The sequence below is a fragment of the Anabaena sp. FACHB-83 genome, from assembly GCF_014697485.1.
Taxonomy (GTDB): Bacteria; Cyanobacteriota; Cyanobacteriia; order Cyanobacteriales; family Nostocaceae; genus Nostoc_B.
In genome coordinates this window covers 1-57,671 of record NZ_JACJRY010000033.1, presented here as the reverse complement: position 1 = coordinate 57,671, position 57,671 = coordinate 1, and the positions used below count along the sequence as shown (strand labels likewise).

At 41.7% G+C, this 57,671-nt stretch carries 57 protein-coding genes and 1 tRNA gene (1 of these 58 running past the window's edge); 36 read left to right on the top strand and 22 right to left on the bottom strand.

The genetic code is table 11. The features are described from left to right. Together H6G79_RS26905 and H6G79_RS26900 are read left to right on the top strand one after the other, a co-directional pair. On the top strand, positions 1-540 hold the 3' portion of the coding sequence (locus H6G79_RS26905) for a low-complexity tail membrane protein (protein WP_190591149.1). The gene continues 90 nt to the left of window position 1, outside the view; only the last 540 of its 630 coding nucleotides appear in the window; its start codon lies beyond the left edge, outside the window; it ends in the stop codon at positions 538-540. Between the two features lie 113 nt (positions 541-653). After that, positions 654-851: a hypothetical protein gene (locus H6G79_RS26900; RefSeq protein WP_190591151.1), complete on the top strand. Its 198-nt coding sequence runs from the start codon at positions 654-656 to the stop codon at positions 849-851. 92 nt (positions 852-943) lie between these two features. On the opposite strand, the gene H6G79_RS26895 is transcribed toward H6G79_RS26900, so the two are convergent. The 3 genes from H6G79_RS26895 to H6G79_RS26885 form a co-directional block, all read right to left on the bottom strand. Beyond that, on the bottom strand, positions 944-2,686 hold the full coding sequence (locus H6G79_RS26895) for a DUF3352 domain-containing protein (RefSeq protein ID WP_190591153.1): 1,743 nt from the start codon (positions 2,684-2,686) through the stop codon (positions 944-946). 871 nt (positions 2,687-3,557) lie between these two features. Next, positions 3,558-4,187: a chorismate lyase gene (locus H6G79_RS26890; RefSeq protein ID WP_190591155.1), complete on the bottom strand. Its 630-nt coding sequence runs from the start codon at positions 4,185-4,187 to the stop codon at positions 3,558-3,560. 183 nt (positions 4,188-4,370) lie between these two features. Then, positions 4,371-4,451 (bottom strand) — tRNA-Leu (locus H6G79_RS26885). Between the two features lie 433 nt (positions 4,452-4,884). Between H6G79_RS26885 and accC the strand changes: the two genes are divergently transcribed. The 6 genes from accC to H6G79_RS26855 all read left to right on the top strand — a co-directional run bounded on the left by accC (position 4,885) and on the right by H6G79_RS26855 (position 8,030). Beyond that, positions 4,885-6,228, top strand: coding sequence for an acetyl-CoA carboxylase biotin carboxylase subunit (gene accC, locus H6G79_RS26880; protein ID WP_190591157.1), 1,344 nt, complete (start codon positions 4,885-4,887; stop codon positions 6,226-6,228). A gap of 360 nt (positions 6,229-6,588) precedes the next feature. Then, positions 6,589-6,807 carry a hypothetical protein gene (locus H6G79_RS26875; protein WP_190591159.1) on the top strand — a complete coding sequence of 73 codons (219 nt, stop codon included), beginning with the start codon at positions 6,589-6,591 and terminating at the stop codon, positions 6,805-6,807. Beyond that, complete coding sequence (locus tag H6G79_RS26870; RefSeq protein WP_190591161.1) at positions 6,800-7,216, top strand: aspartyl protease family protein; 417 nt, start codon at positions 6,800-6,802, stop codon at positions 7,214-7,216. Before H6G79_RS26875 ends, H6G79_RS26870 begins: the two co-directional genes overlap by 8 nt. A gap of 61 nt (positions 7,217-7,277) precedes the next feature. After that, positions 7,278-7,664, top strand: coding sequence for a VOC family protein (locus H6G79_RS26865; RefSeq protein ID WP_190591163.1), 387 nt, complete (start codon positions 7,278-7,280; stop codon positions 7,662-7,664). Positions 7,665-7,684: 20 nt separating this feature from the next. Further along, positions 7,685-7,792: a BrnT family toxin gene (locus tag H6G79_RS37780; RefSeq protein ID WP_199333994.1), complete on the top strand. Its 108-nt coding sequence runs from the start codon at positions 7,685-7,687 to the stop codon at positions 7,790-7,792. After that, positions 7,755-8,030, top strand: coding sequence for a BrnA antitoxin family protein (locus H6G79_RS26855; protein WP_190591165.1), 276 nt, complete (start codon positions 7,755-7,757; stop codon positions 8,028-8,030). The genes H6G79_RS37780 and H6G79_RS26855 overlap by 38 nt, the downstream gene beginning before the upstream one ends. A gap of 203 nt (positions 8,031-8,233) precedes the next feature. Here H6G79_RS26855 and H6G79_RS26845 read toward each other — a convergent pair whose 3' ends face one another. Next, on the bottom strand, positions 8,234-8,527 hold the full coding sequence (locus H6G79_RS26845; RefSeq protein ID WP_062298001.1) for a YggT family protein: 294 nt from the start codon (positions 8,525-8,527) through the stop codon (positions 8,234-8,236). Positions 8,528-9,044: 517 nt separating this feature from the next. Between H6G79_RS26845 and psbX the strand changes: the two genes are divergently transcribed. The 4 genes from psbX (at position 9,045) to H6G79_RS26825 (ending at position 11,993) form a co-directional block, all read left to right on the top strand. Continuing rightward, the gene (gene psbX, locus H6G79_RS26840; protein ID WP_015112477.1) at positions 9,045-9,164 is read left to right on the top strand and encodes a photosystem II reaction center X protein; all 120 of its coding nucleotides are present in this window, start codon (positions 9,045-9,047) and stop codon (positions 9,162-9,164) included. A gap of 409 nt (positions 9,165-9,573) precedes the next feature. Further along, positions 9,574-10,491: a Ycf66 family protein gene (locus tag H6G79_RS26835; protein WP_190591169.1), complete on the top strand. Its 918-nt coding sequence runs from the start codon at positions 9,574-9,576 to the stop codon at positions 10,489-10,491. Positions 10,492-10,542: 51 nt separating this feature from the next. Then, the gene (locus H6G79_RS26830; protein WP_190591171.1) at positions 10,543-11,106 is read left to right on the top strand and encodes a PD40 domain-containing protein; all 564 of its coding nucleotides are present in this window, start codon (positions 10,543-10,545) and stop codon (positions 11,104-11,106) included. Between the two features lie 359 nt (positions 11,107-11,465). Then, positions 11,466-11,993, top strand: coding sequence for a PD40 domain-containing protein (locus H6G79_RS26825; RefSeq protein WP_190591173.1), 528 nt, complete (start codon positions 11,466-11,468; stop codon positions 11,991-11,993). A 175-nt stretch (positions 11,994-12,168) separates the two neighbouring features. Here the strand turns inward: H6G79_RS26825 and H6G79_RS26820 are convergent, their stop codons facing one another. After that, positions 12,169-13,182, bottom strand: coding sequence for a succinate dehydrogenase/fumarate reductase iron-sulfur subunit (locus H6G79_RS26820; RefSeq protein ID WP_190591313.1), 1,014 nt, complete (start codon positions 13,180-13,182; stop codon positions 12,169-12,171). Between the two features lie 1,422 nt (positions 13,183-14,604). Between H6G79_RS26820 and H6G79_RS26815 the strand changes: the two genes are divergently transcribed. From H6G79_RS26815 to H6G79_RS26800, 4 genes are all read left to right on the top strand, one after another. Beyond that, on the top strand, positions 14,605-15,036 hold the full coding sequence (locus H6G79_RS26815; protein WP_190591175.1) for an AbrB family transcriptional regulator: 432 nt from the start codon (positions 14,605-14,607) through the stop codon (positions 15,034-15,036). A 170-nt stretch (positions 15,037-15,206) separates the two neighbouring features. Next, on the top strand, positions 15,207-16,070 hold the full coding sequence (locus H6G79_RS26810) for a CPBP family intramembrane glutamic endopeptidase (RefSeq protein ID WP_313934399.1): 864 nt from the start codon (positions 15,207-15,209) through the stop codon (positions 16,068-16,070). 80 nt (positions 16,071-16,150) lie between these two features. Further along, complete coding sequence (locus H6G79_RS26805; RefSeq protein WP_190591177.1) at positions 16,151-16,438, top strand: type II toxin-antitoxin system Phd/YefM family antitoxin; 288 nt, start codon at positions 16,151-16,153, stop codon at positions 16,436-16,438. Then, on the top strand, positions 16,422-16,748 hold the full coding sequence (locus H6G79_RS26800) for a type II toxin-antitoxin system RelE/ParE family toxin (RefSeq protein ID WP_190591179.1): 327 nt from the start codon (positions 16,422-16,424) through the stop codon (positions 16,746-16,748). Before H6G79_RS26805 ends, H6G79_RS26800 begins: the two co-directional genes overlap by 17 nt. Before the next feature lie 96 nt (positions 16,749-16,844). On the opposite strand, the gene H6G79_RS26795 is transcribed toward H6G79_RS26800, so the two are convergent. Next, complete coding sequence (locus tag H6G79_RS26795) at positions 16,845-17,798, bottom strand: heme o synthase (protein ID WP_190591181.1); 954 nt, start codon at positions 17,796-17,798, stop codon at positions 16,845-16,847. A gap of 450 nt (positions 17,799-18,248) precedes the next feature. Then, on the bottom strand, positions 18,249-19,205 hold the full coding sequence (locus H6G79_RS26790) for a heme A synthase (RefSeq protein ID WP_190591183.1): 957 nt from the start codon (positions 19,203-19,205) through the stop codon (positions 18,249-18,251). A 407-nt stretch (positions 19,206-19,612) separates the two neighbouring features. Between H6G79_RS26790 and H6G79_RS26785 the strand changes: the two genes are divergently transcribed. The 3 genes from H6G79_RS26785 to H6G79_RS26775 all read left to right on the top strand — a co-directional run bounded on the left by H6G79_RS26785 (position 19,613) and on the right by H6G79_RS26775 (position 23,239). After that, positions 19,613-20,683 carry a cytochrome c oxidase subunit II gene (locus H6G79_RS26785; protein WP_190591185.1) on the top strand — a complete coding sequence of 357 codons (1,071 nt, stop codon included), beginning with the start codon at positions 19,613-19,615 and terminating at the stop codon, positions 20,681-20,683. Positions 20,684-20,761: 78 nt separating this feature from the next. Continuing rightward, positions 20,762-22,522, top strand: coding sequence for a cytochrome c oxidase subunit I (gene ctaD, locus H6G79_RS26780; protein WP_190591187.1), 1,761 nt, complete (start codon positions 20,762-20,764; stop codon positions 22,520-22,522). Positions 22,523-22,615: 93 nt separating this feature from the next. Then, positions 22,616-23,239, top strand: a complete 624-nt coding sequence (locus tag H6G79_RS26775) for a heme-copper oxidase subunit III (protein ID WP_190591188.1) — start codon at positions 22,616-22,618, stop codon at positions 23,237-23,239. A gap of 134 nt (positions 23,240-23,373) precedes the next feature. On the opposite strand, the gene H6G79_RS26770 is transcribed toward H6G79_RS26775, so the two are convergent. Then, positions 23,374-23,799 (bottom strand): type II toxin-antitoxin system VapC family toxin, encoded by a 426-nt coding sequence (locus H6G79_RS26770; RefSeq protein ID WP_190591190.1) that lies wholly within the window; start codon positions 23,797-23,799, stop codon positions 23,374-23,376. Then, the gene (locus H6G79_RS26765) at positions 23,799-24,173 is read right to left on the bottom strand and encodes a type II toxin-antitoxin system HicB family antitoxin (protein WP_190591192.1); all 375 of its coding nucleotides are present in this window, start codon (positions 24,171-24,173) and stop codon (positions 23,799-23,801) included. Before H6G79_RS26765 ends, H6G79_RS26770 begins: the two co-directional genes overlap by 1 nt. 199 nt (positions 24,174-24,372) lie before the next feature. Here H6G79_RS26765 and H6G79_RS26760 point away from each other — a divergent pair, with 199 nt between their 5' ends. After that, entirely contained in the window at positions 24,373-28,332 is a 3,960-nt protein-coding gene (locus H6G79_RS26760) for a tetratricopeptide repeat protein (protein ID WP_190591194.1), read from the top strand. 368 nt (positions 28,333-28,700) lie between these two features. On the opposite strand, the gene H6G79_RS26755 is transcribed toward H6G79_RS26760, so the two are convergent. After that, positions 28,701-30,116: an isochorismate synthase MenF gene (locus H6G79_RS26755; RefSeq protein ID WP_190591196.1), complete on the bottom strand. Its 1,416-nt coding sequence runs from the start codon at positions 30,114-30,116 to the stop codon at positions 28,701-28,703. A gap of 646 nt (positions 30,117-30,762) precedes the next feature. Here H6G79_RS26755 and menA point away from each other — a divergent pair. Genes menA through H6G79_RS26740 form a run of 3 tightly spaced genes read left to right on the top strand, consistent with a single transcriptional unit; the run spans position 30,763 to position 34,382 of the window. Then, positions 30,763-31,662 carry a 2-carboxy-1,4-naphthoquinone phytyltransferase gene (menA, locus tag H6G79_RS26750; protein ID WP_190591198.1) on the top strand — a complete coding sequence of 300 codons (900 nt, stop codon included), beginning with the start codon at positions 30,763-30,765 and terminating at the stop codon, positions 31,660-31,662. Between the two features lie 48 nt (positions 31,663-31,710). Continuing rightward, a complete protein-coding gene (locus tag H6G79_RS26745) occupies positions 31,711-32,913 on the top strand; it encodes an o-succinylbenzoate synthase (protein ID WP_190591200.1) in 1,203 nt (400 codons plus the stop codon). Next, on the top strand, positions 32,898-34,382 hold the full coding sequence (locus H6G79_RS26740; RefSeq protein WP_190591202.1) for a 2-succinylbenzoate--CoA ligase: 1,485 nt from the start codon (positions 32,898-32,900) through the stop codon (positions 34,380-34,382). Before H6G79_RS26745 ends, H6G79_RS26740 begins: the two co-directional genes overlap by 16 nt. Before the next feature lie 117 nt (positions 34,383-34,499). On the opposite strand, the gene H6G79_RS26735 is transcribed toward H6G79_RS26740, so the two are convergent. Further along, positions 34,500-35,096 (bottom strand): metalloregulator ArsR/SmtB family transcription factor, encoded by a 597-nt coding sequence (locus H6G79_RS26735; RefSeq protein ID WP_190591204.1) that lies wholly within the window; start codon positions 35,094-35,096, stop codon positions 34,500-34,502. A gap of 174 nt (positions 35,097-35,270) precedes the next feature. Between H6G79_RS26735 and H6G79_RS26730 the strand changes: the two genes are divergently transcribed. Next, positions 35,271-35,486 carry a helix-turn-helix domain-containing protein gene (locus H6G79_RS26730; protein ID WP_190591206.1) on the top strand — a complete coding sequence of 72 codons (216 nt, stop codon included), beginning with the start codon at positions 35,271-35,273 and terminating at the stop codon, positions 35,484-35,486. Positions 35,487-35,793: 307 nt separating this feature from the next. After that, positions 35,794-36,441 (top strand): Uma2 family endonuclease, encoded by a 648-nt coding sequence (locus H6G79_RS26725; protein WP_190591208.1) that lies wholly within the window; start codon positions 35,794-35,796, stop codon positions 36,439-36,441. Between the two features lie 192 nt (positions 36,442-36,633). On the opposite strand, the gene H6G79_RS26720 is transcribed toward H6G79_RS26725, so the two are convergent. The 4 genes from H6G79_RS26720 to H6G79_RS26705 all read right to left on the bottom strand — a co-directional run bounded on the left by H6G79_RS26720 (position 36,634) and on the right by H6G79_RS26705 (position 40,969). Further along, entirely contained in the window at positions 36,634-37,920 is a 1,287-nt protein-coding gene (locus tag H6G79_RS26720; RefSeq protein ID WP_190591210.1) for a glutamyl-tRNA reductase, read from the bottom strand. Between the two features lie 109 nt (positions 37,921-38,029). After that, positions 38,030-39,067, bottom strand: a complete 1,038-nt coding sequence (gene glpX / locus H6G79_RS26715) for a class II fructose-bisphosphatase (protein WP_190591212.1) — start codon at positions 39,065-39,067, stop codon at positions 38,030-38,032. A 517-nt stretch (positions 39,068-39,584) separates the two neighbouring features. After that, complete coding sequence (locus H6G79_RS26710) at positions 39,585-40,010, bottom strand: RNA-guided endonuclease TnpB family protein (protein WP_396019818.1); 426 nt, start codon at positions 40,008-40,010, stop codon at positions 39,585-39,587. A gap of 467 nt (positions 40,011-40,477) precedes the next feature. After that, positions 40,478-40,969: a hypothetical protein gene (locus H6G79_RS26705; protein ID WP_190591214.1), complete on the bottom strand. Its 492-nt coding sequence runs from the start codon at positions 40,967-40,969 to the stop codon at positions 40,478-40,480. A 329-nt stretch (positions 40,970-41,298) separates the two neighbouring features. Here H6G79_RS26705 and H6G79_RS26700 point away from each other — a divergent pair, with 329 nt between their 5' ends. Together H6G79_RS26700 and H6G79_RS26695 are read left to right on the top strand one after the other, a co-directional pair. Next, the gene (locus H6G79_RS26700) at positions 41,299-41,592 is read left to right on the top strand and encodes a hypothetical protein (protein ID WP_190591216.1); all 294 of its coding nucleotides are present in this window, start codon (positions 41,299-41,301) and stop codon (positions 41,590-41,592) included. A gap of 4 nt (positions 41,593-41,596) precedes the next feature. Then, entirely contained in the window at positions 41,597-42,115 is a 519-nt protein-coding gene (locus H6G79_RS26695) for a PIN domain-containing protein (protein WP_190591225.1), read from the top strand. On the opposite strand, the gene H6G79_RS26690 is transcribed toward H6G79_RS26695, so the two are convergent. Together H6G79_RS26690 and H6G79_RS37775 are read right to left on the bottom strand one after the other, a co-directional pair. Continuing rightward, the gene (locus H6G79_RS26690) at positions 42,019-42,243 is read right to left on the bottom strand and encodes a type II toxin-antitoxin system MqsA family antitoxin (RefSeq protein ID WP_190591226.1); all 225 of its coding nucleotides are present in this window, start codon (positions 42,241-42,243) and stop codon (positions 42,019-42,021) included. The genes H6G79_RS26695 and H6G79_RS26690 overlap by 97 nt on opposite strands. Before the next feature lie 13 nt (positions 42,244-42,256). Continuing rightward, the gene (locus H6G79_RS37775; RefSeq protein ID WP_396019817.1) at positions 42,257-42,391 is read right to left on the bottom strand and encodes a hypothetical protein; all 135 of its coding nucleotides are present in this window, start codon (positions 42,389-42,391) and stop codon (positions 42,257-42,259) included. Positions 42,392-42,913: 522 nt separating this feature from the next. On the opposite strand from H6G79_RS37775, the gene H6G79_RS26685 reads away from it, so the two are divergent. Further along, entirely contained in the window at positions 42,914-43,198 is a 285-nt protein-coding gene (locus H6G79_RS26685; protein WP_190591227.1) for a hypothetical protein, read from the top strand. 279 nt (positions 43,199-43,477) lie between these two features. Here H6G79_RS26685 and H6G79_RS26680 read toward each other — a convergent pair whose 3' ends face one another. From H6G79_RS26680 to H6G79_RS26670, 3 genes are all read right to left on the bottom strand, one after another. Beyond that, positions 43,478-43,843, bottom strand: coding sequence for an aspartyl protease (locus H6G79_RS26680; RefSeq protein WP_190591228.1), 366 nt, complete (start codon positions 43,841-43,843; stop codon positions 43,478-43,480). Continuing rightward, positions 43,836-44,228, bottom strand: a complete 393-nt coding sequence (locus H6G79_RS26675; RefSeq protein WP_190591229.1) for a hypothetical protein — start codon at positions 44,226-44,228, stop codon at positions 43,836-43,838. The genes H6G79_RS26680 and H6G79_RS26675 overlap by 8 nt, the downstream gene beginning before the upstream one ends. A 100-nt stretch (positions 44,229-44,328) precedes the next feature. After that, positions 44,329-44,604: a hypothetical protein gene (locus tag H6G79_RS26670; RefSeq protein ID WP_190591230.1), complete on the bottom strand. Its 276-nt coding sequence runs from the start codon at positions 44,602-44,604 to the stop codon at positions 44,329-44,331. Positions 44,605-45,018: 414 nt separating this feature from the next. Here H6G79_RS26670 and H6G79_RS26665 point away from each other — a divergent pair, with 414 nt between their 5' ends. The 4 genes from H6G79_RS26665 (at position 45,019) to H6G79_RS26650 (ending at position 48,351) form a co-directional block, all read left to right on the top strand. Continuing rightward, entirely contained in the window at positions 45,019-46,005 is a 987-nt protein-coding gene (locus tag H6G79_RS26665; RefSeq protein WP_190591231.1) for a phosphate/phosphite/phosphonate ABC transporter substrate-binding protein, read from the top strand. Between the two features lie 234 nt (positions 46,006-46,239). Beyond that, a complete protein-coding gene (locus H6G79_RS26660; RefSeq protein ID WP_190591232.1) occupies positions 46,240-46,965 on the top strand; it encodes a phosphonate ABC transporter ATP-binding protein in 726 nt (241 codons plus the stop codon). Beyond that, on the top strand, positions 46,959-47,744 hold the full coding sequence (gene phnE, locus H6G79_RS26655) for a phosphonate ABC transporter, permease protein PhnE (protein ID WP_190591233.1): 786 nt from the start codon (positions 46,959-46,961) through the stop codon (positions 47,742-47,744). Before H6G79_RS26660 ends, phnE begins: the two co-directional genes overlap by 7 nt. 46 nt (positions 47,745-47,790) lie before the next feature. Further along, on the top strand, positions 47,791-48,351 hold the full coding sequence (locus H6G79_RS26650) for a YfbM family protein (RefSeq protein ID WP_190591234.1): 561 nt from the start codon (positions 47,791-47,793) through the stop codon (positions 48,349-48,351). Between the two features lie 349 nt (positions 48,352-48,700). Here H6G79_RS26650 and H6G79_RS26645 read toward each other — a convergent pair whose 3' ends face one another. Further along, positions 48,701-49,372, bottom strand: a complete 672-nt coding sequence (locus H6G79_RS26645; RefSeq protein WP_190591235.1) for a (2Fe-2S) ferredoxin domain-containing protein — start codon at positions 49,370-49,372, stop codon at positions 48,701-48,703. 81 nt (positions 49,373-49,453) lie between these two features. Next, complete coding sequence (locus H6G79_RS26640) at positions 49,454-49,708, bottom strand: Asr1405/Asl0597 family protein (protein WP_190591236.1); 255 nt, start codon at positions 49,706-49,708, stop codon at positions 49,454-49,456. Positions 49,709-50,540: 832 nt separating this feature from the next. Here H6G79_RS26640 and H6G79_RS26635 point away from each other — a divergent pair. From H6G79_RS26635 to H6G79_RS26620, 4 genes are all read left to right on the top strand, one after another. Then, entirely contained in the window at positions 50,541-51,095 is a 555-nt protein-coding gene (locus tag H6G79_RS26635) for a Dps family protein (protein ID WP_190591237.1), read from the top strand. Between the two features lie 588 nt (positions 51,096-51,683). Then, complete coding sequence (gene carB, locus H6G79_RS26630) at positions 51,684-54,971, top strand: carbamoyl-phosphate synthase large subunit (RefSeq protein ID WP_190591238.1); 3,288 nt, start codon at positions 51,684-51,686, stop codon at positions 54,969-54,971. 714 nt (positions 54,972-55,685) lie between these two features. Then, positions 55,686-56,687, top strand: coding sequence for an RNA polymerase sigma factor, RpoD/SigA family (locus H6G79_RS26625; RefSeq protein ID WP_190591239.1), 1,002 nt, complete (start codon positions 55,686-55,688; stop codon positions 56,685-56,687). A 385-nt stretch (positions 56,688-57,072) separates the two neighbouring features. Then, positions 57,073-57,417 carry a DUF760 domain-containing protein gene (locus H6G79_RS26620; RefSeq protein WP_190591240.1) on the top strand — a complete coding sequence of 115 codons (345 nt, stop codon included), beginning with the start codon at positions 57,073-57,075 and terminating at the stop codon, positions 57,415-57,417. Positions 57,418-57,671 lie beyond the last annotated feature (254 nt).

The window sequence follows — 57,671 nt, the reverse complement described above, 5'->3', positions numbered from 1 at the left end:
TTGGCGATCGGTGAACCACTCTTCCCGGTGTGGGGAGAAATATTGTTAGTCGCCACTGTTGGCGTTACTCCACTATTGTGGATGCAGCTACGCCGCCCATTTTATATATATTCTCTTTTAGGGATCGCTCTCAAACCCGAAAATTTAACAGAACAACAGCGCAAGATACTTTGTTTAATTAATACTAAATTAAACCGGGTGTTGTCTCTGGTGGCCGCCATAATATTAACGGTCATCTTGTGGCAGCTTTACAAAGTTGTACCCCAAATGCAACATTTAGTCAGCTTTTTGCCGCAATGGCATAGCTTAGGCTTACTTTTAGCTGCTGTAGCTTTTTTAGCAAGTAATTTATTTTTACAAGTTCCCGTGAGTGTGGCACGGATTTTAGTGACTAATGACACAGAATTTGCTGCCATCGAACCGTTATCTTTAGAAAATATCAAGCATGATTTCACTATTTTAGGGGTGCAAGTTAATCAAATTTTACCCAGGTTGTTTCAATCCTTCATCGGGAGCAATAGAAACTCGCAGCAGCCCTAAAAATCAGAACCTAATCAATTTCTTCGCAGAGTATACGCTGTCTCATTCAGACTGATTCGTATTTGCTCACAATAAAAACTGCCATAACTTTAAAAGTTGAGGAATCAGGGACTATGACTCCAACTTCTGCTGCTAGTAATCTCCAATATCCCGCAGATACCGAAATTTGGTATAGCCTTAAATGTGCGATCGCGGCTAGTTCCGGTTTCCAACGTTGGCAACTAGAACGTAATACCCAATTACAAGGTTTGCGCCTGGAACAACAAGTACAAAAGTATTTAAGAGAAACTTTAGAAACTTTAGCTTACTAAAATCAATTTATCCTAGCTTGTTTATTTACAAGCAATACTTTAAGGGAAGCATGATGATCATGCTTCCCTTAATCTATATATTTATGTTGAATTTAAGGTTTTGAACTACTGATGTTGGGATGATTCTCTGAATTAGGTACAGTGGCTGCATTGGTCGATTTTTTCAGAGAGAGAAAAATATCATAGCGGGTACTGCGGCTGTCACTCACTGAGGTTGTTGCCCCAATGAAACGAGTCGCTTCTAAAAAAGTTCTTTGTTTGGGAAATAGGGTATTGAGGGTAAAGTTATTTACCATGCGTTCGACATCTATAAAAAATGCACTATTTGTGGGATTCAACTCTGTCGGCACAGTTTGTTGATATGCAAGATTGCTGGCTAATGTGCTGGTGGGTTTAGGCACAATTTTATCGGTAACGGGAGCGCCTAATACCATGAACGCAGTATCTTGATCTAACCAGCCGTGGCTGGCTGTTAAAGTGCCGAAAGGCCCAATCCAGTTAACAACAGGTTGACCTGCAACTGTTCCTGGTTGAATTTGGAATTGGTATTGAGTTTTAATGATGTCATCTAGCTTTTGGAGAGATGCTTCAGCTAATTTGCGATCGCTGGCTTTGACCATGAATACCAATCCAGCCCTAAAATCTCCTGGTGCGCCATTGTTTTGAACGTTGGGAATCAGCGAGACAGCAAACTCACCTTTCATCCAACTGAGTAAATCGCGTTCTAAATCAAGACTCGTCAGCGATTTCACCCCGCTACGTAATTGTTCTGGAGATACGGGTGAAAGCGGATTTCCTTGGGATGTGAGAATATAGTCACCCCACAGCCGTTGTAAATTACTACCAGATAACATCATCAAGGTTTCTGCTGGCATTCGCTGCTGCATATTACCTGCTGAGTTATCCACCGACAGTAGACGCTGGCTTTGAGGATTCAGCCACGAAACGCCCTTTAAGCGTATGCCATCTGACTCTAAACTAATCGCCCCCGCTAAACCTTGGTTATTTTGCAGTTGTGCCAAAACTTGGGCTGGTAAACGTCGGTTTGGAGCTTTAGTGGCAATTTTGGCAGCATTTGGGACGTTGATGTAAAATTGGGCAAAAGAATTAGACTCAGAAATTTTGGGGAAATTCTCAGCGAAACTGCCAACTGTTGCCAAGGATGTTTGATGTTTGTAGGCATCAATTGCCCGTTCCGTGGCTTTCGGGTTATCGGTAATCACCAGGAAGCGTTTATCGAGTAATGTGGCGGAAAGGTTTGTCCCAAATTCCCCTTCGCTTTGTTTGATGGGGACTCCCTGATAGGTGCGGTCAATCCATTTCCCGGTTTTTAAGGCTTTGGGTTGTGCCAAAATTTTTTGCGCTAACTCGGAGTTTTTCACAGGTAAAACCATCACCATTGACTGCTGGCTGTCAGGTGTAAGGCTATCGGTAGCTACAGGCTTAGACTGATTTGTTTCGGGAGCTAAAATCGCCAAGGTAACTTCTTTGTCTACCCAAGGTTGAATATCTTGCTCAAAATTAAAACCATTATTTGTCAGAAAGCGATCGCGCAACTGCATTAAAGTTTGATTAAGTTGTGCTTGCGATTCTTTTGTGCCGAATTCTTGCAATTTCTGCCATTGTTTGGGATCTGTAGTCACAGAAGCAGCAAACAGTGCATCATTCGGGATAATATTTGCACCTACTAATAAATTTCCAGAAAAATGCCCTTGGCTGAACAATCTATAGGCTACTCCGCCACCAATAATTAATAAACCAGTAGCCGAGAGCGTCAGTGCCAAAGACGGTTTCTGTTTTTTCTTCACGGGAACAGACACAATAGGCAGCGCCATTGAAACCAATACCTCATACTTGCGAACTTTTTACTTGTTTGACCAAGTAAACTTAAGCTTTTTTCTTACTTTTGGGCTGTTTTTCAACAATTGTCTCTACCCTAAAATTTTGCTGATACTTCGGTAATCAACGTGAGCTATTTTTCCTTTAAAAGTAGTGATTTTACGCCGTGTGCGACTTTCTCTCAAACCTAACCCCCAACCCCTTCCCTACCAGGGAAGGGGAGCAAGATTCAAAGCCTCTCTCCGTTTCGGGGAGAGGTTTGGAGAGGGGTTTCAAGAATAAGTCGCACATCGCGTGATTTTGTTGTTAGTTAATCTTTTTAACATGCTTTACTCTATTTCGCAGGCAACTTTTCTCTAAAAGTTTGCTGTGTTAATCAAGCTTAATTAGAGAACTTTGTCATAATTTACGCATTCATACTACGAATCAATATAAGTTTCCAAGTTTATTCTCAGCATTATGAGGATATAACTAACTTCAAAAAGCTGCAAGTCTCCAGTAATTTGTAATTTTTACTACTGATACATCTGAGTTCTTTTATATTTAAAGCTCAAAAATATATAGCAATCCTAAATGATTCATTAACATCTGTCTCCCTTGTCTTTGTTGTTCACATATCAACTAGGACTGCTGTAGCTGTGAGGCACTAATTTTTGCAATTATAATTACTGACAACTATTTTTACCAAAATTAGCAAAACTCAAATTTCGGCGATTTAGCGATATTTTGACACTTAATATTAGCTAGAACGCGGTAAATGAATCCGCCATCTAGAGATAATTTTTAGATAAATTTAACTTTTCTTAGTTCCGGTAATTTTTTTACCGAATCAGAGTTGGATTTGAATGTAGCGATCGCCACTGCATTCTACACTTTGCCATTCGTCCCACTCAACTGCATCGGCCCCAAATACTTGGTTAAATACGGCGAAAACACCTCATAAATTAAAGTTAGCGGTTGTCCATGATGCCAAAACAAGTAGTGACGACCCCAAAACGGCCCAGGCACATCAAAACCAGACTCCAACGCTGCCGAGTTGCCATAATAAATACCGCGCACATCCCGATATAACTCTGTACGGAGACGCGCCAAACTCGCCCAAATTGGCAATGAACGATTTTGTAAATACTCATCTACATGGCTGGCTTCCCACCAAGATGTCGCATAAGCCAATCTCTGTCCTGACGCAGTACGTAACCACACCTGACGGCGCAGTCTTGGCCCTGGCACAGCTTGAATCAAATCAGGCGCATCATCTAAATCTGTACCAATCAAGGACATATCAATCACATCGACTTCTGTCGGTTCACCTGTCAGCAATTCTAAATGCCGAGTCGGAGAACCATCACCCAACAACAGCAGTTGCCAAGCAGGAGCCAACTGTGTGTGGGGTAAACTCTTTTGGATAACTTCTTCGTCCCCTTGCCAAATCGGAGTTAGACGGTGCCAAGCTGTTGGCAGCGCAGGATTGTTCGTCAGAGTAAAAATAGCAGTCAATTTTATTTACAAAAGTTCATCTATCTCTATAAAAGCACAAAAAAAGTCAATAGTTCAAAGCTGATAATCAGTAGTTAGGCATTGCTTAACTATTGACCATTCACTCATAACCATTGACCCAGCCCTTGCGGGGCAGGAACAGGAAGGTTGTCGAAGTCTTCTCTGTTCCCTTTTCATCAAAAATGCGGATGGCGAGACTCGAACTCGCAAGGCAAAGCCACACGCACCTCAAGCGTGCGCGTATACCAATTCCGCCACATCCGCGAGAGTTCACTGAAGAACTAATATAGCACAACAAAGTGATTATAGTAAGGTAATATCTAATTTTGCAAAATTTACCAAAAATTTAAGTGAACATGTTCACAACTTTCCCGAAGGTGGATATCAGACTAACAGAAATGTAATAGCGCCACAAGTGATATTAAAAGGGGTATAGCTACTTTAAGATGTTCCGCACTCACCACAGCCTCGTTCGGGAAACTGGCACAGACAAGCAGATGTGAAGCTGTTAATCTGGTTAAGACCCGTAGAGACTCCCTGGCAGTCCTGACCTTTGTGAAACTGCGAAGGGCGTATATATACTGCTCAGGATGCTGCTGAAAAAACTCTCATCGTTATTTGTAACCAAGTCAAAGCTTTGTTGCAAATCAGATAAGAGAAAATGTCAATCTACTGGTACTAATATCGAAACTCGAAAATGAAGTTTGACAAAATACTAATTGCTAATCGGGGAGAAATCGCCCTTCGTATTCTCCGCGCCTGTGAAGAAATGGGAATAGCGACTGTTGCGGTTCACTCCACTGTTGATCGGAATGCGCTCCATGTGCAGCTGGCTGATGAAGCCGTTTGTATTGGTGAGCCTGCCAGCAGTAAAAGTTATTTAAATATTCCCAACATCATTGCTGCCGCCTTGACCCGGAATGCCACTGCCATTCATCCTGGCTATGGTTTTTTGTCAGAAAATGCCAAATTTGCCGAAATTTGTGCAGATCATCACATTGCATTTATTGGCCCGACTCCAGAAGCAATTCGGTTGATGGGAGATAAATCCACAGCCAAAGAAACCATGCAAAAAGCTGGAGTGCCAACAGTACCAGGAAGTGATGGTTTAGTCGAGTCAGAACAAGAAGGATTAGCACTGGCGAAAGAAATTGGCTATCCCGTGATGATTAAAGCCACGGCTGGCGGCGGTGGACGGGGGATGCGCCTAGTCCGTTCTGAAGAAGAATTTGTCAAACTGTTTTTAGCTGCTCAAGGTGAAGCAGGCGCAGCCTTTGGTAATTCTGGCGTTTATATCGAAAAATTTATTGAACGTCCCCGCCACATTGAATTTCAAATTTTGGCAGATAACTATGGCAATGTAATTCACTTGGGTGAACGGGATTGTTCTATTCAACGCCGTAACCAAAAATTATTAGAAGAAGCCCCTAGTCCGGCTCTTGATCCAGACTTACGTGAGAAAATGGGACAAGCTGCGGTCAAAGCTGCCCAGTTTATTAACTTTACCGGGGCTGGTACGATTGAGTTTCTCTTAGATCGGTCGGGTCACTTCTACTTTATGGAAATGAACACCCGCATTCAAGTAGAACATCCTGTTACCGAGATGATTACTGGTGTGGACTTAGTAGTCGAACAAATTCGGGTGGCTCAGGGCGAAAGACTCAGGCTAACTCAAGACCAAGTGATTTTGCGTGGACACGCCATAGAATGCCGCATCAACGCCGAAGACCCAGACCACGATTTCCGTCCCGCCCCAGGTCGCATTAGCGGTTATCTTCCCCCCGGTGGCCCTGGCGTGCGAATTGATTCCCACGTTTACACCGATTATCAAATTCCCCCCTACTACGATTCTTTAATTGGTAAGCTCATTGTTTGGGGGCCAGACCGTGCAACTGCTATTACCAGGATGAAACGCGCCCTACGGGAGTGTGCCATTACCGGACTACCAACAACTATTGGTTTTCATCAAAGAATTATGGAAAACCAACAGTTTTTACAAGGCAATGTTTACACCAATTTCATTCAAGAGATGAAACTTTAGGGAATTAGGAAGTAGAAGGTAAAGGGAAAGGGTAAAAGGCGGAGAAATATCTTATTTTCAGTTGACTACCTGTCCCTTTCCTGATCCTGCTCAGGTTAAGTAGTCATGGTACGATGCAGCCAGCTATTCTAGTGACCACGAACTATGGGAATGTCGAATGAAGATTTGTCCATCAGCAAAGTCTATTGCCCTGGTTTGTTCGCCGATCTGGTTAGAAAAAAATCGCTGCCACAGGGATCAGAAGTTCCTGAACCAACCCATCAGACTAATTGATAGAATAATTGAACTCTAGCGATCGCCCATACAATAAGCCAGTATCCTCGACCTTTTCACCCAATCTTCAGAAAAGGAGATTCTCAAATGTCATTAGCTGAACTCATGTCACAAATCCAAGAACTTCCAAAAATTGACAAGCTTCGGCTGATGCAGTTTCTCGCTACAGAACTGGTCAAAGAAGAAGATGCAAACTTCTTTGTTGCGAACCAAGAGTATCCGATCTGGTCGCCTTACAATTGCTCTGAGGCTGCCAATGTTTTAATGAATCTTCTAGCGACAAAGCAACAAGAACAGAATGGTTGACGCTCAAAGATTTCCCTACAAAATCATTGACAGCAGGCTTGGTATGGTTGATCGGATGGCGTATCTGCCATTGACGCTTAGTCTTAACGGTCAGTCGTTGAACACCGAAGGTTTATTAGATACGGGCGCAAGCGTTAATGTTTTGCCATACGAGTTGGGTCTACAACTGGGCTTAATTTGGGAGAATGAAACTCTCTCAGTTGTGCTGGCAGGAAACTTGGCTCGATTTGAAGCTCACGCAGTCGTTGTTGATGCTCAAGTTAGTTCATTCCCAAGGGTTAATCTAGCATTTGCCTGGACACAAGCAACCAATGTGCCTTTGATTTTAGGACAGGCCAATTTCTTCTTCGAGTTTGATGTATGTTTCTTTCGTGCGCGATCAGAATTTGAAGTTCGTTGTAAGGTTTGAGATATAAGCATTGAGAAACGGAAAGTTTCTATATAAATAATAAATAGTTCGGTAAGCAAATATGATCGCTCACCTGGATCACTTGGTTCTGACCGTTGAAGATATTTATCGAACCGTCGATTTTTATACAACGGTTCTCGATATGCGTGAGGTTTCCTTTGGAGAAGGACGGACAGCCCTCTCCTGTGGACAACAAAAGATAAATTTACACAAGAAAGGGCAGGAATTTGAACCAAAGGCATTATTCCCGACTCCTGGCTCGGCCGATCTCTGCTTCATCGCATCAGTTTCCCTAGATGCAGTTATCGCACGACTATATGAGAGAGGTATTCCTATTCTGGAAGGCCCTGTTCGACGAACTGGTGCCAAAGGAGCTATTCTTTCGATATATTTTCGAGACCCAGATTCTAATTTAATTGAAGTATCCAACTACATAGAACGCCTATAATCGGTTTGTTGCAAGGGCGAGTGATTGCCATTGTCCATACAGAACGTGAGGATTGCACTCGTATTATTTCTGCAAGAAAAGCGACGAAATATGAACAACGAACCTACTTCGAGCAACTCTCAAACTGATTGGCAACGATTAGACGCAATGAGTGATGAGGATATTGATTTCTCAGACTGCCCAGAAATTACACCAGAAATGTTTGCTAAGGCAGTAGTGCGACGAGGTTTACCTACCACAAAAACCAAAGCTCAAGTTACACTCCGCATTGACAGCGATGTATTGGAGTGGTTTAAGTCTCAAGGGCGAGGCTATCAGACACAGATCAATCAATTGCTACGAGCGTATATGGAGGCACATCAATAACAGGCAGGTTGACATTGCATATTAGAAAGAAGATTGAAGCGGCATAATGTTAGGCAACTAACCTGCTGGTGGATAGGCAACTGTCGGCTATTTGTTAGTAACGATGCGTGCTTCCTTAACGTTTCTGATCTTCATACAGAGAGCGATCGCTCCAAACATAATAAAGTTGGTGCCGGAAATGCGATCGCATCCTGCCCTATTCCCTAGCTGACATGAGACATCATCGTGATTAATCCTTGCTGACCTAAGAGAATTTCCCGCAGCAAGCTGAAAATTCCTACCCAAATAATTGGGGTAATGTCCACCCCGCCTATTGGTGGTACTAGCTTACGTAAAGGTACTAAAAATGGCTCAGTCGGCCAAGCTATGAGATTGAAGGGCAACTTATTTAAGTCGGCTTGGGGATACCAAGTTAGAACAATGCGGAAAATAAAGAGAAATGTCATCAGTCCCAACAGGGGGCCGAGAGTCCAAACGGTCAAGTTAACACCAGTCATCTGTTTGCACTACTATTTTTGAACGAAGAAAATTTCGAGAAGTAAATCAGAAAGTTTGAAGGTTTGTAAAGCTTATAGATATATTTTATGGCAAATGCCAGTTAAGGAATTTGGGATTAATACCATTTAACTTGAAAAATAATACAGATATACAAGCTACAAGAAGCAACGCCTCGACTGCGCTCGGCAACCGGGAGCAGAGGCATAGAGGAAGTGGTGATTTGTATCAGTACTTGAGTGAATTGGTAAGACTCCACAGATAAATCTGGTAACTTTGACCATTCCGCTAACATTGGTCACAATCAATACAAAAGCACCACTTTGGCTAAATATTAAGATTTCTAGAGATTTTTGTGAACAAAATTTGTGTCTAGTTACAGGAAATACTGAGCGATAAATATTCATCCCTAGCCCCTAGCCTGAATTTTCTGGTTTTAAAGCTTATACCCAAAGGCTTCTCAAGGAAGTACTACACTATTAGAATTATGATGAAGTGTGTAAAAAAAGGTTGAGAACAATGACACCATCTTTAGCAAATTTTCTTTGGAGTCTGGCTTGGGGTACTGCGATCGTTGTTATCCCTGCTACTGTTGGGCTAATTTTCATTAGCCAAAAAGATAAAATCCAACGTTCTTAATCTTTTGTCGAGTCAATTAGACTCTAATAGGACTTACGCATAAAAACGAAAAATCAAGGGTTTTGGAGAGGGTGCAAGGGTACAGGGTATAGGGGTGTATATATCTAAAACCCTTACGCCACACCCTTACACCCTTACACCCAATCTTCATAGACAATCTTTGTGCGTAAGTCCTGTCTAAGACCAGTATTCTGTCAGCTAATTACCTAATTGCATTCACATTAGCAATCTTCCTTGTGAGGACAGGGTATACTTAGCTGACAGATATCAATTTTTTGGCTGGCAATGATTAAAAAGCTTCAGACCTTCTGAGCCAAAAGCCGTGAAGCTCAATTATATTGTGATTAATTAAAGTAGTGATTTTAATTTTGACTCGCTAACATAGATTGTGATATTGGGATAAAGAACAATGCTAAATTTTGGGCTGAACTCAGCCAGTGTTCTGGCTCAGGTCAATGTAGGAACGAACTCAGCCAGTATTCTAGGAATTTTCCTGGCTGTGGCTGGGGCAGCACTGTATTTTATGCGGACTGTACGCCCAGAACTTTCACGAGATCAAGATATCTTTTTTGCGGCTGTAGGTTTACTCTGCGGCTTTATTTTGATTTTCCAAGGATGGCGGTTAGACCCGATTTTACAATTCGGTCAATTGCTGTTGGTGGGAACAACGGTGTTTTTTGCGGTGGAAAGTATTCGCCTACGTAGCATCGCTACCCAGCAAGCCAAGCGCAACACTCCGATTGTGGATAAAGAACGGGAAGTCAGCGATAACTATTCATATAATAGGAGGTCGCGCAAAGACTATGAAGCTGAGGTAGAAGACGATTACGAACCACTACCTTATGAGGAAGAAGAACCTCCAGTACGTCCTAGAATTCGACCCAGCAGAGATACTCGTTCATCCCGTGATGACTACAATGAGGAGCAACCACCCCGTCGCTCAAATCGTCGCCCCAGCAATGAACGGACAGACACGACTGATAAAAATCGTCGCCGGACTTCTACTCGTTCCAATAGCCGTTCGACTGAGAGATATGACGATGAAGAAAGTTGGGGTTCTGCTTCCGCAAAACAGGTAGATGATTGGGAAAGTCCCAGTGATGAAGGAAGAAAACCTGCGCGTCGTGGAAGTAACGGTAATCAGCGTCCTGAAAGCCGGGAAGATAATGTTCCGACTAGACCCAGAAAACGTCGTCCGCCTGCTGAGACAACTTCGCGCCGCGAAAGTGCAGATGATGATGTTATTCCAGCAGATTACGTTCCATACAAGCCAATAGACCAGTCTGATGATGAATCAGATAATTCAACTAATTTTGATGATGTCTAAAACTGGTGGGATGGATGTAAGCTAGAGGCGATGTAAAAAATAACAGTAGAGGTGAAAAAATTTACGCCTATTGTGTGGCTCCAAAGACCGATTCATTGGAGCCTGATTTTTGGCTTAAGCAGCTTACTTGTATCTTGTGGTGCCAGTGAGATTCCCCTGGGGCCGACTTCGTTAAACAGCCGTTATACAGAAGAACAACCGACGTTAAGTGGTAACGGTCGGTTCTTGGCGTTTGTTTCAAATCGTAATGGTAGTCACCAATTACTCATATATGATTTGCAACAGCAAACATTTGTGAGAACTCCGGGTTTAAATCGACCAGAAACAATTAGTGAAAGCCCTAGCTTGAGCTATACAGGGCGTTATATTGTTTATTTAACGAGCGACCAAGGTAGACCAGTGGTAGCCCTTTACGATCGCGCCATACAACAGTCACAAGTTCTCACACCTGTTTATCGTGGCTGGGTGCGAAATCCTGGGATTAGTCCTGATGGACGTTATGTTGTGTTTGAAACAGCCAGCCGTGGTCAATGGGATATTGAAGTGTTAGACCGTGGCCCGAATATTGAATTAGATATTCCTAATGGGGCGACGGTGGATGGGCCGACGAATTGAGGAGAGAAGGGGACAAGGGGGACAAGGGAGACAAGGGAGACAGGGAAGACAGGGAAGACAGGGGAAAGAGTCACGATGAAACTTATTTCCCAAGCCAAGCATGAAATAGCGACTATTGTGTTTACTCAGCACTTTCAACTCAGCACTCAGCGAGAAGTTGCGTGCGGGGGTTCCCCCCGTTGAGCAAACTTCGGTGACTTTCAAGCTAGTACAACAAGGCAAAAGGAAAAAAGCAAAAGGAAAAAGAAAGAATAACGATACCACAAGCCTTTTAGCAATTCTAGATAGTCTGTTTATTTACGCCGACCTGTACTAGGGAGATGAGGGAAAATGAACAAAGGACAAATGACTATTGACTAATGACAAAAAGTAGTATTTTTATCCCTATATTTGCTTGTTGTAGTTTACTAACTGGTTGTTTTGGCTATCCCCGGTTGGTGAGTTATCCTTTTGATCCGGGGGGGCAGAGTATGAATAGTTTGGCTTCGGAGTTAAGTCCGCAAACTTCTGGGAGATATATTGTTTTTATTAGCGATCGCCGGGGTAGTCAAGATGTTTATATGTTTGATACCCTGACGCGCAATTTAATTGATTTACCAGGTTTAAATGCTTTAGATACGATCGCCTCTCACCCCAGCGTTTCCCAAGATGGTCGTTATGTTGTATTTGCGGCTAGTCGTCAGGGGCGGTCGGCGATTTTTTTATATGACCGCGAAACCCGTCAATCTCGCAATTTGACTAATAATTTGCAAGCGGAAGTTCGTCACCCAACTATTAGTGCGGATGGTAGTCGCATTGCCTTTGAGTCGAGTAATAACGGGCAGTGGGATATTTTAGTTTATGACCGTTTTGGGCGACCATTGGATATACCCCAAGATCCTCGATAGAAATAGGGAGTTGGGAGTTGGGAGTGGGGAATAAGGTTTTAGATATAGGGTTTAGGGGTATGAGGGGTGGGAAGTGTGGGAGGGGTGGGAGGATGGTGAAGAAATGTTTCCCCCCACACTCCCCACACTCCCCTCTTCTCCCCACACTCCCCACACTCCCCACACTCCCCATTCCCTACTCCCCATTCCCTACTCCCTTAATTTTCTGTACTGATTCAATGAGCGATCGCACTTGTTTTGTCCCGGCAGATGGTTCAAAAGACAAGGGGAATTTACCTTTGGCAATCATTCTTAATCCCAGGGGTGCGAGACTTAATAATCCTCTCAAGTCCCGAAAATAATTACCCACAACTTGCAAACCAAATTGGCGTTCATCAATCCAGCCGCCTTCTTTGACTAATTCCACTAAAACTTTGCGGTGACGTAGGGAACGGGTATCAGATGTTTGTTTGTGAGAGAGAATTTCTTGTTTAATTTTGGTAATTTGTTCGAGGGGGGCAACTTCCATTGGACAAACGGAATCGCAATATAAACAACGAGTGCAACCCCACACTCCTTTAGTACCTTCGTTGTAATTTTCTAAGCGATTTTCTGTATTACTATCACGAGAATCTGCAACCATTCGATAGGCTTTAGCTAAAGCATGGGGGCCGACAAAATCGGGATTTACTTCGCGGGCGTTGCATTCAGAATAACAAGCACCACACATAATACAGTTACCAGTTTGATCTAAAAGCGATCGCTCTTGGGGTGTTTGTAAAAATTCCCGTTCTGGAATTTGTCTGGCTGCTGTACTAACATAAGGAGCGACAGCTTCCAAATTATCCCAAAAACTGCTCATATCTACCACTAAATCTTTAATCACAGGCATATTACCCAGGGGTGCAACTGTGATTTCTAAATTGGGATTTTCTGTATTGGTCAAAGATTGTATTTGCTGTAATCTAGCTATTTCACTCCCGACATTTTCTTTACAAGCTAAAGCCGAACGCCCATTAATTCGCATTGCACAACTACCACATATAGTATTGCGGCAATTTTTGCGAAATGCTAATGTACCGTCTTGCTCCCATTTAATGCGATTTAGACAGTCAAGGATTGTATTACCAGGGTCTACCTCTAGTGGGTAAGTTTGCACCACAGGTAGAGAATTTTGTTGCTGTCGAATAACCTTAAAAATAACTTCCATTGCCACCAACCAAAGTCTTAAAATTGCTTTACCAGCTTGAAAAATCATAACTCAAGGCTAGTAGGTGCGAAAATTGAGTTATACTCTTGTTGCTCTTAATTCAAAACCGAGTGTTAAAAGGCTGATGAGCCAAGAGCTACTGATTATAGTTCCAGGATAACCATTAAAATTTTAGTTGTATTAGCACCATGTCCGAGATTTATGTTAAGCTCTGAGCTTTAGTAGCAAACAGGCGATCGCAGCTGATTGTTCACCTTCCCTGTTTCGGAGTTATAAATAAAAGAGTTTTTCGGGAGACCAACTCAAGTTAATTATCTACATAACGATAATATTCCCATTTCCTACACTTCATCTGCTTAATACATCTTTATATCCATCAGGCTTCTAGCTAAAATCTACTGATTGGAGAAATTAGGAAACTAATTCCCAAAGGTGAATTTTGGCTGATATGGAAGTGTGAAAGCTGATAATAAACATCTGATGGCGGTCATTAAGCACTTGACAGATGTGCAGAATATTTATTCTTCCCATAGACAGACACTCAAAATGCTTGAGAGGTGGTTTGTCTTGTGAGGATAAACCCGCAGATTAAACCGCTTTGTATTTTTGTCTCTTCTCTATCTCGAATATCAAAGAATGGCACTTGCTCAAAACTACCGATCTAAATTTAGATGAATTTTTATAAAAGTGCTGCTGCAATACGCATGGTAGCTAATAAACCCGGATGAAAATCCTGACTGCTTGTTACCTCGTTAAGTTAAATGATTGAAATAAAAGTTCGTCTGTAAATTAAATTCAAACATAAACAATTATTTTGCTATTATTAGTCCATGCTAGTATTTAATATAAAATTACGAAGTAACAAAACTAGTCTCAATCGTCGTATAAGCGCGATGATCACTACTTTGTTTTTTCGTAACCTAGAGACAGAAAATTTTGTGTCTCTACATCTGAGGCAAAAGTTGTATGTCTAGGAGAGCATATTCAAATACTATGCTGTCTTAAGCTTAAGAGGAAGAACGGTTAAAACCTACAACTCAAGGGCAATAAAGGCAAGTACTGAAAGTGGAAAACCTGCAATTTCTTGGGTCTACTACTTATTTGGAGTAGAAACAACCTTATTTGTAAAGGTGGCTTAAAGTTACACCGCTACAGTAGCGCCAAAAGAGAAAATTATTGCGTTTTCAATGGCGAATCATGGTTAACAGTGTCCTAAAATCACCAAAATAAATGTCTGTGACAAAGCTAACTTAAATCTGTTGCAGGCAAACATAATATAGGCGCTTGTTGCTCCTCTATCAGTAGCAATTTAACCCTTCCCTTAAAATTTTGAGCATCTTTTGACGGAGGCTCAAGAGTTAAATACTGCCGTCAGACTACATAGTTTATCAGTTTGGAGAGAGTAAGGATAATTTGAGCGTAATGACAGAAACTGCAACTGCACCATTAACTGGAAAAGCACTGCTTGCTAAAGTAAAAGAACTTTCTAATTTACCTAGAAGAGAAAGAGCAAAGCAGTGTGGCTATTACACTGTTACTAAGAATAACCAGGTGCGCGTCAATCTCACTGATTTTTATGACGCTTTACTATCGGCTAGAGGAATTCCCCTAAGTCCAGAAGCACCTAAAGATGGCCGTGGCCGCGAACCGACATATCGGGTTAGCGTTCATCAAAATGGTCAAATTGTCATTGGTGCAACATACACCAAGGCAATGGGTTTAAAACCAGGAGATGAATTTGAAATTAGACTGGGTTACAAACATATTCACCTGATTCAACTGGGTGAAAGTGATAAAAAAATCTCCCCAGAGGATATAGATGAGGTAGATGAAGACTTAGACGAAGAAGAGTAAATTCTTGGGTTGTAGGGAGAAGTTTTCGAGAAATCTTGAGAAAATATATCCCTACTACGAGAGCAAATAACTCTGTTTAAGAATTCTGTACTAATAAAACGATACGATGAGACATATTGCTCAAGCCACAAATTTTACTAGAGTCTTGACCACAACCTAAGAAGTCTATCGTGTTTTGTTTATTTGTTTTAGCAAATTTTTTTCAGCCATCAGGCAACACCTTACTGTCATTGAGAGAAAATGCACCAGTAGCCGTTGTCTTGATGGCATTTTTTATAAGTTGGGTAGTATGTTGGCTGCCATTGGCAGTAATATCTGCTATTGTTATGGGTTGGCAACCAACAAAGCCTTTACAATCAGAGCAGAAGTTACCATTAATTGTGACACTTTACTTATTAGCTCCCCTGGTACTTTGGGGAGTAATTTGGTTGTTTGGTAGGTCTTTTGCTGAGTATGGCTTAGGAGTAAATCTTTCCCTGGTGGGTGGTATTGGGATAGGTTTTGGCTTGGGATTATTCAGCCTCGCTATGATGTTTGCTGTAGAATTGGGGCTTGGTTGGTGTGAATTTGCCCAGGCGAATATTAAGTTATTACCATCTATCTTGCTACCAATTTTATTAGTCGCGTTATTGGTAGGTGGGGTAGAAGAATTAGTTTTTCGTGGGTTTTTGTTCACGGAATTAGAAAGAAATTATCCAATATGGATAGCAGCAACAATTTCTAGCTGCATATTTGCTATCTTGCACTTAGTTTGGGAACAGCAAGAAACGCTACCACAAGTACCGGGACTGTGGCTGATGGGAATGATGTTAGTGATGGCGAGAATAGCAGATAAAGGCAGTTTGGGTATAGCTTGGGGATTACATACAGCTTTGGTGTTGGCGATCGCTACTATAGATACAGCCCAACTCATCACTTACACAGGTAAAGTACCCGAATGGTGGACTGGCAAATATAAAAAACCCCTGGCTGGGTTAGCAGGGGTTTTGTGCGTTCTGGGAACTAGCCTAATACTCTATTTAGGTAGTCTGTAGATTTGGCAAACGCGATCGCTCAACTATTTATGTTAGTCTGATTTTTATATCAAATTAACTGTTAATTTCATGCTGAGTCTATGATTGACCTCAATAACATTCACTCGCTCTCAGAATTTCAGCGAAACACCAAACAGTACATCCAACAAATGGAAGAAAGCGAAAAGCCGCTTGTGCTGACTGTTAATGGTGCTGCTCAACTTGTTGTCCAGGATGCTAAAGCCTATCAAAAGCTCTTGGAACGTTTAGAATATGCTGAAACTGTAGCTGCACTCAGACAAGGAATTCAGGAAATCGAGCAAGGAAAAGGAGTTCCAGCTAAAGAAGCACTAGAAGGTTTAAGAAGAAAGCATGGAATTTCGCGTTGACATCTCTCCATTGGCATTAGCTGATGCGGAAAATGCCTATCTTTGGATTCGAGAACAAGATTCAGATTTGGCTGACAAGTGGTTTGACGGACTGCTTGATGCAATTGATTCGCTTGAACGCTTTCCGGCTCGTTGTCCTGTCACTCCTGAAAGTGAGGAGTTAGGAATGGAGATTCGCCAATTGCTCTACGGAAAATCGAAAAGATTCCGCTACCGAATTCTTTTTGGAATCTCTGAAACTGAAGTGAACATTTATCGAATTAGACATACTGCACAACAATACTTGACAAAAGATGATGTGGAGTTATAGAAATAATCAAAATTATTGTTTAGTAGTATTTTAATGTTGAGAAATACGATCGCACCTTTCATTCTCCTAGTGCGATCGCATTTATTTTGGTCTACCTTAATTAAACAAGTGCAACTGAGCAATAACAGTACTCACCAAATGATGAGTAATGGGTAGACTATCAATCACCATTGCTAAACATAACAGCATCATGTAGGAGATGGAGTAGAGAAATAGTTCTCTGGCTACAGTGCGGTCTTCTGGTTGTTGCAATAAACACCAAGATTTACGGATAAATAATCCACCTAAACCAGCTGCGATCGCTGCATAAATAACCCCACTGGCGTGCAGGGGATAAAACAATAACAACGTAGCAATGACTGTAGTTAGGGTATAATACCAAATTTGTTTGACTGTGGCTGTTGCACCAGCAATCACCGGGAGCATGGGGATGCCTACCTTGGCGTAGTCATCCCGAATCATCAACGCCAGCGCCCAGAAATGGGGGGGTGTCCACAAAAAGACAATGGCAAAAATCAACCATGCTGCCCAGCTTAAAGTATCTGTCACAGCTGCCCAACCAACCAAAGCCGGAATTGCACCAGCCGCCCCACCAATCACAATATTTTGAGTGCTGTGACGCTTGAGCCAATGGGTATAAATCAGTACATAAAAAACAATGCCAGAGAATGCCAGACAAGCTGCCAATAAATTAGCAAACACAGCCAGTAGGGTAAACGAAAGTACAGCCAAAACGGCTGCAAAAATCAGTGCATCTCTTGGCTGGACTCTCCCAGAAGGCATGGGACGATGGCGCGTCCGTTCCATTTCATAATCAATATCTCTGTCGTAGATACAGTTAATTGTCTGGGCGCTGGCCGCTGCCAGAGTACCACCAGTCAGAGTGACTAACAACAGTAACGGGTCTACTTGTCCCTTGGCTGCAACCCACATACTCCCAGCCGTGGTAATCAACAGCAAGGGAATAATGCGAGGTTTTGTTAGTTGGTAATAGCTTTGAATTACCTGGAGGAATGTTTCGTGGTGGCGAGAGACATTAGTCTCAATCATCTTGGTTCTATTTCCTTAATTGTCAACAATGTGTGTCTAGTCTTGGCTTGGTTGGGTGAGAATCTTTAACCTTGCCGTTTCTCTGTTTGAAGCGCCAAAAGTTGCTAGTGGTTGAGAAACTTCAGCACAGCCAAGTATCTGTAGACTTTCACCAGTGCTAGTTAGGACTTAGGCATCAAAACGAAAAATCAAGGGTTTTGGCGAGGGTGTAGGGGTTCACGGGTATGGGGGTGTACTTATTCAAAATCCTTACACCGTTCGGCTGACGCTCACGGCGAAGCCCCAAACCCTTTCACCCTTATACCCAATCTCCACGAATAATCTTTGTGCGTAAGTCCTACTAGTTACTGGAGATGCAGTGAATTGGTAAATGACTCATGGCTAATGTCCTATCACCATTAGTCAAGAGTCATCGTAGCGATCGCATCAGTTTATCCCCAAAAGGGTAATTTAGGGATTTGAGCTGATAGCTGGGTTAGACAAACTGCTGATTTCACGATTAGCAGCCCAGTCACGCAATGCTAGAACCGTAAAACCCACCAAAGTACCCAACAAAGCCGCACCTACAGCTTGATGAGAGACAGTTAACGGCTCGACTTGCAAATGCAAGCGAAAAGTAGCAACTCCCAACAAAATTTGTAAAACTAACAAACCACCAGCCATGTTTGCCAGTCGCCGCAAAGCGGGATGGAGGGCTGGTGTGCGCCAGGAAATTAACACTACGGCTAAGGTGGCGACGGTTGGCGGGACTAAACCAAAAATATGGCTGTACATCACAGAGCAGAGTTCAGCCGTACCAAAGCATTGATGTAGCGCCCAGCGAGAACCCACAACCGCACCCAGTAAACTCTGCACGTACACCAAAATAGCCGCCGCTAAACCAATCCAGGGCAACTTACCGACATTGCCAGTTCCCTGATATGGAGCTATAGCCGTACCGACGACTAGTAGGGTGGTGAAAAATAACAGTGCTGTTCCCAAGTGGGCGGTAACGATATCAAACCGCAGCAATTCGGTGACTGTGAGTCCGCCTAAGATGCCTTGAAACACGATTAAAAACAGGGCGAAGCTTGCAGCCCAAGGCAACCAGACAGGCAAAGAACGACGGTGCCACCAAGATAAACCAGCAAGTGCGATCGCGCTTACACCAATCAAGCTTGCATCCAATCGGTGAAACCACTCCAAAAACACTTGGAGATTCATTTGTTTGGCTGGTACTAGTTCCCCGTAGCATAGGGGCCAGTCTGGGCAAGCAAGTCCGGCATTCATTACACGGGTGGCAGAGCCAATAGCCATTAAAATCAACGTGGCTATAGCCATACGCCACACCAAGCGACGAATCATTTCTTTTGGCTTTTGCTGCTCAATTGCCGCATCATTTTGTTGTTTTAGGACAAATTCGTTCATGAACGATTCCTTCTGCCGATCTTGGTAGTAGCTCTCTTAAAATTTTTAATTTTTCCGTACCAACCCATCTCCACCCTAGCGTATACAACTTGGTTTCGAGATGGAGTTTCACCTATTACTTTGAATCACTTCAGATGGTTTTAGTCTGAAGCTTTAGGTATTTTTTAAGATGTGTGTAATAGACAGTTGACAAACAATTTTACTAACCTAAAGTTTTTCTTAAATTTTTCCAGTAATTACTATTTATCCTTGTCAGTATCTAATAAATCTCTTTTACTCAGAAATAGGAAAGTGGCTGAAAAAATTAATAAAAATTTCAGACCATTTGGCTTTTTGTTTAATAGCCTAGACTACCTTAGTAAGTGGGCAGCTTTAAAAAAACGTAGTCAATTAATTCTAGGTAAGCCGTGAAAATTCCAAGTTCCATCTGGACATTACTGATTGGCATCGGGTTGACGTTAGCCAGTCTTTGGTACGGTCAGAATCACGGTCTGTTGCCAACAGCAGCCTCAGATGAAGCCGTCTTAATTGATGGTTTATTTAACTCGATGATGACCGTTTCCGTCGGTATATTTTTGCTTGTTGAAGGTGCTTTAATCTACTCTGTAATTAAATATCGTCGCCGTCCTGGTGATCAAGGAGACGGGCCACCAGTGGAAGGTAACGTCCCGCTAGAAATCCTCTGGACGGCGATCCCCGCCATTATCGTCATCGGTATTTCTGTTTATAGCTTTGAAGTTTATAACGACATCGGTGGCTTCGATCCCCACGCTGTTCACGAAGCGCCGATGAATCAAAGTTCGATGAATATGCCAGGAGCCGCTCTCGCTGCTACTTTAACAGAAGCTCCTGCCAACCTCAATCAAGCAAAATCTGATGAGGCGATGCAAGACCCAGCCACCGCCGCCGTCCGCAATGCTGATCAAATTCCCCAAAAGGTTGATGCTCCTGGTGTTGGTAGTGTGGCTCCAACTTTGGGGGCTAGTCCTGACAAAGCAGGTCAGCCAGCGAGTTTAATTGTCAATGTCACAGGTCTGCAATATGCCTGGATTTTTACCTATCCAGACACCGGAGTGACCACAGGGGAGTTACACGTTCCCATTGGGCGGGAAGTGCAGGTCAATATGACCGCTAACGATGTGATTCATGCCTTTTGGGTGCCAGAGTTCCGCGTGAAACAAGATGCGATCCCTGGTAGACAAAGCGAAATTCGCTTTACACCCAAAACAGTCGGCGATTATGCCCTGATTTGTGCAGAACTTTGCGGCCCCTACCACGGCGCGATGCGAACCCAAGTGGTTGTAGAAAGTCAAGAGAATTTTGACAAATGGATGCAAGAGCAGTTGGTGGCAAGTCATGAAACCATGAATCAAGCCATTGCTGTTAATCCGGCAAATCTGACTCCCGACGAATTTCTCGCCCCATACATCAAAGAAATGGGAATTAAGCCAGAAACTTTACATCAAATTCACCATTAGTCAGTCAACAGTCAACAGTGATCAGTAAACAGGCTGATAACTGACAACTGATAACTGATAACTGAACAACTAACTCCTATGACACAAGCCCAAATACAAGAAACTGCCAATAGCCCGGTGCTGATTGATGAGCCAGGGAAGCGAAAATGGCGAGACTACTTTAGTTTCAGCACAGATCATAAGGTGATTGGGATTCAATACCTAGTCACTTCCTTCATTTTTTACTGCATTGGCGGTGTTTTAGCTGACTTGGTACGGACAGAACTACGTACGCCAGAAGTCGATTTTGTCACCCCAGAAGTATATAACAGCTTATTTACACTGCACGCCACAATCATGATTTTCTTGTGGATTGTGCCGGCGGGTGCGGGGTTTGCCAATTATTTGATTCCCCTGATGATTGGGGCTAAGGATATGGCATTCCCCAGATTGAATGCTGTGGCTTTTTGGATGATCCCTGTTGGGGGTTTAATGCTGGTGGCGAGTTTAGCTGTAGGCGATGCGCCGGATGCTGGTTGGACTTCCTACCCGCCTCTGAGCTTGGTGACAGGCCAGGTGGGTGAAGGGATTTGGATTATGAGTGTGCTGTTGCTGGGTACATCATCGATTTTGGGGGCGATTAATTTTCTCGTCACCCTAATCAAGATGCGGACTCCAGGGATGGGAGTACATCAAATGCCATTGTTTTGTTGGGCGATGTTTGCGACTTCAGCACTGGTGTTGATGTCAACTCCTGTTTTAGCAGCCGGTTTGATTTTGCTGGCCTTTGACTTATTAGCAGGGACAACATTTTTTAACCCGACTGGTGGCGGTGATCCCGTAGTGTACCAGCACATGTTCTGGTTTTACTCCCATCCGGCGGTGTACATCATGATTTTGCCTTTCTTTGGGGCAATTTCTGAGATTATCCCCGTACATTCTCGTAAACCAATTTTCGGTTATAAAGCGATCGCCTATTCATCCCTAGCAATTAGCTTTTTGGGACTGATAGTTTGGGCGCACCACATGTTTACCAGTGGTATTCCCGGTTGGTTGCGGATGTTCTTTATGATCACAACGATGATCATTGCTGTACCCACGGGGATCAAAATTTTCAGTTGGTTAGCAACGATGTGGGGCGGCAAAATTCAACTCAACTCCGCCATGTTATTTGCCATTGGTTTTGTTGGTACCTTTGTCATTGGTGGTATCAGTGGTGTCATGTTGGCGGCTGTACCCTTTGATATCCATGTTCACGATACTTATTTTGTCGTGGCGCACCTCCACTATGTCTTGTTTGGTGGTAGCGTGTTGGGGATTTTTGCCGCTATATATCATTGGTTCCCGAAGATGACGGGACGAATGGTCAACGAATTTTGGGGTAAGGTGCATTTTGCGCTGACCATTGTGGGTCTGAATATGACCTTCTTACCGATGCACAAGCTAGGGATGATGGGGATGAACCGCCGCGTCGCTCAGTATGACCCCAAATTCACGCTGCTGAATGAAATTTGTACTTATGGCGCTTACATACTTGCTGTTTCCACCTTTCCATTCATTATTAATGTGATTTGGAGTTGGTTGTATGGCGAGAAGGCTGGTAATAATCCTTGGCGGGCGCTTACCCTAGAGTGGATGACAACTTCCCCACCAGCAATTGAAAATTTTGAGGGATACCCCGTATTGGCTACAGGGCCTTACGACTACGGCTTAGAAAGAGCGGCCGAAGGTGTGCCATTATCCGATCCCAATCCTTTATTATCGGCTGGCCCCAACTCAGTACTCCGTGCTGATCCTGATGAGCCATATCCCACCATTGAGTCTGACTTGGAACAGCGTGTTTCTGGGACTAGGGATTAGTGGTGGTCAGATCCCCGACTTCTTAGAGAAGTCGGGGATCTAGCAGCCATACTGCATTTTTCATACTTCATACTTCACACTTTATAAAAATTCATGCAAAGTCAAACCATTGACCCAGCTAAAACCGAACTTAATCATCATCACAGTGCAGCCACAGTTGATCATCACGAAGCGCATCCAGATCATCGCTTGTTTGGTTTGTTTGTCTTCTTGGTGGCTGAAGGGATGATTTTTATGGGCTTGTTCGGAGCCTATTTAGCTTTTCGTTCCACCTTACCTGTGTGGCCGCCGGCGGGTACTCCAGAGTTAGAATTATTGCTGCCTGGAGTCAACACCGTTAATCTAATTGCCAGCAGTTTTGTGATGCACAATGCTGATACGGCGATTAAAAAGAATGATGCCAAAGGTGCGCGAATTTGGTTAGCTATCACCGCCGCAATGGGGGCGATTTTCTTAGCGGGGCAGGTATATGAATATATGCACCTAGAATTTGGTTTAACCACCAATTTATTCGCCAGTTCTTTTTATGTGTTGACTGGTTTCCACGGACTGCACGTTACTATCGGTGTTTTAGCAATTTTGGCAGTGTTGTGGCGATCGCGCGTTCCCGGCCATTATAGTAATGAAAAACACTTCGGTATTGAAGCCGCAGAAATCTACTGGCACTTTGTAGACGTAATCTGGATTATTTTATTCGGATTACTGTATCTTCTGTAGGTATTAATTAGCAAGTTGTTCACTCCACGCGAATAACTTAAAAATCAACCCCCATTGGGGGTTTTTTTAATGACTGAGGAGATGTAGACGAAGTGATCGCATTCGGTGTAACTTGATGAATTAGTGCGATCGCTCTAATTTCCCAATGTCCAATCTTCAAATCGTAACCCAGGGACACGGCAAAAATCACGCTGATTTCGCGTTACTAAAATCGCATCATTCGCAATTACAATTGCGGCGATTCTTAAATCTTGTGTACCAATCCGAATTTTCTGCTGCAAAAATCGCGCGTAACAATTAGCAGCTTCTTGGGTAAAGGTAAGTAAGTTAATACTATTAAAATAATTGTATGTTGCTTGTAGCTTGGAGTATGCAATTACTAATTTATCTAAAGAATTAGTTTGCCTAATGACATTAAATCTACCGCGAATTTGTTCTTCAAAAGTAATAATTGTCACGGCTATATTGTCAGGAGCAATTTGACTCACACGCTGGCTAACAAGAGGATGTCCATTTTGGAAAAGCGAAACAGAATCAGTATCTAATATCCACAAACTCATTATTCTTTGCCTTGTTCTGCATCCAATTGGCGGTAATATTCTGCCATTTCTGCATCTAATTCGCGTCGATATGCTTCGATATTTGCCAGCATATCATCAAATTGTGGGTCATCTTTAAACATTCCTGCAAATTTCATCCAAGGATGTTCTGAAGGTGTTTCTATTTCTTGAGTAACTATTTCGACATTTTTTAAGCGACTATTCACCAGTGTATGTAAATTATTTAGTGCATCTTCCCGCGTGGCTGCAAATACCTGACAGTCTGGTAAACCCCAAACTGTTGCTTGATATCCATTGTTTTTTGCTTCTATTAATACAGAATAATTGAGTTTGGATAAGTTATTTACTTCATTGTTGTTTAAATTAGTAGTCATAAAGTTTTTCCGAATTATGTAGAGTGAGGAAATTTTTATTGTAATTTGTCTTATTTTCATATTTTGACATAAATTCAGATTGAGATCCCCGACTTCTTAAAGAAGTCGGGGATCTTATCTTGCGCCATAATTCTGCTGCAACTTTCCAAAATCGCGCGATATCATAGCAACAGTAACTATAGTCACTACTTAAGTAACCGTGGCTTTCACCTTCACCTTTGCTCTTAGCCAAAATCAAACTTTTGAATTGCGCTGCAATTATGGTACACGCCGTCTAGATGCTGATAAGTTAGCCAGTTTAATTAATCTGTGTGAAGAAAAATATTATGCTCAAAGGCTGGATGACACCGCACAATTGCGGAATATTGGGCGTGAACTGTATTCTTGGCTGGATGGTAAGGAAGGATGGCTAAGGAGGGCGTTAGATGAGACAGATGAAGGGCGCATATATTTAGATTTAATTCAAACCAGTGAAGCACAAAGTTTAAACCCCCAAACGCAGAAAGTAGCGTTAGGCTTGGCACATTTGCCTTGGGAATTGTTACATGATGGCACAGTGTTTTTACTGCAAAGACATAATGCACCTGTACCTGTGCGGACTGTACAGCAAAGAAATACTAGTGTTTTGGATGTCCAAAATCGGCCGTTGCGGCTGTTGTTTATGGCGACATCACCAGAACACCCAGGCATTGCGCCGCTACAATTTGAGGAAGAAGAAAAAAATATCCTCACAGCCACAAAAGAGCAGCCTTTGGCTTTGATTGTCGAGGAAAGTGGCTCCGTTATTGAATTGGGGAATTTAGTTCAGTCGGAAGCAAAAGATTATTTTGATGTGTTCCATTTGACGGGACATGGTGTAATTTATACAGAGGCAGAGTTAGGGCGATATTTGCCTAAAGGTCGCAAAATTAAGGACTATACACCATGCTTCATTACAGAAGATGATGAGGGAAAAGTAGAATTTACTACCGTTGATGATTTAGCAAAAGCTTTTCAAAATCGCTTTCCGCGTGTGGTGTTTCTCTCTGGCTGTCATACTGGGCAAATTGCCAACCAAGGAACAGTCCCTTCAATGGCGCAGGCTTTAGTGAAAGCGGGTGCGGGTGTAGTTTTGGGTTGGGCGCGTCCAGTTTTTGATAGAACTGGTATTATTGCGGCTCAGGCACTTTATCACGCTTTGGCGACTGGGGCGACGGTGGAAGATGCTGTCAAAGCTGCACAGCAAGAAATGATTGCTCAAGAATGCAGCGATTGGCATTTGTTGAGGATTTATCGGGATAGTCGCGCTATTGGGGAATTAGTCACACCGTTAAATACTAAAAAGCGAGAAAAGCTGAAGTTTACACCGCCTGAAAGTGAATTTCTGGATGAAAATAACATCGTTAAAGTTGCTAGTCATGGGGAGTTTGTCGGGCGACGAAAAGCATTACAACGAGGAATGCGGGCGTTAAAACAAACTAGCGATGATATTGGCGTATTTATTGCGGGGATGGGAGGCTTGGGTAAGAGTTCCCTGGCGGCGCGGTTGTGTACGCGGGTGCAAGCGCAACGCCCGAAATTTGAACGGGTGGTGTTGATTGGGGTGGTGGATGAGGTAGGGTTAATTAACAAGCTGGCGAGTAAGTATGAACGGTTTGCAGGTGTTCCAGCTTTGTTAAATCAACCGGGAATTTCGTTTAAAGGGCGGTTGCAGAACTTTTTTGCAGCGATAGAAGACGAACACGATAAGCCTGTGTTGTTGGTTTTAGATGATTTTGAGCAGAATATCCCCCAAGAGAATGTGGCTGATGGTAGTTTGCGAATGACGACGGCTGCTTATGATGTGTTAGCGGCGTTGTGTGCAGCGTTGGCTGAAAATCAAGCAGAAAGTCGGTTGATTGTCACCTGTCGTTATTTGGAAGAAAATACTTTACCTCCCCATCGTCTGCATTTGGAAAGTTTAGCGGCGATGGGTGAGGCGGATATTAATAAAATTTACTGGCAATTGGATGGAGATGTGCAGTTGCAATTGAAAAAGCAGCGCCTTCTCAAAATTGCTGATGGAAATCCGCGCTTGTTGAAGTGGTTGGTGGAAGTGGTGCAGTTACCAGACGTAGCAGAAGAAGAATTGTTGACAAAGTTGGAGGGTGTACAGCTTAAGTTTCGAGAGAATATTTTGGCAGAAACGCTGTTAAATGCTTTGGAGGATGAGGAGAAACAGTTTCTCGCTCAGTTGAGTGTGTTTCGTTTGCCGGTGACTATTGAAATTATTAACTCTGTTTCTTCTTGCTCACTTCGACTTCGCTCAGTGAGCGAAAGCCAAGTCGAAGTGAGCCAAAGCCAAGTCGAATTAAACTCGCCATTCCCTACTCCCCGTTTACTGAGCGAAGTCGAAGTAAACTCCCTGGTTACTGAGCGCAGCGCCGCCCTGAGCCTGTCGAAGGGTCGAAGTATACTCCCCAAGTTAATCAGCCTCAGCCTGGTGGAATCAGCGACGACTTACGCCAAGCAAACGCCAGAATATCGAGTGACGACGATTTTAGCACCATTGCTGCAACCACTATTAACTGAAGAAGAATGGCAAACCACGCAAAAAGCAGCAACACAGATTATTTACCGCAGTTGGTGGGAAGAAGTGGATAACAAGAATGAAGAACAAGCACGAGAAATCGTGAGATTAGCTGTGTTGGCGCAGGAAAAAGAAATTGCTGTGAGTGTGGGAGACGACATTGCTAATAGTTGGGTGAATAGTAGTCGATATGTGGAAACATGGGAACTTTGTCAAGCAATTCTGCAATTGGGTGATGATTACCGGATTTTAGGAACTATTGCTAGAGCAGAAGAAACTTTAGGTTTTGTCAAGGAAGCACTGACGCATTATGAACAAGCTTTAGAACTGTGTCCAGAAGATGATTTAACCAGAAAAGCCGCGACGCTGCACAATATGGCAGGATTAAAAGCGCAACAGGGAGATGTCACAGGCGCACTCGCTCTTGTCCAGCAATCTTTGAATATCACAGACAGCATCAACGATGTGCAAGGGAAAGCGGCGACGCTCCACGAAATGGCAGGATTAAAAGCGCAACAGGGAGATGTCACAGGCGCACTCGCTCTTTACCAGCAATCTTTGGATATCACAGACAGCATCAACGATGTGAAAAGGAAAGCGGCGACGCTCCACGAAATGGCAGGATTAAAAGCGCAACAGGGAGATGTCACAGGCGCACTCGCTCTTTACCAGCAATCTTTGGATATCAAAGAAAGCATTAACGATGTGCGAGGCAAAGCGGCGACGCTACACCAAATGGCGGGATTAAAAGCCCAACAGGGAGATGTTGCAGGCGCACTGGCTCTTTACCAGCAATCTTTGGATATCTCAGATAGCATTAACGATGTCAAAACTAAAGGTGCGATACTACACGCAATGGCAGGATTAAAAGCTCAACAGGGAGATGTGACAGGGGCGATCGCTCTTTACCAGCAATCTTTGGATATCTCAGATAGCATTAACGATGTCCGAGGGAAAGCGGCGACGCTACACCAAATGGCAGGATTAAAAGCCCAACAGGGAGATGTGACAGGGGCGATCGCTCTTTATCAGCAATCTTTGGATATCAAGGAAAGCATTAACGATGTCCGAGGGAAAGCGACGACGCTGGCAAATATGGCTTATTGGGAAGGTAAAAGAGGAAATAAAGCAAAGCAGTTAGAACTAAACTTGCAAGCAGCGCAATTACTCGGACAAGTCAATGCTTACTTAGATTTATGTACGATTTTAAATAACTTAGGCGTTGCTGATGAAACGAAGGGAATTATCTATCTTGCTCAAGGGGTGTGGCTGTGTCTGCGAGTTCAAGTACCTTTGCATAATACTATAGATACACTCTGGTCTATGTACAATCTAGTTTCCCAAGGCGATGATATTAAAGCTTTGCTAGGTGCAACTGCAATGTATTTATGTCAACTTCGCGGTGATCAGCATCCGCAGTTAGAAGAGTTGCGAGATGACAGTTTCAAGATTTTAGTAAGTGCGGCTGCTGCTCAAGGTATTGAAACACGAGAAGCTTTTGATGCTTGGATTGAGCAGCAACAGTTAAATAATCCTGATTATTTTATCCCGCGTTTGGTGCAACTGCTAGAGGCGATTGTTGGCGATGAGTGGTTATTTGAGCGATTTTGAGTTTTTCCAGATCCCCGACTTCTTCAAGAAGTCGGGGATCTAATCGTCGAGTCAATACTTTTCGGATAAAGCTTTACTCATCCTAGATTTAGATCCCCTCGCCTACGGCGACCCCCTTTTTAAGGGGGTAAAAGATAATTTTCAGCCCCCTTTTTTAAGGGCTACCGTGTACATACAAGTCGAATTACCCCCCTTAGTCCCCCCTTGGAAAGGGGGGAGAAAGAGAAATCTAGTTCCCTCGCCTTTCCAAGGGGAGGGTTAGGGTGGGGTAATTCAAGAACTGGTAGTAACTCCATAACTTGTGTGTACAGGTTAGGGAGGGGTAAAATACTGTGCAGCTTCACATTAAATTGGTATAAGAACTTTTACTAAACTAAAGCTTTCAATAACGCCTGGAGTTTGAGTTGGACTTCAGCAAATTCTTTATCGGGGTCAGAACCGGCAACAATACCTGCACCTGCGTAAAGTCTAGCGCGATCGCCATCAATTAATGCCGAACGAATACCTACAATGAACTCACAGTTACCTTGCGAGTCTATCCAACCTAGTGGCGCAGCATATAAACCCCTTTCAAAGCTTTCGTAACGCCGAATTTCTGCACAAGCCACGTCTCGCGCTGCGCCAGCAACGGCTGGTGTGGGATGCAGTTGCGCCACAATTTTTAAGGGGTGGACGTGAGGGGGAACGGTGGCGCTAATGGGTGTCCATAAATGTTGGATGTTAGATAGCTGTCGCAGACGTGGCGGTAATGTTTGGGGGGATAATCCTAGTTGTGATAAGCGTTGAGTTATAAAATCAATGACTAATGAGTGTTCGTGTCTTTCTTTTTCGCTGTTGAGTAAGCGATTTGCATTCGCCGCGTCTTCGGCTGGTGTTTTACCCCGTGGCGCAGAACCCGCTAAAGCATCGGTGATTAATTGTTGATTTTGAATACAAATTAATCTTTCTGGACTTGCACCGATAAAGTTTTGTCCTTTACCATTACTGGTGGAAAAAACATAACAATTAGGATGAATTTGTCGGAGATTATCTAATGATTTATATAAATTAAACTGATGATTTGCCCGGACATCTAAAGCATCTGCTAAAACAATTTTGCTGAGATGACTAGCTTGGATTTTTTCTAAAGCCGAAACAACAGAACGCTTAAATGCTGTACCTTGCGTTACAGGTTGTTTACTCAAGTGGGTTGAGAAAAAGTCAAGTTTAGGTGAGAAATATTCTAAAGAATTAATTAGTTCGACTTTACTCCATAAATCATGCCAAATTTTATCTAAATTGGTGTTGGCTGTGATTAAGAGGTTAGCGACTAAGATACAGTCCTGATTTTTTACAGCTATTTGCCAGCGCGGTAAAAATATCGTCGCGGAAGGAAAAGGATAATCTGTTTGAATATTTTGGTTAAAAAAACTAAAGTAACAAAAAAAACGGGGGACGGCTAAAGGTTTGTGAATATCTCCAAAAGGAATTATATTTTTTAGACAACTTTTGATAAAATATTCTGCTTGATTAAATCGGTCTTGCCCATTAATTTGTAATTTTGTGACAGCATCAATCGCGGCGATCGCTTCGCCTTTACCTCTATTCTCAAAGTAAAAATTTATTTCATTTGCTTGCGCTAGTTTATCTAATACAACTAAAGGATCAACCCAGTCGAGTTCTAGGGAAATACTCACAATTTGCCGACAATTATTGGTGAGGCAATTTTCTTGAACCGCTAACAGAAATTGGTATATGTCTTTGTGCGTTACAAAGAAGTTGTTACGACATGGTGAAACTGTCATGGATCTAGGAATAGTAAATTTTTTTTAAGTAATCTTCCTAAAGTGTAATTAATCATGGTCTATTTCTACAGGTAACATATTCAGACGACATTTCACCAGAGTATAGTTTGCTTTGTTTTAGGTATTACCAAACGCTGACAATCTATGCTCAGTTTCAGCCTGCAACTAAAGAATAAGTTTTACTAAGGATATGGTTAATCAGTTCAAAAAAGTGCTGACTATTCAGGGCTAATTACTGGGTAAAATAATTAAATAAGAATTCAGAAGTCAGGATTCAGGAGGCAGAATTAATTGGTGGGGATGTAAGCCAGTTATTAATTCTAGACAACTAGTTTTGAGATTTCTTGAGGGTTGAAATTATTGATTCATACCCCAAGATATAGCAGTCATATTTGATGTGTGAATAACCGAGACAAGGGAGACAAGGAGGAGGGGGTAGACAAGGTAGAGAGATGTTTGTAAATCATTTAATATGGCTATATAGGACTCATATTTGATTTCTGAAAAAAATCAGTACATTCAGATCAGGCTTCTTTCCTACTCCCGACTCTCCATTCCCTATTCCCTACCTACACAAATAAATTCAGAAATCAAACCGGATTCCTATAGGCTGGATTCTATTTTGATAAGCAATCAATATTAACTAATGACTACCAAGCAGATTTCACATTCCAAAAATAAGCTGTGGATGGCGGCAATTAAACCACCAATGTACAGTGTGGCGATTATGCCTATCTGGATAGGAACAGCAATTGCTTTTGCCGAAACCAAGAATTTAAATACAACAGTATTTTTAACTTTTTTAGGAGCAGCAATATTAATTCTGGTATGGGAAAATTTGAGTAATGATGTGTTTGATTCTGAAACAGGAATCGATAAAAATAAACATCATTCTCTAGTGAATTTAACGGGGAAGAAGTCACTAATATTTTGGTTAGCAAATCTGTGTTTGGTAATTGGGTTGTTAGGAATACTCGCGATCGCTACTTGGCAACAAGACCCAACTGTGATCATCATGATGTTAGTGGCTTGTGCTTTGGGTTATATGTACCAAGGGCCACCCTTTCGGCTAGGATACCAAGGATTAGGCGAAATTCTCTGCTTTTTTGCCTTTGGGCCTTTGTTAGTGCCAACGGTATATTACAGCCAAACTCAAACTTGGTCAGTGGCTAGTTTTACAGCTTCGGTGATTGTTGGGATTGTAACTAGCTTAATTTTGTTTTGTTCACACTTTCACCAAGTTAAGGATGACATAGCCGCAGGAAAGCGATCGCCAATTGTGCGTTTAGGTACAGCCAACGGTGCAAAAGTTTTAGTTTGGTTTACCGCCAGTATCTATCCTTTATCTTTATTGTTGGTGATTTTGGGAATCTTCCCAGTCTGGACATTATTGAGTTGGTTGAGTTTACCATCCGCTTTCAAATTATGTCGCCACGTCCAAGAAAATCACAACTATCCAGACAAAGTTAGCAATTGTAAATTTATCGCGGTGGCTGTGCATTTCTGGAGTTGTTTGTTTTTAGGTGTAGGGTTTTTTATTGGGTGATGAGTCGTCAGAGGTACGAAAAGAATAATTAACCGCAGATGAACGCAGATGAACGCAGATAAATTTGTACCTCAACATTCACACTTCGACTTCGCTCAGTGTAAATCACTCAGCACTCAGCACTCAGCACTCAGTACTCAGCACTCCCAACTCAGCACTCCCAACTCAGCACTCAGCACTCAGCACTCCCAACTCAGCACTCCCAACTCAGCACTCAGCACTCAGCACTCAGCACTTTTCACATTTCGTCCTTACCAGCGAAAATTTGCGCGTCCGCTTACTACTCATCATGGTGTTTGGGATATGCGCGAGGGAATTATTCTGCGTCTGGTTGATGAAGTGGGGAATGTTGGCTGGGGAGAAATTGCGCCTATTAGTTGGTTTGCTTCGGAAACTTTAGAACAAGCTTTAGATTTTTGTCGCCAACTACCTAAAGAAATTACATCTGAAACTATTTTTGCAATTCCTGATGATTTACCCGCTTGTCAATTTGGGTTTGAGTCAGCTTTTGAGGGAGTAGGGAGTGGGAAGGGTGGGAGGATGGTGAAGAAATCTTTCCCCCCACACTCCCCACACTCCCCACACCCGCTACCCATACGTGAGAAATTCGGGTGTAGTGGGTTACTTGCTGCGGGTGAGGTGGCTTTACAACAATGGCAAAAGCTGTGGGAAGAAGGATATCGTACATTTAAATGGAAAATTGGTGTTGATGCGATCGCCACAGAACTCGCAATTTTTGATAACCTATGTCGTAGCTTACCCGCCTCAGCTAAACTGCGCCTCGATGCTAACGGTGGACTCAGCTATGAAGAAGCCGAGTTATGGCTAGAGACTTGTGACAAAATTCAGGGTGAAGTTACCGCAGAAATTGAATTTTTAGAACAACCCCTACCTGTGAAAGACTTAGCGGGGATGTTGGAGTTAAGTAAATTTTACCGAACTGCGATCGCATTAGATGAATCTGTCGCCACACTCCAACAACTCCTCAGTTGTTATCAACAAGGTTGGCGAGGAATTTTTGTCCTCAAACCCGGAATTATCGGTTCACCATCAAAGCTGCGTCAGTTTTGCCAACAACATGAAATTGATGCTGTATTTTCCTCTGTATTTGAGACTGTTATTGGTAGACAAGCTGCACTTAACCTTGCAGCCGAATTATCTCGCAAAAACAGAGCCGTTGGTTTTGGTGTTGATCATTTTTTTGCCCAAGCAGCAGCAACAAATCCTGAAAATTTATGGAACAACCTTTAACTTATCTGCAAAATTTACCTCCATCTGATTGGTTAATTACTGACAACAGCCATCAATTTTCAGCAATAGCTAAACAACTATATTTAGAACTCACAGAAATATTAAAACAACGCCACACGCCACCAAAAATTATCTTAGCTGAACGCGAACCAGTCAAATTTCTAGCCAGCTTTCTCGCCGCTTGTGCAGCCAATTGTCCTGTATTTCTCTGTAACCCCGACTGGGGAACCCAAGAATGGCAAAAAGTATTTGAATTAGTCCAACCAGATATTATCTTAGGAATCAATTTTAATTCCCCTTCCCGGTTACTGAGCGAACTTGTACTGAGCGTAGCCGAAGTAGCCGAAGTAAACTCCCCACTCCCGGTTGGTGAGCGAACTTGTACTGAGCGCAACCGAAGTAGCCGAACCACCACTCCTCACTCCCAACTCCCCACTCCCAACTCCCCCCAAATCATGATTCCCACAGGCGGTTCATCAGGTAACATCAAATTCGCCATCCACACTTGGCAAACCCTCACCGCATCTGTGCAAGGATTTACAGAATATTTTCAGTTAACACAAGTAAATTCTGTTTGTGTATTACCCCTTTATCATGTCAGTGGGTTAATGCAATTCATCCGTTCTTTTACAACTGGCGGTAAACTCACTATTCTGCCATTCAAAAATTTAGAAACTGGACAAATACCTACAATTCAACCAGCAGATTTTTTCCTTTCCTTAGTACCAACTCAACTACAACGCCTTTTACAAAATCCAGAATTAACCCAATGGTTAGCCCAATTCCAAACTATTATGTTAGGCGGCGCACCAGCTTGGCAAGAATTATTCGATAAAGCCCGATTTCATAATATTAGATTAGCACCAACCTATGGCATGACAGAAACCGCTTCGCAAATTGCCACCCTCAAACCTGATGATTTTCTTCAGGGTAAAATTAACAGTGGACAAATTTTACCTCATGCCCAGGTAACAATTCACAATTCCCAAGGCGAAGTTTTACCACCTAATCAAATTGGGAATATTACCATTCAAGCAAAATCTTTAGCCCTTGGTTATTATCCTCATCATTGGGAAAATCAAGATTATTTACAAGTAGATGATTTAGGTTTTTTAGATAATCAAGGTTATCTGAATATAATCGGACGCAACAGCGATAAAATCATTACAGGCGGCGAAAACGTTTACCCGTCCGAAATTGAAGCAGCTATCCGCGCAACTCAATTAGTTGTTGATGTTTGCGTAATTGGTGTACCTGATAAACATTGGGGACAAGCTTTAACAGCTATATATATTCCTCAAAATGCTCATATTTCTCATTTAGAAATCACAACTTTACTAAAAAATCAACTCAGTAAATTCAAAATTCCTAAACATTGGATTTGTCTGGACGATTTACCCCGTAACGCCCAAGGTAAAGTTAACCGTCAAGCACTACAACAAATAGCCGCAGAATTTCTGCACAATTAACCCATATCTTGCACCATTCTCAAGACTTTGTTGGGTTTCGCTATTGCTCCACCCAACCTACTGTTCTTGAGTAGCAGAGAAATGAGAGTTTGACAGGTATTTTGCGTCAGCCTTGTATTATTTTCCATCTTGGAGATTACGTGAATAAATCTCGTCTTCTCGTTGAATTAATTTGTGGCTAATTAAATCACGTCGCAATGTCATGTAATCAGGATGATAACGACTGAGAATTTCGTTCACCATCGGTTCAGTATATTCAACTCCTGGCTCAAACTTCTGAGAAAGCCATTTAAGAATGACTAAACGTTTTTTACGACTTACAGGAATTTCCTTAAGGCGCTGAAATCCATCTGAACTGTTGGAATTACTGTCTAAATAACTGTGTAGAACTTTGTTTTCCCAAGCTTCAGTATCTATATTTTCAATTAAAGATGCTATCCTTCCTGGCGTAAAAATTTCCTTACTGATATTTTCTAAGGCTTCACTATCTAGCTGATACAAACGGCTGTTACCATCAGGGCGCATAGTCACTAAATTTACTTCTTTAAGTTTCGCTAAATGGTGAGATACGGTTGGTTCTTTGAGTTGCATGAGTACAGCCAATTCTTCCACACTACACTCTTGATTTGCCAAAATACCTACTATCTTCAATCGACTTTCGTCAGCCAATACTTTAAAAAACTGTAGCAGGGTCTGAAACTGTTCTTTTCCCATAATTTTGTTAGAATCAATTCGACCCCGATCTAATTAGAAAGAAATCGAATTAGTTATACTGCCCTCCTAAGATGCAGTAAGAATCTCCTATTGGTTAATTTTTTTATTAATGTCAATTTTGCGATTTGTTTAGAGAAAAAATGAATTTTCTTAAGTTGTTCTTCACATTTCGCTATGCTGAAACATTCGTTAGTTAGAAAAATCAGAAACCGGACAATTAAACAAGGTACATCTCTTGTACAAGCGGCTAGATTTTTAGGCGTAGACCAGAGTACTTTGTATGTAGCTCTGCAAAAAGGGCAAATTCCCTCAACCACCAGAAATGGCAGGACTGTGATTAGTCAAGGAGCCTTAATGGATTATCAAGCGAGGAGCAGACCTCTCTTATAAGTAATTGAAATAGCAATGATTAGAAATTAAAATTTAACCGAGATTGAGTAGCGATCGCCTAAACAATGTCAATGATTAATTGACATAGAGTTCTAGTCTAGCGTAATAAAAACCAATTCAAGATAGCAAATACAAATTTGGGTAGATACACAATGTTTTTTTAGGAAACTGTATTTTAATCAAACACAGATATTTTTCTGGGTAAATTTTTAGTTGATGTTTTGTCAGCCAGACTTGGCGATCGCTTCACCAAAACCATCACCCAAGTTTATTGATAAAGTAATATAATATTTCCCTTGTTGAAATTATGACTACTGTTATTCGCGTTGCAAAACCTGTTAGTCAATTGCAATTGGCTCCTGGTAGTACAGTGACGATACCTGATGTCAGTTGGTCAGAGTTTGAAGCGATTTTGGCGGAATTGGGACACAAGCGGCGTTCCAGAGTAGCTTACAGCCAGGGTACTTTAGAAATTATGGTTCCTTTACCTGAACATGAAATACCCAGAGACCTGCTTTCAGATATTGTCAAAATATTGCTAAAGGTAAAAGGTCTGAGATATCAACCTTTTGGTTCGACTACTTTTAAAAGGGAAGGTGTCGCCGGCGTTGAACCCGACGCTTGCTTTTACATCCAAAATTATCAGCGCATGATTGGTCGTCGTCGCTTGGAACCAGACGACCCACCACCGGATTTAGCAATTCAATCGGATGTTACTTCTAAAACTAAACTTGATGCTTATGCAGCCGTTGGCGTGCCGGAACTTTGGGTTTATGATAACGGCACACTAAAAATTTATCTATTGCGTGATGGAATTTATTTAGTTTCTGATTACAGTCCTCTGTTTGAAGATATCCCAATCAAGCAAGTCATTCCTACTTTTGTAGAACGTGCTTGGCAAGTTGGGAATCTGCAAGCATTAGAAGAGTTTGAAGTGGCGATCGCAAATGGATGACACTTCGGTATAAATATTACACAAGTCGAATTACCCCCCTTAATCCCCCCTTGGAAAGGGGGGAAACAGTAAAATCTAGTAGTTCCCTCCCCTTTCCAAGGGGAGGGTTAGGGTGGGGTAATTCAAAGGTTGGTAGTAATTTAATGACTTGTGTGTACACGGTAGCCCCTAAACCCCTACACCCTCAATTTATTAACCAAACTGCTGTTCAACATCCAAGTTAAACAACATTTGTAAGGTTTGCATACAGCGCCTTCTGGCCTCTACATCCTGCTGCGCTCGTAATTGCACCATTGGATCATGTAAAATTTTGTTAACGATGCCTCGTGTTAAAGCCTCAATGACTTCTTGATGTTTGTCACCAAATTCCGAACCTAACCGCGATAAAGCTTTTTCCAATTCTTGCTCACGGATGGTTTCGATTTTATTTCGCAGACAGCTAATAGTAGTTACAGTTTCTAAACTGCGCCACCACACATCAAAAGCTTCGACTTCTTCATCTAAAAGTTTTTCGGCTTCTTGAGCCATTTTGCGGCGGCTTTCGTAGTTCTGTGCAACGACGGCTTTTAAATCATCGACGTTAAACGCTTGGACATGCGCCAATTCATTTACATCTGAGTGAACGTTACGCGGCACAGAAATATCAAATAACATTAAAGGACGGCCAGGTTCTAAGACTACTTCTAACTTGGCACGGTCAAGTATTGGCTCGGTTGCCGATGTACTTGTAAATACTAAATCACTTTCGGCAATTACAGTCATCATTTCCCCAAGTAGGTGGGTGCGGATGGGGTGTTCTGAGAATTGCTGTGCTAATTCTGCGGCGCGATCGCGGGAACGATTCACAATACTAATTTGTGTCGCACCTTTAGAAACTAAATGCTGTACCAACAACCGCGACATTTTGCCAGCACCGAGAATTGCCACGCGACAAGCTGCCAAATTATCTACTTTGATTTGTGCCAATTCCACAGCCGCCGAACTAATAGAGACTGCACCAGTACCAATACTGGTTTCGGTGCGGACTCGCTTACCAGCTGTAATTGCTTGTTTAAATAACCGATTCAAAATTGTTTTTATACCGTTGTATTGCTGCCCCAGTTTATGAGTATTCTTCACCTGAGCCAGAATTTGACCTTCGCCGAGGACTAAACTATCTAAACCTGCGGCGACGCGCATAATGTGCATCACAGCATCTTCGTGCAGCAATACAAACAAGTGTTGTCTTAAAGAAGTTACAGGTAATTTGCTGTGTTCTGAAAGAAATTGAGTAACTTCGCGCACACCTTGGTCAGTTTCGCTGGCGACAATGTAAATTTCCAGACGGTTGCAAGTGCTGAGTATGGCTACTTCGTCAATGTGGGGATAACTAGTTAAATTAGCGATCGCACTTTCAGTTTGTGGTTCTGGAATACTCAGCTTTTCTCTAACTTCGACTGGGGCTGTTTTATGGCTTAACCCCACCACTGCAATATTCATTTCTTATCAACAATTAATAATGGGTTATTAACAATTGGGGAGTTGTGAGTGGTGAGTGGGGAGTAGGTTTTTTCTACTTCCTACTCCCTACTCCCTACTCCCTGAGTCTTTAGTGCAATTGCAGAGTCTTAGGCTGGTCGAACATGTGGATTGTATCGACGAATCTAGCTGTCTTAGACTGGCTAGAAATGACCAAGCTTTGAGTTCTTGCACCACCGTGGAAGAACCGAACACCGTTCATCAAGTTACCAGAGGTAATACCGCAAGCAGCAAATAGAACATTTTCACCAGATGCAAGCTCATGAGCATCGTAGACCTTATCGGGGTCAGTGATGTTCATAGACTTCAAACGCTCAATGTTAGCTTCTTTGCTTTCTCCAATTAGACCTGTTTTGACTACTGCTGGATCGTAGATCAATTGGCCTTGGAAATGTCCACCCATAGCTCGCATAGCCGCCGCAGAAATCACACCTTCAGGTGCAGCACCAATACCCATGAGTGCATGAATATTAGTTCCCGCAAAACCACAAGATATTGCAGCGCCTACGTCACCATCAGAAATGAGTTGGACTCTAGCGCCAGCATCGCGGATTTCTTTAATCAAGTCGTTGTGGCGTTCGCGCTTCATGACGACTACTACGAGTTCATCAATTGAGCGATCTAGACACTCGGAGAGAATTTTGAGGTTTTCGGTGGCTGACTTGTTGATGTCTACCTTACCTTTAGCGGCTGGAGGTGCTGCGAGTTTCTTCATGTAGAAGTCAGGTGCAGCAAACAAGCCACCTTTTTCCGAAATTGCCAACACAGCCATTGAACCAGGCTGTCCGTAGGCTACCAAGTTTGTACCTTCGCAGGGGTCTACGGCGATGTCAATTTCGACTAACTCATCTGGATTACACAATTCTTTGGCATCTTCACGGGTACAGATACCAACTTCTTCACCGATATACAGCATAGGAGCGTCATCACGTTCCCCTTCTCCAATCACGATGCGACCGCGCATATAGATTTTGTTCATGCGCTCCCGCATAGCTTCTACTGCTACTTGGTCAGCTGTATTCTTTTCGCCCTTACCCATCCACTTTGCAGATGCGATCGCGGCTTGTTCTACTACCTCAATAATTTCTAACCCAAGCGTATTTTCCACAGAGTCCCCCTCTCAACTGCTCTCTATTGCGTTATTTCATCTAGCCATTTCAGTTTTCAAGTCTACCAAAGTGCCGATACCTATGGAAAATAGTATTGACTCACACAATTGTTAATTTTTGCTGCTAATTGATATCAATCTATACCAGTAAAGCAAAAATACAGTTCTTTTGTACTGATAGTATAGAAAGATTAACTGAACTTATGAAATCTCTCAATAGATTACTGCACAAGACCTTAAGACAAACTGATCAATTTTAATATGATTTTTCAATCATTCAGTCGGTATAATAAATATCCTTTTGTGGTGTGTGCATATAACTAGAGCAAGTCACAAAAACTGCGTATAAGTTGACGAAAAAAATTAGCTACAACAGCAATTCATCTCATCACCTACTCCCGACAAATAAAATTGAACCCGCACGGCCGGTCACTGAGCGCAGTCGAAGTGCAGCAACTTCAACCCCCCGTTGTAAGATTTGACATCCTCCTCAGCCTGAAGGCGTGAGGATTCCAATCTAATCAAACAGACTTAACTTTATGAATTCTTGGCGGGTTGACGCTTCAGAGGATGCTGCTACCTTTGTGGCAGTCTGATGCTTTCCTCCACGACCGTTTTGAGTTTCCGAATGTCCTCCGGCAACTTTAATATTAACTGCGGCGTTCACATCCCTATCGTGTGTAGATTTGCAATTGAAGCAAATCCATTCACGGATAGAAAGGTCGAGTTTACCGCCTCTAAATCCACAACATGAGCAGGTTTGGCTTGTTGGTTCCCACCTGCTAATGACAGTGAAGGTACGCCCGTATTTTTCGGCTTTACCCTCCAAGAATGTTCTCAACTGTCTCCATCCTAAATCGCTAATAGCTCTGGATAGTTTACGGTTTTTGAGCATTCCTGAGACGTTCAACTCTTCCAAGATAATCGTTTGGTTTTCACGGATTAGCTTAGTTGATAGCTTGTGTAGGAAGTCTGTTCTAGTGTCCTTAAAAATGAAGAATGTGATTCTGAATTATTTAATCACGATAACCGCTACATAGATAACGTCAATTTTAGCTATGAAGAATTTAAATTAATAAAAGAGTATTTAGAAAAGATTGAGCAAGCAGATTGGCAGTCTAACACGTTTCTTGATGAAGATGCACTTTATTCTGTACTGTAGAGACGTTGCATACAACGTCTCTACTATTTGGTGCAACTTTATAGAGAATTGGTATAAGTTCTCTGATTTAGACGCTTTACCTGAATGAAATATTGAAATATTGAAATATTGTAAATAGCTATTGCCTCAATTGCATCCAACAGGCAATCAATAAAATAAGTCTCATTCTGATTAATCTTGATTTAAAGTCATAAAAAGCATCTTCTGAAAAAAGATGCTTTTTTTATTTTATGAGAAGCCGTAGTTGATTAAATACCGCGTGTCTTAAAGAAATCTTCCCATTTTGATGCGACCTGATCCGCCCAGTCTAGAATGTTATATTCATTTCCTCCTGCTGTAGCAATTACAGGTGTAAACCCTGTCACAGGAATACTACTAGAAGCAGTAATGCTTGCCATACTCACCTTTAGTGGGGAATTTCCAGTACCTGTTGCCGTTGATCTTGGAGGTTTGTTTAAAACTCGATGTTTACTACCATTACATAGATCACGACAGATATTTAGAACCTCACAACTACTAACATAGTCTTCAACATCTTCATCAGTAAAAGTTTTTGCCGCTTCCTGCTTTAACCAATCTTTTACATGATAAGCGGTTACTGCAAAATTGAACACGGCATCAGCTATTCTATCCTGATCTTGGCTGCTAACCGATTCATGCAATTTATCTTTGTCTCGGTATACTTTACCAAATAATTCTCGTGCTGATTTATACCAATAATTTAGACCAGGGGTAGGCATAATTATTTTAATAAAGTTACATAAACTATTATAAGCAGTACAATCACCTAATCTTGTAGCGACTGTCTTAAAAGTCAAGCGATCGCTTGTATATTGAAGGAGTGCATGAGATTGCTACCCTTTGGAAAGTCACTTCTTGTCTACGTCGTTCCTATGGAGCCAGACGCTAAGTGAACGCAATGAAAATTATACTCTATGTGAAAAATCAAAACTGGGATACACCCGTCATAATCTGATTTATGCAAGAGGTCTAATAGTTAATCTGCTTGAATCCCAGAGTGAGATGTTTATAATTAAATAATTGCTTGAACAAATAAAGGTAAATTATTATGCCAGAAGTTGCTAACTATCATCAAAAATTAACTGACAGAATAGCACCAATTGTAAAAAACTTATTTAAAAATAATAGTTTATATTTGGTAAGATTAAACAAAAAAGAAATGATAGGAACTTTGGTGGAAACTTTTGCCAAGTTTACTCCTGAAGAAATGCGGATAATTAAAGATGATGATTTAACAGAAAGAATTAATAGTATTCTTGTTTTAGAAGCCGTCTCAGGAACACTAAATGAATTGACTCCTGAGCAAATAGCAATTTTTGATGCAGTTGTAGAAGGTAAATAATAAGGTGGCTTATTTACTTGATACAAATATAGTTACCTATATTCTTAAGAGAAATCAAATTATAGATAGTAAAATTCGGGAATTAAGGCGACTCAAACAAGATATTTTTATTAGTTGTATAACTTACTATGAGATAAAAAGAGGTCTTTTGGCTATTAATGCTACAAGACAGTTAGTCGATTTCAAGCAATTTTGTGAATTTTATCCAGTTTTATTAATAGATGATCTAGAAATTATTGAAACTGCCTGTAAAATTCAAGTTGATTTAAAGAGCAGAGGTCATCGTTTAGAAGATGCAGATATTTTAATTGCTGCTACTGCGATCGCACGAGGTTTAATTCTAGTTTCTCACGATTCTGATTTGCAGCGAATACAAGAATTAACTATAAAATTGGCTATCATAGCAGTAGTCAATATACTGAATGCTCACGCCACATATCGTAAAATTTCCACCTCCGCACCTTTATTAACAGCTTCCTCTGCACGTTGTAAAACTTCTTCGCTGACAACAGCACTTAAATAATATTCACCACAATTATTACAAACTTGTGCTGGTACACCTTTGAGAATAACAATGGTATTATCTCGCTCTAAAGTCACTGTCACTAGTCCAGGCTGAGTATTGCCGTGTTTACATATAACGCATTGCATAGATTCAATACCTTTATTTTCGTTTTCTAAAGTTATCTGCCCATAAATTTGAGTCAGGGATATAAGCTGTAACTACATAGCCAGTATCACTAACTTCATCATAAGAAAAAACAACATGAATCGGCTTATTGTCAAAAAAATCAACGATGAGATAGCTAGGGAAAGGAGTATCAGTGGGGTTTTCTTCTATTATTTCTCCAGAAGTAAAGTAATAACCTGCTGTACTTCTTGCTGGCTAATACGGCGAAAAAACATCTGTTGAATTGCATGACGCGAAAAAACTAAATTTTGGCAATACACAAGTGAAATTTGATCATATATTTACTGTTTTGACGCTGTTATTATACGACTAGCTACGTCGCTAAACTTTGATATTGCCACTATAGTAGTGGCGTGGCAAGCCTTAAATGTTGCATGATAAATTTCTTGTGGGATGGGCTTCTAGCCCGTCCGGTGCGGGCAGGATACCCACACCACAAGAGTTATTTTTATGCCCTATTGTAGCCTTGCCACGCCAGTAGGGTGTGTTCCGGCTATGCAAGGATTTCGGAACTGAAAAGAGTGAGAATCAGCCTTAATGCACCATCTTTCTAGGCTAGTTAAGTTAAATTACAGAGTAAGTTTTACTATTTAAGTATAAAATAGTGATGTATTCCATTGCCATAAACCCATGATACCAGCATCAGTTAAACCATCATCTTGGCTAGAAAAAGGGATTCAAATTGAAAAAGTCAATAGTGTGAATCTGTTTAAATTGACAGATGAATTGCAAGACCGAATGCAAGAACTTGTCGATAAAAAATTAGCTGATTCTTTGACACCAAAGGAAGCCTCTGAACTAGAAGCAATTGGCGACTTAATTTTTATTGTTACTTATATTAACGGGCAGATTGTTTCTGCTGTACAAGAATCTCAAGATACGGAAACTTGGGAACAAAAACTAGACAAAAACTAGGCATTTTCAAAGTATTTTGTTTATATAAAAAGACAAGCAATATACTTTTTTGTGAGGGCGAGTAGCTATTCGCCCGTATTTGCATGAATGTGTGTTATTGCAATACTGAACGCACAGATATATGTGGTAATTTACAGCTAATTATAATCATTGCAAAATCTCAAATACTTTTATAGTTTTAACAGATCCTATTACGTTTTTCATTCCAATGAGATAAATCAATCTAGCCTCTATCACCTATCAACTTGTACTGCACTAAACTGACAAATGCTATATTACTTATCCTAAAGTTAGAAGATGTTCAGGAAAATCAACGACTAATTTTCTGGTAAAAAGCCAAGGTAAACCAATCAGAACTTCTGTTATTTCTCCTCCAGCAATTGCAGAAATGTTGAATTCTTGATTATCTAAACTAACAAGACCAGCGTAAATATTAAATTTAGCTTCACCTTGTGCTGTTAATCTTGTTTCTTCACTCTCTACAAGCTCCCATCCCAGAGATATAGCGTCTTGAGTATTTATTGCTAACCAATCAGTAAAACCAGTATCTAGTAGTGCATCAACTGTGATAACTAAACCATCAGATGCTACTAAATCAATTTCAAAAATTAACTCACCTTGGCTACTAAATTTACCTTCAATCAATTTTTTTACGATGCTCCTTTAAAATTACTTGAAAAGTACAAATTAGCCGAGCAGGATATTTTTCTTTTGCTTCCTTTTGGGCTAAAACTTTATTAGCGTTGAGAAAATAATCCCCACTATCAGGTTCAATAGCAACATAAGATCCAGGATAATGCTTGACTAGCTCAGAGTACAGGCGCTCATATATTTGACGCGATCTTTTGATATATCCAGTGGTTGCTAATTTGGGTGATAATTGATTTGTATACTTTCTAATTCCCACAAAAGGACTAACTATTGGGGTATGTGATGTGGAGTTGTGTAGATTTCCAACATCAGAAAGCTCTTTTTGTACTGATGACTTTTTATCCTCGGCTGGTAAACCTTCACTGGCAAGGTTACTCATAATTTTTGCTAATAGAAGAATGATGATTGTTGATATTTTATCGTTTAAATTCTACTGATTCAAATACCCGACTTTGCAAAAAAAGTCGGGTATTTAACTATTACGTTAAAATTTGCCGGATTAAAATACTCATGACTTCATCGGCGTTTCCGGTTGGTAATAGTGGACTCCAGTCGCCAACGCTGGCGTAGCCAATTACCTGTAAGCGGTGAATGGTGTTGGTGACGGCTTTGGGAGAACCCATTAACAAATGCTTGATTGGTTCTCGATGGGAAACTGGTGGTTGGGTTGGTTGGCTGCGGATGGTTTGATTTAAGTCTTCTTCACGCAGATATTGTTCTAGTTTTGACTGGGCAGGCTGTTGTAATTGTGTCATGATGAATTTGTAATCGTAGTAGGGTTACATAAAGGCGATCGCAAACTCTGGCCGGAGAACGATCGCCTTTATTCTGTAGTAGGGTTTAGATAAGAGCGATCGCAAACTCTGTTTGGAGGGCGATCGCTTTTATCATGATTTTATTTTAAAGTATAATTTTATACTTGTCAACTATAAGTGAAAAAATCTTTAGCTAATCAAACGCCCCTAGAAAACCCTGTTTTTCTGACTGCTGAATTTTTGTTGAAAAGTGGATTAAAAACCTGCTGGTTGCTATATCGATGATTCATTTTTATGTGTAGTCACAAACAGTTCATATTGACTTTTATTCCTAAAAGTTTTAGATTCATTTGTTGAAGTATTTGAAACTTTTTATCAAAAATACTGCTAATAGTTCCTAACGGGGAGTGAAAAATGAGTGTGAGTAAAAAGGGTGTGTTGAGTGCTGGTGTTGCCTTTGCGGCGCTGACAGGTTTGGTGGCTGGCAGTTTTGGGGCGATGCGGACGATTGATGCTAATACTAATGTTATGCCTCATCAACAAGCGCCTAACTTACTTGCCCAAGCTAGAAGATTAAACAATTTAACGATAATTTTTCCCAGTCGTTCTGACTCCACAGATTTGCAAAATAAAGCCAATGCTGTAGCCAGATTTCTCTCGAACGAGTTAAAAATTCCCGTGAAAGCCCAAATTGGTGATGATACGGCGGCGGTGGAAGCTTTGAGAGCAAATCGCGCTGATGTAGCATTTCTGAGCAGTCGTCCGGCGTTGAAAGCGGAACAGTTAGCAAATGCAAAGTTGTACCTCGCAGAAGTCCGCGACAATTACTCTGGAAGATACACCTATAATTCAATATTTGTTGTTCCCAACAATAGCTCTTTAAAAACTAGAAATACGGCTCAAGCAACTCTGGGACAATTGCGGGGTAAGCGCATCGCCTTTACTTCCCCAACTTCTGGTTCAGGGTTTGTTTTCCCGGTGAGTGAATTGGTGAAACAGGGATTTGTCCCCAACCGCGATCGCCTCGATGGTTTCTTCGGTCAAGTTGCTTACGGTGGTAATTACAGCAAAGCCTTACAAGCTGTGGTGCGTGGTCAAGCTGATGTAGCGGTTGTGTCTGAGTATGCACTGTTCCCTCCGTACATCACCGCCCAAGAAAGAAGTCAGTTGCGCGTACTGTATAAAATCTCCGGTGTTCCCGCCCACGGTATCGCCATTGATGATGATGTCCCAGTCCAAGACAGAGAAAGATTAATTAACGCTTTACTCAAGTTAAATCAATCACAAAATAACCAACTCCTACGTAACTTATACAATTCCACCGAATTGGTGAGAGTTGATCATAACCGTCACTTGTCCCCAGTTCGCACCGCCTTGTCTCGCATTGGAATTGCACCTTAAGAGTGCTGGGTGCTGAGTGCTGAGTGCTGAGTTAAGGACAATTGTAGGTTGGGTGAAGCGATAGCGAAACCCAACATTCTCGCTTTTGAAAAATACGTCCAGAAGGAGGACAAGGAAGACAAGGAAGACAAGGGAGATAGACATATATTTTTTTGCATATAGCCCCAAAGAATAAAACTTCGTTGGGGCTAGACGAGAACATCCCCTGACATCCTTACACCCCTTAAAAAATCGATGAATGATTTTGTAATTGAATGTCATAACTTAGAAACAGCCTACACCGCATCTTTGAATCGTCCTATTTTGAATGGCATTAATTGTCAGATAAAACAGGGCGAGTTTGTGGTTTTACTCGGACTGAATGGTGCAGGTAAATCAACATTATTGCGATCGCTGATTGGGTTAGTTCCTTACACCAAGGGAGAAATTAAAATCAATGGTGTAACTATGACACCCCGCACACTGGTGCAGATTCGCCGTCATGTGGGAATGATATTTCAGGGCGGTGGGTTAATTCGGCAGTTATCCGCCATTGATAATGTATTGTGTGGCAGACTGGGCGTGAGGACAACTTGGCAGACATTGTTTGGTTTTCCAGGACGCGATCGCAACTTAGCAATGGATTTACTTGCACAGTTGGGTTTAAAAGAACAAGCCTATCAAAAAACCAGTCAACTCAGTGGGGGACAACAACAACGAGTTGCGATCGCCCGTGCATTAATTCAATCACCGCAGATACTCTTAGCTGATGAACCAATTACAGGTTTAGATGTTGTTGCCTGTCAACAGGTGATGGAAACTTTATCAGAATTGCACCAGCAAGGAATGACGATTGTCACAGTTTTGCATGATTTAGGTATAGCTGCAAAATACGGACAACGTGCGATCGTCTTAGATGCTGGACGCATTGTTTACGACGGAATTTGTGAAAACCTGCAAGCCCAATTTGTCCAATGTTAAATCTCAAGACTCTTCGCCGTTATCCTTGGATCAGTCCCTTACTCATCCTATTAATTACAGTTGTAGTTTATACATGGGCTTTGCAAGGCATCAAAGTCGATTTTGAATTGCTAACCTCTAGCTGGCCTTACATCACAGACTTTGTATCTCGCCTATTCCCCCCAGATACCACGGTTATAGATATAGCAATTAAAGCACTCATAGAAACAGTGCAGATGTCTTTGTGGGGAACTACCGTTGGTGCAATTTTATCTTTACCTATTGCGGTAGCGAGTGCTAGTAACGTTGCGCCTCGTTGGTTGCAATGGTTAGCCAACTTACTCCAAAATGCAGTCCGTTCCGTTCCTTCCATCATTTTAGGTTTGATTTTCGTCGCCGCCACTGGCTTAGGCGCACCAGCCGGAACTTTAGCCTTAGCTATATACACCATTGGCTATTTAGCAAAGTTTTATCAACAAGCCATTGAAGCCGTCAACGCCAAATCTTTAGAATCTTTAGAAGTCATGGGTGCATCAAGATTTCAGATTGTGCAGTATGGCATTTTACCCCAAGTGTTACCCTTGGGTTTAGGCTACACCTTATGGATGTTTGAATATAATATCCGCGCCGCTTCAGTATTAGGTGTAGTTGGTGCTGGCGGAATTGGCTTTCAATTAAAGAGTTATATTGATGGTTTTGAATACAACAAAGCCACAACTATGATGTTAGTGCTGTTGGTCGTTGTAACTGTAATTGATACTTTCAGTAGTAAATTACGTCAGCGTCTAGATTCGATGTAGTTGTCAATGGGAATACTATAAATAACGTTTAGTTTTTGAGAACGTTATGGGCATTATTGCTAACTATTGGCGTGTGACACCAGAACAGTTTGCCGAACTTCAAAATGATCCTCAAGCAGGTAAAGCTTTTTTTGGGTTTGACTTAGATAGTTTCGACTTCAGTCATCCAGAATCAATGTTAGCGAAACTACAAGAGAAACGATCAAGTGAAAATTTCTTCAGTCTAGACAAAGAATGGCATACACTACATTTCTTACTAACTGGAGACTTAAGTTTAGAAGAAGATACTCAAGTAGCATCACCATATTGGAATGTAGTGATGGGAGGTACACCAACACAGTTTGAAGCTACCTATGGATTTGTCCGCTATTTAAACCCTGAAGAAGTTAGGGAAGTTGCCGAACTGTTGAGTGCAATTTCTGTGGAAGAATTACGCCAAAGATTTGATGTTGATGCGTTTAATGCTGCACAAATTTATCCTAATCCTAACCCAGATGGATGGGATGAGGAAGAAATAGAGTTCTTGTTAGAGATATATCCAGAGTTTGTCCAATTCTTTCAGAATGCTGCTAGACAAGGAGACATAGTTTTACTGTCATCTGATTGAGTTGATTTTGGTGAAACAGTTCTTCTACAAATTCTCTGAGAAACTGAGACGTTGTATACAACGTCTCTACTTTGAGCGATCGCACTAACTGTTGATTTATGATCAAGATTAAAACAGAGGACTTGAGTGAATACAAACCTTTACAGACAGGAAAAAATAATTAACCGCAGATGAAAGCAGAGCAACGCGGATGAATTTGTATTCTACCCAAGTAAAAATCGCTATAAATAACTACCCACTAACATATTAAAAATTAAATAACCCAGCTATAACTCTTGCATCTTTTTTGTCAAAGTTATAGCCAAGTTTAAAGGAAACACACTAATCTACCGACTTCATGATTTTCTCATTAAATTGCAGAAATTTTTGCAGAAACTTTATTGAAATTAGAGATATTTATTGGTAATAGTTCTGAACTTTCAGTTTGCTTATCTTCTGGCTGTGGTGCAAAGTGCTTATCCATCACGGAAGCAACTTCATAAGGTTGAATCCGGTTATAGCGCGTTTTATCAGGCATCACTACATTGGGGCCTGCTTTGCAGTTTTTCATACAGCCTGTACCTTTGATGGTAACTTGGTCTTCTAGGCCGCGATCGCTCAATGCAGCCTCAAATGCTTGACAAACTGCTTTACCGCCACGTTTCCAACAGTCTGATTTTTGACACATTAAAATTGTCTGCTTCGTCTTTGCAGATTTAACCTTAGCAGCAGTATCCGCAGGCGGTTCCTGTAATGCAACTCTACCTAAATCAGCACTCGCAGCCATTACCCGTTCAGCTTTGAGTGTAAACTCTCTTTTTTTCTCATCATATTTTTTAGTACCAACCACTTGCAGCCAAGTACCTTTAGGTAAGCGCCAATCAAAAGCAGCCCTCAAGGGTTTCGCCAGCTTGACATAGCATTCACCCTCAGAAGTCTCTAAATTTAAACCTTTGAGCTTATAACCATCTTTAATAACAAAATCTATAAATCTGCCTTCTAAGCAAAATTCCGTAATTGATTGACTGTAGATTATACCCATATTTTTTACCCTAATTTCTTACCGACTAAGTTTGTTCTAACCACGTAATAGCTGTCAGACATCTGTCTTTGGCTATGAATTTCAATAGTGACTTTGCCAGCTATTCTCAAGAATCTGAATTAGTTCTGGGCGACAAGCGAAAAACCGTTGCATCACACACCAAAACTGCACCATTGCTAAAGGATGAGCAATTTCCACTTGCAATGGTTGGTTAGCCTCACAAAAACAGGGAATATCTAGCTCATTTAGACGTTGATAGACTTGCCAACGGTCTGCCCAATTAATTTCTACTACGTACTTTTGGTCTATTTCTGAACCGGAACTAAACGATTTCAAGAGACGAACCCTCAAAGCGCGACGAATTTGCAGTAACTAGCCTGCCTTGGCTCCCCGATTTTGCCAATCTGGGGATCACAGCTTCTTTAAATAAGAATAACCTAAGTGCGAACAATTCTCAGTTATTTTTAGGTAAAAATATGAAAGTTTCTCATTAACTGGAGGTTAAAAATTAGCTCAAACCCTTATGTCATCAAGCTTTGACGTGATGGAAAATTTGTAAAAATTTAATAATCTTTTAGGAATTACGTAGTGGGGAGGGTGGGAGGTGTGGGAAGTGTGGGGAGGGTGGGGGGAAAGATTTCTTTAGCATCCTTACACCGTTCGGCTGACGCTCACGGCGAAGCCCTAAACCCTTTCACCCTTACACCCAATCTCTACAGATAATCTTTGTGCGTAAAGCTTATTTATTGATACCCAGTCATAATCAACTGGGTATTAAGTAAGAGCAATAGTAAATAGTCTGCTTTAACTCAGTGTTGCTACTGGGAAAGACTGAACAATGTGCAGGGAAATTAGGCTCAAACCCTCTTCAGTTCTGCTTCTGGGCTTTTGAGTTCTACCTTTTATTGAATGTCTTTCTTGTTTCCTTTACTGCATGAATTTCTTAATTAGTAATTTCTCCTATTAGTAAATATTTCTACAATCTCTCGATATAAGCCTTAAGAAATAGTTCAAGATTGATATGCTAAAAAGCAAAAATTTGCAATTATCGCCACAAAAAATTTTAGAAATTTATGATATTCTTTGGACTTGCTTTTATTTTCTGAATGTTAATATGTAAAAACTAAGCGGTTAAAAACTATAAACTGCAAAAATAGCGAGGAGAACCATGTCTGATACACAAACTTTGGTACAAAATTTCGGTCAAGTTTATGACAACCCTGTATTGTTAGACCGCAGTGTTACGGCTCCAGTTACAGAAGGACTAAACGTTGTCTTAGCTAGTTTTCAGGCACTTTACTTGCAGTATCAAAAACATCATTTTGTTGTAGAGGGTGCAGAGTTTTACTCTTTGCATGAGTTTTTTAACGATAGTTACAACGAAGTCCAAGACCATGTTCATGAAATTGGCGAAAGACTTAACGGTTTAGGTGGTGTACCGGCTGCGTCTTTCAGCAAATTAGCAGAATTAACTTGTTTTGAGCAAGAATCTGATGGTGTATATTCTTCCCGCAAAATGGTAGAAAATGACCTAGCTGCCGAACAAGCTATTATTAATGTGATTCGCCGCCAAGCCGCACAGGCAGAGAGTTTGGGCGACCGTGGTACACGCTATCTATACGAAAAAATTCTGTTGAAGACTGAAGAAAGAGCTTATCATTTAGCTCATTTCTTGGCAAAAGACAGCTTAACTTTGGGTTTTGTTCAACCTGCTCAAAACTAGAAATCTCATTATCTAGTTCAGTCTTTATATGGTTGCAGCAAAATCTCATAGTACAGAATATTAAGAGAAGGTAAAAAATGACAGAGAGGCAATCAGTATCTCTGTCATTTTTTATTCAGATACACAAAAAATCACAAGAAAAAATAATTCTTTGGTTAGATATTAAAAATTATTGGCAATTAAGTAAATGATAAATACTTTTATTTAAGAAATATTGTGTGTCTTGTTAAATATTTATATCAGCCGGAAAATTATACTTAAATAATTAGAGTATGTAGCAGTTTAGATAAAAATTATTTGCGGGTAATTGCGAATTTACTTTTTGAGAATTAGTTAAAACTGTCAACACAGAAAAACGGGATACCGCGTTAGTCAAGACAAGTAAGATACATAAGATAGTAAAAGAGATATATTCATCAATAGTCATTCGTCGATACTCATTTGTTCTCTGTATATCCTGGTTTTCTTACTTTCTTTTCTCTAGCGGCGAAGATTTAACCCGGAAAACTTGATAATAAACAAGATGACTGAGGGCAAAGACCCTTAAAATAATCAGGATTTGTATTTTCTTACTCCAACCCCAAGACTATGCCCCGCCGTCAAGACCTGAAAAAAATACTACTGTTAGGATCTGGCCCAATTGTGATTGGGCAAGCCTGTGAATTTGACTACTCTGGAACCCAAGCCTGTAAAGCATTACGAGAAGAAGGCTATGAGGTGGTGTTGGTCAATTCCAATCCTGCCACAATTATGACTGACCCGGAAACTGCCGATCGCACTTATATTGAGCCGTTAACACCAGAATTAGTCGCTAAAGTCATCGCTAAAGAACGTCCAGATGCTTTACTCCCAACAATGGGGGGACAAACTGCCCTCAACCTCGCCGTTGCCTTAGCTAAAAACGGTGTCTTAGATCAATATAATGTGGAATTAATTGGGGCAAAGTTAGACGCGATCGAAAAAGCGGAAGACCGGAAGCTATTTAATGAGGCGATGGCGAAAATCGGTGTGAAAGTATGCCCCAGTGGTACAGCCTCATCTTTAGAAGAATCCAAAGCGATCGCTCGTAAAATTGGCAGTTACCCCCTAATTATCCGTCCTGCCTTTACAATGGGGGGGACTGGTGGTGGTATTGCCTACAACCAAGAAGAATTTGAAGAAATGGCACAGGTGGGGATTGATGCGAGTCCGGTATCGCAAATTCTCATTGACCAATCCCTCCTCGGCTGGAAAGAATATGAATTAGAAGTAATGCGCGATTTGGCAGATAACGTGGTGATTATCTGTTCTATCGAAAACCTCGACCCGATGGGGATTCATACAGGTGACTCCATCACCGTTGCACCCGCCCAAACCCTCACCGACAAGGAATATCAACGGTTGCGGGATATGTCGATTAAAATCATCCGCGAGATTGGGGTAGAAACTGGCGGTTCTAATATTCAGTTCGCTGTTAACCCAGTGACTGGGGATGTGGTGGTAATTGAAATGAACCCCCGTGTATCTCGCAGTTCGGCGTTGGCTTCTAAAGCTACAGGTTTCCCGATAGCCAAAATGGCGGCGAAGTTAGCCGTTGGTTACACCTTAGACGAAATTAAAAACGACATCACCAAAAAAACCCCCGCCTCCTTTGAACCGACAATAGATTATGTAGTTACCAAAATTCCCCGCTTCGCCTTTGAAAAATTCCCCGGTTCGGAACCAGTGCTAACCACACAGATGAAATCAGTCGGGGAAGCGATGGCGATAGGGCGCACCTTTAACGAATCTTTCCAAAAGGCGCTGCGTTCTTTAGAAACCGGACGCGCGGGATGGGGTTGTGACAAAGCCGAAAAATTACCCAGTGGCGAACAAATCCGCGCTTTGTTGCGGACACCGAATCCCGATCGCATTTTTGCTGTGCGTCACGCTATGCAAGTAGGGCTAACTATTGAGGAAATCTATGAACTTACAGGGATTGACCCTTGGTTTTTAGATAAAATGCAGCAGTTGTTGGAAACTGAAAAATTTATCAAGCGCACCCCGTTAAAGCAATTGACAAAAGAACAAATGTATGCTGTCAAGCGGGAAGGTTATAGCGATCGCCAAATTGCTTTCGCCACCAAAACCACAGAAGATGAAGTTAGGGCATACCGTCAAGAGTTGGGAGTCATACCAGTTTATAAAACTGTTGATACTTGCGCGGCTGAGTTTGAAGCGTTTACCCCTTACTATTATTCCACCTACGAAGAAGAAACCGAAGTTTTACCTTCCGAGAAACCCAAGGTGATGATTTTGGGTGGCGGCCCGAACCGTATCGGTCAAGGAATTGAGTTTGACTATTGTTGCTGTCACGCTGCTTATGCTTTAAAAGGTGCAGGCTATGAAACCATCATGGTCAACTCTAACCCAGAGACAGTTTCTACTGATTACGATACTAGCGATCGCCTTTACTTTGAGCCATTAACCAAAGAAGATGTCCTCAACATCATCGAAGCCGAAAACCCTGTGGGAATCATCGTCCAATTCGGCGGACAAACCCCATTAAAGTTAGCCTTACCTCTGCAAAAGTATTTGCAGGGAGTAGATGCTTCCCAACTCCCCACTCCCCACTCCCCAATCCCCAAAATTTGGGGTACATCCCCCGATTCTATCGACACAGCCGAAGATAGAGAACGGTTTGAGAAGATTCTCCAGCAATTAAATATCGCTCAACCACCAAATGGAATTGCGCGGAGTTATGAAGATGCGTTGATTGTGGCTAGACGCATTGGTTATCCGGTGGTGGTGCGTCCTAGCTATGTGTTGGGTGGACGAGCAATGGAAATTGTCTACTCTGATACAGAACTGGAACGCTACATGACCTTTGCGGTACAAGTAGAACCAGAACATCCCATCTTAATTGATAAGTTCTTAGAAAATGCCATCGAAGTCGATGTAGATGCGATCGCTGATCATACCGGACGGGTGGTGATTGGTGGCATCATGGAACACATCGAACAAGCCGGAATCCACTCTGGCGACTCTGCTTGTTCTTTACCTTCAATTTCTCTCCCCCCCGCCGTTCTCAATCAAATTCGTTCTTGGACTGTGCAACTAGCGCAAGCACTTTCGGTGGTGGGGTTGATGAATATTCAGTTTGCGGTGGTGGGTGCTGGTTCCTACTCTCCCCAAATCTACATTCTCGAAGCTAACCCCCGCGCTTCCCGGACTGTACCTTTTGTTTCTAAAGCTACAGGTGTGCAGTTGGCAAAACTGGCATCATTAATTATGTCGGGTAAAACTCTGGAGGAGTTAAACTTTACAGAAGAAGTCATACCTTCACATATTGCCGTCAAAGAAGCAGTTTTACCCTTTAATAAATTTCCTGGTACAGATACAATATTAGGCCCGGAGATGCGCTCGACTGGTGAGGTGATGGGCATCGACAGCGACTTTGGCCGCGCCTTTGCCAAGGCAGAATTAGCTGCTGGTGAGCGTTTACCCCTAACTGGTACTGTATTTGTGTCCATGAGCGATCGCGACAAAGCCTTAGCCGTTCCCGTAGTCAAGGAGTTTATTGACCTAGGCTTTACTGTGATGGCGACTTTCGGCACACGCCAAGTACTTCAAGAAAATAACTTAAAGGTTGAATTGGTGCTGAAACTCCACGAAGGCCGTCCCCACGTCCTGGATGCAATTAAAAACCAGAGAATACAACTCATCATCAACACACCTTCTGGTGAAGAAGCGCAAACCGATGCTAAACTCATCCGCCGCACAGCCTTAGCTTACAAAATCCCGATTATTACTACCATTGCTGGTGCCAAAGCCACCGTCGCCGCTATCCGTTCTCTGCAAAATACGACTTTAGACGTAAAAGGCATCCAAGAATATTGTATGAAGCGAGAGCCGTAATTCTGCCCGGCGTGGCACTTAATTTAACTGGAGTATGAGGGGTTTGGAGGCAGTGTAAAGATTTCACTTGTCTCCTACCCTTTTTTCATGAATCTGCTTTAAGCAGTATTTACAAGGAAAATTAAGTAATTATTATAGAAGAAACCTTATGGTTCATATTGAGATATTTTAACAAATATGAGTAAACTAATTTTTCTCTCTGCGAATTTTTATTAACTGGCAAGTGCGATCGCCCTCATCCCATCTCAAGCAATTATACTCATTCCAAATACTTGCCAAACAATTGATTGATAGGAGTCTCAGCCCAAAACCACAAATTCATAATTTTTGCCTACCTATTGACCACAGTCTATGGTTCTCATTGTTGCTGTACGAGGGATAAAGCTCGATCAACCACTGTGTTGAGGCTATTACAATCATTCTCAAATTCAATCGTTTTCAGCCTGTGGGGCTTTGCAATCTTTTTAATAAATGTTACAATTATTAACAAAGTTTAAAGATGTAAGGTGTTGTTCTAGCTACTCTTATCTATCCGTAGATACTTGTACAATCTCAGAAAAAACTGTAACGTCTAGCAGTTAATAGCCTAATTTGATTAATAAAATCTGCCGCCCGTAACGGAAGCGTAAATCGTAAACCATATCATGTGTTCCCAAGTCAATTGGGCAGCACCTCAACAAACATCTATTTATCAGTTATCTACTAGTTAGTTGAATGACTACAGCAATCAACCCCCCAACATCACCAATCAGTAGCGCCGTCAAGACGGCCCCGACAGCTACAGACCTCGTGCGGACTTATCTGCGTGAGATTGGCCGTGTACCCCTGTTAACCCATGAAGAAGAAATTCGCTACGGTAAACAGGTGCAGCGTTCAACTGCTTTACAAGAACTTCGAGAATCTTTAGCTGGCAAGTTAGGTCATGAACCCACATTAGAAGAATGGGCGAAGGAAGCCAAGCTAGATACAACCGAATTGAACAAAGCGATCGCCGAGGGTGAAATTGCGAAACGTAAAATGGTCGAAGCCAATTTGCGCTTAGTCGTATCTGTCGCTAAGAAATACATCAAGCGCAATGTAGACCTACTTGACCTGATCCAAGAAGGTAGCATTGGAATGCAACGGGGTGTAGAAAAATTTGACCCCACCAAAGGTTATCGGTTTTCTACCTATGCTTATTGGTGGATTCGCCAAGCAATTACGCGGGCGATCGCCGAAAAAGCCCGTACCATTCGCCTACCCATTCACATCACCGAAAAACTCAATAAAATCAAAAAAGCCCAGCGTCAGTTATCGCAAAAACTCGGACGCGCCCCTTCAGTCGGCGAATTAGCCCAAGAACTAGACCTAACTCCCAAACAAGTCAGAGAATACCTCGAAAAAGCCCGTTTACCCCTTTCCTTAGATTTGCGCTTGGGAGACAACTACGACACTGAACTTGGAGAAATGCTAGAAGATCCTGGTGCTTCTCCCGAAGAGTTTGTTATGCAAACCTCCCTCTCATCGGATTTAGAACGAGTCATGGCGGAACTCACCCCCCAACAGCGAGAAGTCATCACCTTGCGCTTTGGGTTGATTGACGGTCAAGCCTTAACCTTGGCCAGAATCGGTGAAATCTTAAACATCAGCCGTGAACGAGTCCGCCAAATTGAACGGGAAGCCTTAAACAAACTCCGCAAATCCAAAGCCACCATGAATGAGTATTTGGCGAGTTAGTTCTTTGTCATTTGTCCTTGGTTATTAGTAGCAGGACTTACGCATCAAAATTTTCTGTGGGGATTGGGTGTGAGGGTGAAAGGGTTTTGAATACTTACACCCTTATACCCTCATACCCCTGCACCCTGTTCTAAAACCTTATTTTCTCGTTTTTTTGCGTAAGTCCTAAGTAGTTCACAAATGACCAATAACCAATGACTAAATAACTATTAGGCGAGAAAATACTCCGGTTTTGGTACGGTTACACCGACTTCTATATGAGAATGTGCCTGTTAAATTATTTAACAGGAACAACAAAAGGGCAGCGATCGTTAAATATAAGACAGGCACATCTTATCTCAGTTGCAAACATAGCCACCAGCAACAGTAGTACAGGAGGTTAAACGTGAGTAACCAATCTAATCGAGTCTCAGAAGAATTTTTCCCCAGCGACGCATCAGAAACCAGTAACTTACTGTGGCAATATGTTAAATCTTTAAGTCCCGAAACAGTAAGCCATTTATCTAAACCAACATCTCCCGAAGTCTTCCAAGTCATGGAACGCAACATTGTGGGGTTGTTAGGTAACTTACCACCAGAACACTTTAATATGACCATTACAACCAGCCGGGAAAGTCTTGGTCGTCTATTGGCCTCCGCAATGATTAGCGGTTATTTCCTGCGTAACGCTGAACAACGTATGGACTTTGAAATGGCGCTACAAGGTACAGAAACCGATAATCAAGAATAGGAAGAGAGACAAGGGAAGAAGATGTTTAGACATTAGATTTCTCAGAATAGATTAATCAATAGGTCTGAAATCAAAACTTGTAGCTTTGGGCGACTTCTGCGACAATATTTAAGCAATTACAAGAAATTTGACTATCAATCATATAGAACCCATTTGGGATCTATGAAGTAGCTAACCGTTTGAGCATAAGTCTGACAAAACAGAGATGAATTTTAGTCGTCGCATTCTCCAAAGTTCTTTCAAAATTTTTGACC

Excerpts from the sequence above, each read along its gene's own strand:
- H6G79_RS26730 (WP_190591206.1), top strand. The coding sequence starts at position 35,271 with ATGCTGAAACATTCGTTAGTTAGAAAAATCAGAAACCGGACAATTAAA.
- H6G79_RS26735 (WP_190591204.1), bottom strand. The coding sequence starts at position 35,096 with ATGGGAAAAGAACAGTTTCAGACCCTGCTACAGTTTTTTAAAGTATTG.
- H6G79_RS26650 (WP_190591234.1), top strand. The coding sequence starts at position 47,791 with ATGGGCATTATTGCTAACTATTGGCGTGTGACACCAGAACAGTTTGCC.
- accC (WP_190591157.1), top strand. The coding sequence starts at position 4,885 with ATGAAGTTTGACAAAATACTAATTGCTAATCGGGGAGAAATCGCCCTT.
- H6G79_RS26705 (WP_190591214.1), bottom strand. The coding sequence starts at position 40,969 with ATGCCTACCCCTGGTCTAAATTATTGGTATAAATCAGCACGAGAATTA.
- H6G79_RS26875 (WP_190591159.1), top strand. The coding sequence starts at position 6,589 with ATGTCATTAGCTGAACTCATGTCACAAATCCAAGAACTTCCAAAAATT.
- H6G79_RS26665 (WP_190591231.1), top strand. The coding sequence starts at position 45,019 with ATGAGTGTGAGTAAAAAGGGTGTGTTGAGTGCTGGTGTTGCCTTTGCG.
- H6G79_RS26765 (WP_190591192.1), bottom strand. The coding sequence starts at position 24,173 with ATGACTACTAATTTAAACAACAATGAAGTAAATAACTTATCCAAACTC.
- H6G79_RS26790 (WP_190591183.1), bottom strand. The coding sequence starts at position 19,205 with ATGAACGAATTTGTCCTAAAACAACAAAATGATGCGGCAATTGAGCAG.
- H6G79_RS26845 (WP_062298001.1), bottom strand. The coding sequence starts at position 8,527 with ATGACTGGTGTTAACTTGACCGTTTGGACTCTCGGCCCCCTGTTGGGA.
- H6G79_RS26805 (WP_190591177.1), top strand. The coding sequence starts at position 16,151 with ATGATTGACCTCAATAACATTCACTCGCTCTCAGAATTTCAGCGAAAC.
- H6G79_RS26775 (WP_190591188.1), top strand. The coding sequence starts at position 22,616 with ATGCAAAGTCAAACCATTGACCCAGCTAAAACCGAACTTAATCATCAT.
- H6G79_RS26625 (WP_190591239.1), top strand. The coding sequence starts at position 55,686 with ATGACTACAGCAATCAACCCCCCAACATCACCAATCAGTAGCGCCGTC.
- carB (WP_190591238.1), top strand. The coding sequence starts at position 51,684 with ATGCCCCGCCGTCAAGACCTGAAAAAAATACTACTGTTAGGATCTGGC.
- H6G79_RS26800 (WP_190591179.1), top strand. The coding sequence starts at position 16,422 with ATGGAATTTCGCGTTGACATCTCTCCATTGGCATTAGCTGATGCGGAA.
- H6G79_RS26635 (WP_190591237.1), top strand. The coding sequence starts at position 50,541 with ATGTCTGATACACAAACTTTGGTACAAAATTTCGGTCAAGTTTATGAC.
- H6G79_RS26825 (WP_190591173.1), top strand. The coding sequence starts at position 11,466 with ATGACAAAAAGTAGTATTTTTATCCCTATATTTGCTTGTTGTAGTTTA.
- H6G79_RS26820 (WP_190591313.1), bottom strand. The coding sequence starts at position 13,182 with ATGGAAGTTATTTTTAAGGTTATTCGACAGCAACAAAATTCTCTACCT.
- H6G79_RS26865 (WP_190591163.1), top strand. The coding sequence starts at position 7,278 with ATGATCGCTCACCTGGATCACTTGGTTCTGACCGTTGAAGATATTTAT.
- H6G79_RS26895 (WP_190591153.1), bottom strand. The coding sequence starts at position 2,686 with ATGGCGCTGCCTATTGTGTCTGTTCCCGTGAAGAAAAAACAGAAACCG.
- H6G79_RS26700 (WP_190591216.1), top strand. The coding sequence starts at position 41,299 with ATGCCAGAAGTTGCTAACTATCATCAAAAATTAACTGACAGAATAGCA.
- H6G79_RS26660 (WP_190591232.1), top strand. The coding sequence starts at position 46,240 with ATGAATGATTTTGTAATTGAATGTCATAACTTAGAAACAGCCTACACC.
- H6G79_RS26835 (WP_190591169.1), top strand. The coding sequence starts at position 9,574 with ATGCTAAATTTTGGGCTGAACTCAGCCAGTGTTCTGGCTCAGGTCAAT.
- H6G79_RS26740 (WP_190591202.1), top strand. The coding sequence starts at position 32,898 with ATGGAACAACCTTTAACTTATCTGCAAAATTTACCTCCATCTGATTGG.
- H6G79_RS26745 (WP_190591200.1), top strand. The coding sequence starts at position 31,711 with ATGAACGCAGATAAATTTGTACCTCAACATTCACACTTCGACTTCGCT.
- H6G79_RS26755 (WP_190591196.1), bottom strand. The coding sequence starts at position 30,116 with ATGACAGTTTCACCATGTCGTAACAACTTCTTTGTAACGCACAAAGAC.
- ctaD (WP_190591187.1), top strand. The coding sequence starts at position 20,762 with ATGACACAAGCCCAAATACAAGAAACTGCCAATAGCCCGGTGCTGATT.
- H6G79_RS26795 (WP_190591181.1), bottom strand. The coding sequence starts at position 17,798 with ATGATTGAGACTAATGTCTCTCGCCACCACGAAACATTCCTCCAGGTA.
- psbX (WP_015112477.1), top strand. The coding sequence starts at position 9,045 with ATGACACCATCTTTAGCAAATTTTCTTTGGAGTCTGGCTTGGGGTACT.
- H6G79_RS26900 (WP_190591151.1), top strand. The coding sequence starts at position 654 with ATGACTCCAACTTCTGCTGCTAGTAATCTCCAATATCCCGCAGATACC.
- H6G79_RS26675 (WP_190591229.1), bottom strand. The coding sequence starts at position 44,228 with ATGAGTAACCTTGCCAGTGAAGGTTTACCAGCCGAGGATAAAAAGTCA.
- phnE (WP_190591233.1), top strand. The coding sequence starts at position 46,959 with ATGTTAAATCTCAAGACTCTTCGCCGTTATCCTTGGATCAGTCCCTTA.
- H6G79_RS26690 (WP_190591226.1), bottom strand. The coding sequence starts at position 42,243 with ATGCAATGCGTTATATGTAAACACGGCAATACTCAGCCTGGACTAGTG.
- H6G79_RS26685 (WP_190591227.1), top strand. The coding sequence starts at position 42,914 with ATGATACCAGCATCAGTTAAACCATCATCTTGGCTAGAAAAAGGGATT.
- H6G79_RS26670 (WP_190591230.1), bottom strand. The coding sequence starts at position 44,604 with ATGACACAATTACAACAGCCTGCCCAGTCAAAACTAGAACAATATCTG.
- H6G79_RS26770 (WP_190591190.1), bottom strand. The coding sequence starts at position 23,799 with ATGAGTTTGTGGATATTAGATACTGATTCTGTTTCGCTTTTCCAAAAT.
- H6G79_RS26645 (WP_190591235.1), bottom strand. The coding sequence starts at position 49,372 with ATGGGTATAATCTACAGTCAATCAATTACGGAATTTTGCTTAGAAGGC.
- H6G79_RS26870 (WP_190591161.1), top strand. The coding sequence starts at position 6,800 with ATGGTTGACGCTCAAAGATTTCCCTACAAAATCATTGACAGCAGGCTT.
- H6G79_RS26855 (WP_190591165.1), top strand. The coding sequence starts at position 7,755 with ATGAACAACGAACCTACTTCGAGCAACTCTCAAACTGATTGGCAACGA.
- H6G79_RS26815 (WP_190591175.1), top strand. The coding sequence starts at position 14,605 with ATGACAGAAACTGCAACTGCACCATTAACTGGAAAAGCACTGCTTGCT.
- H6G79_RS26720 (WP_190591210.1), bottom strand. The coding sequence starts at position 37,920 with ATGAATATTGCAGTGGTGGGGTTAAGCCATAAAACAGCCCCAGTCGAA.
- menA (WP_190591198.1), top strand. The coding sequence starts at position 30,763 with ATGACTACCAAGCAGATTTCACATTCCAAAAATAAGCTGTGGATGGCG.
- H6G79_RS26725 (WP_190591208.1), top strand. The coding sequence starts at position 35,794 with ATGACTACTGTTATTCGCGTTGCAAAACCTGTTAGTCAATTGCAATTG.